The following is a 57671-nucleotide window of genomic DNA, read 5'->3' as shown; positions in this document are numbered from 1 at the left end:
CGCGCCCGGCCCCGCATACCCGTCGATGGCGAGCTGCACGTCGCCGTGCTCCATCGCGGTGACCGACGCCAGGCCGGTGAAGGCCGGTTCGCCGGCCCGGGTCCCGCCCGGCGTCTCGGCGAACGCGAAGTAGCCGTGCGACCCCCAGTACACATCGGACGGGTCGGCGACCCGATAGGTCCCGGCCAGGAAGAACTTCTTGGCCGCCCCGTCACCCACCCAGAGCTGCGAGTCCGGGTTCTGATCGAAGCGGGCGTACGACAGGCTCACCGACCGCCCGGCCGCCAGCCGCAGCCGCCGCGCCGTCTCCTCGCCGAGCACCAGGTCACCCTCGCCGAGCAGGCAGCGGCCGGTCACCATCACCAGGTGGGCACAGACGTCCTGCCGGTGCACCAGGCGGGTCGGTGTCCGGGCGTCGGGTTCCAGGCCGACGGCGGGAAACTCGGCGGCGTACGCATACCGGAACCCCGGCAGGCCGATCAGCGAAGCCCCGGTCGACGACAGGTCCACCTGCCCGGCCGGATCCCCGGTCGACCGGCGCGAATCCCCCTCGACCGCCTGCAGGCTGACCGCCCGCTCCGCCGGATCCGCCGCCGCCACCTGCCCGGCCGCCACCACCCGGTCCGCCGCCCGCAGATACGCCGGCGCCGCCACCACCGGAGCCACCGCGAACGCGGCCAGCACCGCCAGCATGAGCGCCGCCCCACCTCTCGCCCGCACCATCGCGAGCACCACCGCGATCACCGCCGCCCACCCCCACCAAGCCGCCCCACCGCGATCACCACACGCCTTCCCGCCCCGGCCACCGCTCCCGGCCGGCCGGTCCGCCCGGCCCCCGCCGCTCTCCCGGCCGCAACCCGGCGGCGCCCCACCGCGCGGCTCGGGTCGACCACCGAACGCCACCCGCCGCCCGTACCGAAGTCGATCGCGATGCCGCCGGCCAACGGCTGGTTCCGCGGTCCACTCCCAAGCTGACGGCCGACAGCCGCCCTCCGGCGGCCCCGGCAAGCGGCCGTCGCGCCCGGCCCCGGCCCGGGTGCGCGGATGGTCGTCGATGACCGCCCTCCGCCGGCCCCGGCAAGCGGCCGTCGCACCCGGCCCGTGCCCGGGTGCGCGGGTGGTCGTCGATGACCGCCCTCCGCCGGCCCCGGCAAGCGGCCGTCGCGCCCGGCCCGGGCCCGGTGTGCGGGTGGTCATCGGTGGTCGCCTTCGGTGCGGGCGGCCAGCGCGGCCAGGAGGGTGAGGAACAGCCACGCGGCGAAGGCGGCGAGGAGCAGCGGCGCCCCGCCGAGCACCTCGGGTGGCGGCAGGAGGCGCCACCCGTCGGCGAAGAAGGATTCCGGCTCCCCGGTGATCCACCGCGCCACCAGGGCCGCCGCCACCCCGCCCAGGGTGCCGGCCGCGACCAGGGCTGACGGCCCCAGATAGCGGGTCGCGGCAGCCGCCCGGGCGGGCAGCCCCTGCACCCGCAGCGCGGCGGTGGCGGCCCGCTGCGGTACCCGGTCGACCGCCGCCGCGACCGCGGTGGCGCCGGCCGCGGTGAACACCGCGGACACCGCGCAGAGCAGCGCGAACGGTCCGGCCGGGGCGGTGCCCCGGCCGGGCCGGCGAGCCGCCCGGCCGGCGATGCTCTCGTCGCCGAGCACGGTGACCCCGGCGGCCCTGAGCCGGTCGACGACGTCGGGCGGGGCGTTCGCGGTCAGCCACACCTGGGTTTCGCCGGCCGGCGAGAACTCCCCGGCCGTCCGGCGCACCGTGTCGAAGTCGAGGAGGATCCCGGCGGCGCCGGTCACCGGCAGCGCGGCGGCCGTCCCGGTCACCCGGGCCGGCACCGGCCCGGCGCCCAGCACGGTGATCTCCGGCTCGGCGAACCGCCACGGCACCGGCGTCGGGCCGGCCAGCAGCACGGGCAGCGGCAGCAGACTGTCCACGGCGAACACCCGGTCGCTGTCGGCTGTGCCGCCGTTCGGCGCGGCGGTGACGGTCAGACCGTCCGGACCGCCGCTGAGTTGCAGGCCGACGCCGGCCGCGACGGTACGCCAGCGGGTCGCGTCGGCCATCCGGGCCGGGCCGATCAGCTCGGCGTCCGGGCCGAGCCGGGCCAGCGAGTGCAGGACCACCGGGTCGGGCGTGGGTTTCCCGTCCGCGCCGGGCAGGCTGGGAATCTCCCAGCGCAGCAACCGGCAGCCGCCGTCGCAGCCGTCGAGCGGCCGGGTCACGGCGTGCTCACCGGGCGGCACCGGCCCGAACGACACCACCACCCGCGCCCCGCTGGTCTCGTTGAGCAGCACCGCATCGACGGTGGCCGCCGCCGTACGCCCATTTCGCACCTTCAGCACGAGCGACCGCCCACTGATCACGGCGGTCCCCGGTGCCCCATCGGTCACCCCGGGCCCAGCGCCCACCGAGACCACCGGGACACCCGACCGCGATGGGGCCGAAGATACCTGTGGTCCTTGAGGGGCCGAGCCCCCAGTAGGGACGAACGCGGCAGAGGCGGCCGGCGTGCCTGGCGAGGCATCCGTGTTCAGAGGGGCTTTTGTGCCCAGAGAGGAGACACTTCCCGCCGGGGCCCCCGTTGCCGTTGAGGCCGGCGTGTCAGCAGAGGCCTTTGCGCCTGCCGAGGCGTGGGTGCCGCGAGGGGCTGCCGTGCCTGCCGAGGTCGGGGAAACCGGAGCGACAGATGTGCCTTTCGAGCCTAGGGTGCCCGGCGGGGTCGATGTGCCTCGTGAGGCTGCGGCGCCTGGTGATGTCGAAGTGCCGGACGAGGTTGCGGCGCCTGGTGATGTCGAAGTGCCGGTCGAGGTGGCCGGTCCTGGTGAGGCTGGCGTGTCCGGCGAGTTCGGCAGGACCGAAGGGACCGGTGATTCCGGTGGTGCTGGGCGCGGCCCGTACTCGGGCCGCCATGCCCCCACCACCCCCAGCCGCCCGAAATCCACCGCAACGGTCGGCGGGCTCCCCGTCCGGTCAACCGCGGCCGCCATCGCGTACCGCCCGGCCGGGTCCGCCGCCCGCACCGCATGCCACAGCACCGTCCAGTTCGGCACCCGCACGGTCAGCACCCGCGCCGCACCGAGTTCGGCTTCGGCGCGTTCCCGGTGGGCCCGCCGGTCGGCGCCGGCCGCTCCGGCCGCGGTGACCAGGATCGCCACCGCGACGGCCAGGATGGCGAACACCCGGTCGAGTCCGGCGAGCCGGGACATCCGGACGGCGGCCAGCCCGGCCCGCAGCCGCCCGGCCCGCAGGGCCGCCGCCCCGCCCGCATCGGCTGCCCGGATGAGCAACCGGGCCAGCAGCACCGCGACCGCCGCGGCGACGGCGAGGGGCGCGACCGCACCGACGCCGGCGTCCGGGCTGCCGGATCGCGCCTGGTAGGCGGCGGCGACCGCGACCGCGACGAGCAGCGCGTCGGCGAGCAGGGCGGCCCGCCCGCCGCGCGCGGCGGGGATGTCGCGCTGCAGGGTGCCGACCGGGGTGCGCAGCAGCAGCAGGTCGGCGATGACCAGGGTGGCCAGTGCTCCCCCGACGACCAGCCCGGCCGCCCCCAACGACCAGGCGACGACGCCGGGCGATCCCGATGACCCGGCGACGACGTCCGGCGAGCCCCACGACCCGGCGTCGACGCCGGACGCACCCGGCGACCCGGCCGCCGTGACCGGCGGCGCGGCCCCGTCGAGGAGCCGGGCGACGCCGATGCCGACCGTCGCCCCGAGCAGCCCGCCGGCCAGCACCGGCGGCAGGTGCTGCCCGGAAAGCAGGAGCAGCACGCGCCGCCGGCGGCCGCCGCGGAGTTTCGCCCAGGCAGCGTCGCGGCGCCGGTCGCGGGCGGTGTAGCGGCCGGCCAGGGCGATCGCGTACCACCCGAGCAGCAGCACCGGGACGGCGGCGAGCAGCACCGCGCGCAGCAGCCGGGCGCCGGCGTCGGCCAGGTCGGCCCGCAGCGGTCCGGTCGGGTCTTCGACGTCGCCGAGTTCGCCGGCCCGGGCGACGAGGGCGCCGAGGTCGTAGCCGCCGGCGCCGCGCAGCAGGGCCGGCGGCGCCTCGGCCGACCAGGTGAGGACGGCCCGGCCGAGCTGGTCGCCGGTGAAGGTGGCGGCGGCGGTGTAGATCGGGTCGGTGCCGCTGCCGGTCCGGTACAACTCGTCGGCCCAGTATCCGGTTTCCGGGGCGATGATCTCGTAGATGCCGGTGACCCGGAGGGGAAGGAACGGGGCGGCGCTGGTCGACTGGATCCGGACCAAGTCGCCGGGCCGCACGCCGAGGCGGGTGGCGACCGCGGTGGTGAGGGCGGCGTCGCCGGCCGCGGCCGGGCAGGTGCCGGCGGTGAGCCGGACCCGCCGGCAGAAGCCGGCGCGGTAGTCGACGTTGATCGGGGTGGGCACGCCGCTGGCGTCCGTGACGCTCATCTGCCGGCTGAGGCCGAGCACGGTTGCGGCGCCGGGCATCGGCAGGGTGCGGTCGACGGCGGCGCCGAATCCGGCGAGGGTCGCGGCCGGGTCGCCCTGGGTGTCGTCTTCCCGGTGCACGGTGATGGTGCGCTGGGCGGCGGGGACGCCGGCCGCGGCGGCGGTGGCGGCCCGTTCGGTCCCGGTCAGCACGAACCGGGGCGCGGCCGCGGCGACCGCCGCCGGCAGCCCGGTGAGCAGCAGGAGTGTGCAGGCTTGCGCGGCCCGGGAACGTACCGCGCCCCACAGGATCGTCGGCATCACCGGTTCAGCGTGGCGCCCGCGCCGCGCGCGCACCCGTCCCGGCGGTCAGACCGTTATCCCTCTGATATGGACAGCACCACCGTCCGGAAACCCATGTTGCCGGTCGACGAATCGGGGGTGTTCGACGATCGGGCGGCGTTGCGGTACCGGTTGCAGTACGAGTCGTGGCACAGGTAGGACCCGCCGCGGATCACCCGCGCGGCGCCCCGTGACGGCCCGCGCGGGTCGTCGCCGGGCGAGACGGCGTAGTACCGCGGTGAGAACCAGTCGGCGCACCATTCCCAGACGTTGCCGACCACCTGGTGCAACCCGTACGCGTTGGGCGCATACGCCCGTACCGGCGCGGTCGTGACCCACCCGTCCTCCGCGGTGTTGCGTACCGGGAAGTCGCCCTGCCAGATGTTGCATGCCCAGTCGTCGCCGGCCGGCAGGTCGTCGCCCCACGGGTAGCGCAGCCGGTCGAGCCCGCCGCGGGCCGCGCACTCCCATTCCGCCTCGGACGGCAGCCGGCGACCCGCCCAGGTGCAGTACGCCTGGGCGTCGTTCCAGCTGACGTGCACCACCGGGTGGTCGTCGAGGGCCACGGTGGACGGTCCGCCCGGGTGTGCCCAGTCGGCGCCCCCGACGCCGAGCCACCAGGGTGTGCCGGCCATCCGCCCGGCCACCCGTTCCGGGTCGGCGACCGCCGAGTGGAAGACCGCCGACCAGCCGAAGTGCTCGGCGTCGGTGCGGAAGCCGGTGGCGGTCACGAACGCCCGGAAGTCGGCGACGGTCACCGCGGTCACGTCGATCGTGAACCCGGGCACGGTGACCGGGTGCACCGGTTGTTCACCGTCGGCCGGGTGCCCGTCGCCGTGCGCGTCGCCCATCGCGAACGTCTGCCCGGGCACGCGGGCCTGGTCGACGGTGTGGGTGCCGCCCGCGGCGACGGCCGGGACCTCTCCCGCGGGGCGGTCCCCGCCGGACGGGGTGCAGCAGTTCACGTCGATACGATAGGCCGTCCGCGCCGAGCACCCGGGCCGCGTGCGCGGTGTCCCCGGCAGCCGCGCCGCCGCAGCGGCAAGCCGGGCCGACCGCTGCGGCCGGCCGGTCGGCTGCGGCCGGCCCGTCGGCTGCGGGCCGGGGTCAGGCGAAGCGCGGGACGACCTCCTGAGCGGCGGCGAGCAGCGGCTCGTGGTCGTAGGCGACCCGCTCGAAGTACAGGATCACGTAGTTCACCCCGGCCTCGGCCACCTGCTCGACCCGCTCGCGGATCGACGCGACGGTGTCCCCGGTGCGCACCGTGAGGCTGGTCGACTTGGCGATCCGGTCGTAGTCGGTGCCCTGCTCGTCGCAGTGCCGGCGGAGCACGTCGAGCTTGTGCCGGATCACGTCCGGTTTGCCGTCACCCACGTTGCTGCCGTCGGCGTACTTCGCGACCAGCTTGAGCGTCACCTTCTCGCCGCCGCCGCCGAGCCACAGGTCGGGCTTGCGCCGGCCGGCACCCTTCGGCTCGTTGATCGGCTGGTCGATCCGGTAGTGCCGGCCGGTGAAGCTCGGCCGCTCCTCGGTCCACATCCGGTGCACGATCTCCACCGCCTCGCGGAACGCCCGCATCCGCTCCGGCACGTCGGTCCACTCGTAGCCGTACGCCTTCCACTCGTGCTCGTACCAGCCCGCGCCCAGGCCGGCGAGCAGCCGGCCGTGGCTGGCCACGTCCACGGTCGACGCGATCTTGGCGAACAGCGACGGGTGCCGGTACCCGTTGCAGCCGACCATCTGTCCGATCTTGATCCGGCTGGTGTCCCGGGCCAGGGTGGAGCTGACCGTCCACGCCTCGAAGGTGGTGTTGATCGTCGGTTCCGGCACGGTGTGGAAGTGGTCGTAGACCCAGAGGCTGTCCCACGGCCCGGCGTCGGCCAGCCGGGCCACCGTGGTCATCGCCTCGTACTGCTCCACCGGGTCGTCGATCTCGGCCAGATCCATCCGCCAGCCCTGCGGCACGAAAACCCCGAACTCGATGCTCATGATGCCAACCTATCGATCGGATCGCCCCGGCGCCGGGCAGGCGGCTCGCTTCCGCTTCACCCCGATTTCCCGGTACGCACACACCTGTCCCGCCGCGGGCTTCCACCGATCGGGTTAAGTGGGTCACCCGAGGTTCACTGAACGGAAGTAGCGGCTTTTGTCCTACTTCTCTGCAGCGCTGCAACACCCTACCCGCCGCCCACCTGGGCTGACGATCTCCTGGGAGCGCTCTCCGTAACTTTCGGTACTTTCACCGGAAGCGCTCCCACGGCAAAACCGCTGCTGGAGCTTAACCGGTTAACACAATTCGGTCAGGTGCCAGCGTATTGAACTGGCGGGTAGCCATGGCATGATTTCGGTGCCGGGACCGGAAGTTGCAGACATGCGCCCCCGGCGGTAAGGAGCGCGCCCCCATGGTTGCCGGCAAGCAACGGATCACCATAGCGGCCATCGCGGACGCCGCCGGCGTCTCGGTGCCGACCGTCTCCCGCGTGCTCAACGGGCGCACCGACGTGTCGCCGCAGACCCGCGAGCTGATCGAGCGCCTGCTGCGCGAGCACGACTACCGCCCTCGCAACTCTCGGCACTCCGGCCGGGCCCGCCTGATCGACCTGGTCTTCAACGACCTGGACAGCCCATGGGCGCTGGAGCTGGTGCGCGGCGTCGAGGACGTGACCCACGCGGCCGGCGTCGGCACCGTCGTCTCCCAGGTGCACCACCGCACCACCGCCACCCGCCAGTGGCTGCAGAATCTGCGCGCCCGCGCCTCCGACGGCGTGGTCTTCGTGACCTCGGACATCGCCGAGCCGGTGCACAGCGAGCTGCACCGCCTGCGGGTGCCCGTGGTGATCATCGACCCGGCCGGCGGGGCGGCCACCGACGTGCCGACGATCGGCGCGACCAACTGGTCGGGCGGGCGCACCGCCACCGACCACCTGATCAGCCTCGGCCACCGGCGGATCGGGTTCATCGCCGGGCCGAAGGATCTGCTGTGCAGCCGCGCCCGCCTCGACGGCTTCCGCGCCGCGATGGAGGCGGCCGGCGTCCCGGTCGACCCGAGCCTGATGGAGCAGGGCGACTTCCGCAACGAGTCCGGCTTCCTGGCCGGCGGCCGGCTGCTCGACCAGCCCGACCGCCCCACCGCGATCTTCGCCTCCAGCGACCAGATGGCGCTCGGCGTCTACGAGGCGGCCCGCCGCCGCGGCCTGCGCGTCCCGGACGACCTCAGCGTGATCGGGTTCGACGACCTGCCCGACGCGTGCTGGTCGTCCCCGCCGCTGACCACGATCCGCCAGCCCCTGGCGGAGATGGGGGCACTCGCCGCCCGGACAGTCCTGCGCCTGTCCCGCGGCGAGACGATCGAGACTCCCCGGGTCGAGCTGGTCACCAAGCTGGTCGTGCGGGAAAGCACGAAGTCCCTCGCCGAGACCCGCGCTCCGGCCGCCGCCTGACAGACCACAATCCACCCACGGCGGCCGGGCCGGATCCTTCCACCGCCGGAAAACCCGCAACCCGCGCCGAAGCCGCCGCCGGAAAACCCACACCCCGCGCCGAAACCGCCGCCGGGAAAACCGCACCCCGCCGCCGGCGATCGAGCCGGGCGGCGTATCGGGTGCGCGGCCCGGTTCGCCGGCTAACGAGCCGGCACCGGGCCGATGAGCGGTGTGCCGCGACCGCGGCACACGCTCACTTGCCGAAGCCGGCGGTCAGGCCGCTGAGCATCTGCCGGCGCCCCAGCACGTACAGGGTGAGGATCGGCAGGGTGGTCAGCACCACCGAGGCCAGCACCGCCGGGATGTTGATGTTGTACTGCCCCTGGAACGCGGTCAGGGCCAGCGGCAGCGTGCGCTGGTTCGGGTCCTGGGTCAGGATCAGCGGCAGCAGGAAGCCGTTCCACACCTGCAGACCCTGGTAGATGGTGACGGTCATCAGGGCCGGTCGGGTCAGCGGCAGCGCCAGGCGCCACAGTGTGCCCCACTCGGTCGCCCCGTCCATCCGCATCGACTCGAACAGCTCTTTCGGGATGTCCCGGATGAAGTTCGACAGCACGAGCACCGACAGCGGGATGGCGAACGCGATGGACGGCAGGATGATGGCGCCGAGCGTGTCGTACATCTGCAGCTTGATGATGATCAGATAGACCGGGATGATCACCGCCTGCAGCGGGATCGCGAGGCCCATCAGGAACAGCCCGTTGACCGTGCGCAGGAACCGGCTCAACCCGCTGCCCCGCACGATCGCGTAGGCGGCCATGAACGAGACCACGATGGCCGGGGCGACCGCGCCGACCGTGACGATCACGCTGTTGAAGAAGTACCGGACGAAGTCGTTCTGCAGCACGAACCGGTAGTTCTCCAGGGTCGGCGAGGACGGCGGCACCAGCGGGTTGGTGGAGAAGTAGTCGGACTGCAGCTTGAAGCTGGTGATCACGATCCAGTAGATCGGGACGAGCACCACCAACAGCCACAGCCAGCCGGCCAGCCCGCCGAACCAGTTATACTGCAGCAGCCGGGAGCGCCGGCCGGCCGGGGGCGGGGGCGTGTGCGCGGCCTGTCCGGTCCGCCGGCTGTCGAGCGTGGTCGTCATCTCAGATCCCTTCCAGCTGGCTTTCGGTCGCGTCCCGGCCACCGATCCGGCGCACCAGCAGGGCCAGGCCCAGGCCGAGCAGCACCAGGACGACCGCGATGGCGCTGGCCGGACCCATCATCGCGGTCCGGAAGCCGCGCTGGTACATGTCGACCGCGAGGGCTCGGGTGGAGTCGCCGGGACCGCCGGCGGTGAGCACCCAGATCAGGTCGAAGAAGGTCAGCGAGCCGACCACCATCAGCGTCGACGATGTGATGATCGTGTATTTGAGCTGGGGCAGGGTGATGCTGAAGAACTGCCGGATCCGGCCCGCGCCGTCGATCTCGGCGGCCTCGTACATCGCGGCCGGGATCTGCCGGACGCCACCCTGGTAGATCAGTGAGTGGAACGGGATCCACTGCCAGGACACCACGAAGATGACCACGCCGATCGCCAGCTTGCTCTCGCCCAGCCAGTCCTGCTGCAGGAAGCCCCAGCCCAGGCTGGCGCCGAGCCCGAAGTTCGGGTCGAGCAGCATCTTGAAGGTGATCGCGATGGCCGCCTGGCTGAGCAGCAGCGGGACGAAGAACAGCACCGCGAGCACGCTGCGGTACCGCTTGTGGGCCGCGATGAAAACCCCGAGCAGGATCGACAGCGGCGTCTGCGCCAGCCAGGAGAGCGCCATGATGAGGAAGGTGACCCCGAGCGCGTGCGGCAGATCCGGGTCGGTCAGCACGGACTTCCAGCTGTCCAGACCGGTGAACGGGATGTTCTGGGAGAGGCCGCTCCACGACGAGAAGCTGAGCACCAGCACACCGAGCAGCGGGATGACGCCGAAGATGGTGAAGGCGATCAGCGCGGGCCAGGCCATCCAGGAGACGGAGACGCTCCGCGCGCCGCGGGAAGCGGCGGGCGGAGCGGACCGCACGACGGGCGGTGCGATGGTCATTTGCCGATGACCGCGTTCATGTTGGTGGCGAACTGCTGCGGGGTGACCTGCTTCTGGAAGAGCTTGGCGATGTTGTCCAGCAGCGTCTCGGCCGCCGACGGGCTCAGCGCCTGGTCCCAGGACTGGCCGAAGTTCTTGGCCTTGCTGGAGACGTCGTAGATGAAGGTGAGGAAGTCCTTGTCCGGAGAGGACGCCAGCTTGGCGTTCGAGCCCTGGACGATCGGGACGCCGCCCGAGTCGATCCAGCCCTGCTGCTCCTGGTCGTCGAGCATGCTGGCGAAGAACTTCTTCGCGGTCTCCTTCTGCTTGTCGGAGGCCTTGGAGTAGATCGACAGGAACTGCCCGGCGTTGCCGTAGACGTTGCTCGGGTCGCCCTTGCCGCCCTCGACCGCCGGGAAGTTGAAGTAGCCGAGCTTGCCGTCCTTGATGAAGCTGCCACCGTCGGACTTGATGATGCCGTAGGACCAGGAGCCGTGCAGCTCCATGGCGGCCTTGCCGCGGTACAGCAGCGCCTGGTCGGCGTTGGAGTCCGCGGTGATCGACGAGAAGCCCTTGACGAAGCCCTTGGCGTCGACCAGCTGCTGGACCTTGGTGAGCGCGTCGATCGCGGCCGGGTTGCTCCAGGCGTCCTTCTGCCCGTCGTAGGCGTTGCCGAAGACCTCGGGGCCGCCGATCCGGTCGAAGAGCAGCTCGAGCCACATCATGTTGGTCCAGCGCGACTGGCCGGCCAGCGAGATCGGCGCGATGCCCTTGTCGTTGAACTTGGGCAGGATGCTGAGCAGCTCACCCCAGGTCTGCGGCGGGTTGGCCACGCCGCACTTCTCGAACACCTCCTTGTTGTAGAGGAAGATGATCGGCTGCACGGTCTCCGCCGGCATCGCGTAGATCTTGCCGTTCACCGTGGCCGGGCCGAACGAGGCCGGGAACAGCTTGTTCTTGACCGCGGCGTTCTGGCTGAACCAGTCGGTCAGGTCGTCGACCTGGCCGGCGTCGACGTAGCTCTTGAGGCCGCCGCCGCCCCAGCCCCAGATGATGCTGGGGGCCTGGCCCGCGCCGAGCGCCGTCTTCAGCTTGTCCTTGTACGTGTCGTTCTGGAACGTGGTGACCTTGACCTGGTTGTCCGGGTTCGCCTTGTTGAACCGGTCGACCGCGCCCTGGCGGATCGGCTGTCCGGGCGGGCCGCTGAGGAACCAGTAACTGGCGGCGTCGCCGCTGCCGGAACCGCCCTTCGACGAGTCGGCGGGACCCGAGTTGCCACACGCGGCAAGTCCGGTGGCCGCGGCGGCGCCCGCGGAGAGACTCAAGAAACTCCTGCGTTTCACGCTGTTCTCCGTACTCGAAGCATGCCGCGGGGCACCGCGGCGGGGGTGATATAGCGATGGCGACGGCGGTCACCGAGTTCCGGAACTTTCGAGTGACAGCCGCAAATTAACGCGAGGTTTCGTTAACGTAGGGTTTCGCTGCGACGGGTGTCAAGGCCCTTGCCGTAACCGTGCCCGGAGCGCGAGAGTAGGCGACGTCGGCAGGCCTTTTCGGCAGGCCGGCGCAGATCAGAAGGCCCCCGAAAGTTTCGGGAACCCTCCGGAGGAAACGTTGACCACAGAACAGGTGACCCCGCCGTGGCGCGACCCGTCGCTGCCCGTCGCCGACCGCGTCGAGGCACTGCTCGCCGCGATGACCCTCGAGGAGAAGGTCGCGCAGCTGGGCAGTCGCTGGGTCGGCAACGACATGGGTGACACCGGCGAGGACCAGGGATACGACCCGGAGGAGCAGCACAACGTCGCCCCGATGCAGGACGTCTTCGCGGCCGGCGGCTCGATCGCGCTGGCCGACGCGGCCCGGCACGGGCTCGGCCACCTGACCCGGGTCTACGGCAGCGTCCCGCGCACCCCGGCCGAGGGCGCCGCCGAGCTCGTCGAGCAGCAGCGCGTGGTGATGGCGAGCCGGCTGGGCATCCCGGCCATCGTCCACGAGGAGTGCCTGACCGGGTTCACCGCGTTCGGCGCCACCGTCTATCCGGCCGCGATCGCCTGGGGCGCCACCTTCGACCCGGAACTGATCGAGCGGATGGCCGCCGCGATCGGGCGGGACATGGCCGCGCTCGGTGTGCACCAGGGACTGTCCCCGGTGCTCGACGTGATCCGCGACTACCGCTGGGGCCGGGTCGAGGAGACCATCGGCGAGGATCCGTACCTGGTCTCCCTGATCGGCGCGGCCTACGTGCGGGGGCTGCAGAGCGGCGGCGTGATCGCCACCCTCAAGCACTTCGCCGGCTATTCCGCCTCGCGCGGCGCCCGCAACCACGGCCCGGTGCCGATGGGCCGCCGGGAGCTGACCGACGTGGTGCTGCCGCCGTTCGAGACCGCGATCCGGGCCGGCGGCGCCCGCTCGGTGATGAACTCCTACTCCGACGTCGACGGGGTGCCGGCCGGCGCCGACCCGTGGCTGCTCACCGAGCTGCTGCGGGATGAGTGGGGCTTCACCGGCACGGTCGTCTCCGACTACTGGGCGGTCCCGTTCCTGGCCACCATGCACGGGGTCGCCGAGGACGACGTCGACGCCGGCGCGCAGGCGCTGATCGCGGGCATCGACGTCGAGCTGCCGGACACCATCGGTTTCGGTGCCGGCCTGATCGAGCGGGTCCGGCGCGGCGAGCTGAGCGAGCGGTACGTCGACCGGGCCGCCCGCCGCCTGCTCACCCAGAAGGCCGAGCTGGGCCTGCTCGACCCGGACTGGTCGCCGGAGAAGTCGGTGGCCGCGGCCCCGCTCACCGACCTGAACGCGGCCGGCAACCAGGCGCTGGCCGCCGAGCTCGCCGAGCGCTCGATCGTGCTGCTGGAGCCGGGCACCGCGCTGCCGGTCACCGCCGCGGGCCGGATCGCCGTGCTCGGCCCGTGCGCCGACGACGCCCGCACCTTCCTCGGCTGTTACGCCTTCCCCAACCACGTGCTCCCCCGCTATCCGCAGCTCGGCCTCGGCCTGGAGATCCCGACCGCGCTGGACGGGCTGCGCGCGGAGTTCCCGGCCGGTGAGATCACCTACGCCCGGGGGTGCGAGGTGACCGGGGACGACCGCGGTGGTTTCGCGGCGGCGGTCGAGACGGCCCGGGACGCCGATCTGGCGGTGGCCTTCGTCGGCGACCTGGCCGGGCTGTTCGGCAAGGGCACCTCCGGGGAGGGCTGTGACGCCGCGGATCTGCGGCTGCCCGGTGTTCAGCCGGAGCTGCTGGAGGAGCTGCTGGCCACCGGCACCCCACTGGTCGTGGTGGTGGTCTCCGGCCGGCCGTACGCGCTGGGCGACCTGGACGGCCGGGTGGCCGGACTGGTCCAGGCGTTCATGCCGGGCCAGGCCGGCGGCGCCGCGATCGCCGGCGTGCTCAGCGGCCGGGTGCAGCCCGCCGGCCGGCTGCCGGTGCAGATCCCGCGGCACCCGGGCGGCCAGCCGGGCACCTACCTGCAGCCGATCCTCGGGGCCACGCACGCCGAGGTGAGCAACCTCGACCCGCGGCCGCTCTACGACTTCGGGTACGGCCGGTCGTACACCGCATTCGCGGTCGGCGATCTGCGGGTCAGCGCGGACACGGTGCCGACAGACGGCGAGTTCACGGTGACCGTGCGGGTCCGCAACACCGGCGAGCGGGACGGTGCCGAGGTGGTCCAGCTCTATCTGGCCGACCCGGTCGCCCAGGTCACCCGTCCGGTGCGGCAGCTGTCCGGTTTCCGGCGCGTCGAGCTGGCCGCCGGCGCCGCCGCGGACGTGACCTTCACCGTGCACACCGATCGGACCGCGTTCACCGGTCGTGACCTGCGGCGCATCGTCGAGCCCGGTGAGCTGCGGATTCTCGTCGGCACCTCGGCCGGGGACCTGCCCTGCTCGGCCACCGTCCGGCTGACCGGGCCGACCCGTGCGGCCGGCGCCGACCGCCGGTTGACCACCGGAGTCCAGGTGCGGCCGATCGCGTCCTGACGGCTGGTCGCCGACCGCGACGGGGTGCGGAGATTAGGCTGAAACCGTGCCTCCCCGCATCAACGACGACGAGCGGATCCGCCGGTTCGAGGCGGTCACCGACGCGGCGTTGTCCCGGCTGGACGTCTCGGACCTGCTCGACGAGTTGCTCGACCGGGTCCGGGACCTGCTCGACGTGGACACCGCGGCGGTGCTGCTGCTCGACGAGCACGCCCAGCAGCTGGTGGCCACCGCGGCCAAGGGACTGGAGGAGGAGGTCCGGGCCGGGTTCCGGGTGGCCGTCGGGCGCGGGTTCGCCGGCCGGGTGGCGGCCACCCGGCGGCCGCTGCGGCTGGCCGAGGTCACCGCGGACGACGTGGTCAACCCGATCCTGCTGGCCAAGGGCATCCGGTCGCTGCTGGGCGTGCCGATCCTGGCGGGCACCGAGCTGATCGGGGTGCTGCACGTCGGTTCCCTCACGCCGCGGCGGTTCGGTGCTGACGACGTACGGCTGATGGAGCTCGTGGCGGACCGCGCCGGCGTGGCCGGCCGGATCCGGAGCGACAAGATGGAGCAGGCCGCGGCCCTGGCGCTGCAACGCAGCCTGCTGCCCACCCGGCTGCCGGAGGTGCCCGGCGTCGAGCTGGCCGCGCGGTATGTGCCGGGCCACGCGGTCGGCATCGGCGGCGACTGGTACGACGTCTTCCCGCTGCCCACCGGCTGGCTGGGCGTGGTGATCGGCGACGTCTCCGGCCACGGCCTCTCCTCCGCCGTGGTGATGGGCCGGATCCGCAGCGCCCTGCGGTCTTACGCGTTGATCTGCGACACCCCGGCCGAGGCGCTCACCCTGCTCAACCGCAAGGTGCACCACTTCGAGGCGGGCAGCCTGACCACCGCGCTGTACGGGATGGTCAGCCCGGAGCGGGACCGGATCGTGCTCTCCTCGGCCGGGCATCTGCGCCCGGTCCTGGCCCGCCCGGGCCACCCGGGCGGGCTGGCCGAGGTGCCGGTCGATCCGCCGCTGGGCCTGGGCCGGACCCGGCCGCGGCGCAACGGCATCGTGGCGTTCCCACCCGGCGCGGTGCTGCTCTGCTACACCGATGGTCTCGTCGAACGGCGGGATCAGGTGATCGATACCGGATTGGCGCACCTGACCGGCCTGATCCGGGCGGAGAATGCGGAGGCGGTGTGCGCCACGGCGATGAGCGCGGTGGACACCGAGCAACCGGGCGACGACGTGGCCGTGCTGGCCGTGCGCCGGTCGACATGAGGCGCGGAAAAATGTCTTGACCCCCTTGTTCGCCACGGATTCAGCGGAAAAGATGGGGCAGCACGGACTGATCCCGAAGCTGGAGGGCGAATGACCGCCAAGCAGATTCTGCACAACTTCGTCGGCGGCGCCGCGGTCGCGCCCGCCGAGGGCCGATATGCGGATCTCGTCGACCCGTCCACCGGCGAGGTGTTCGCGTCCGCCCCGGTCTCCGGCCGGGAGGACGTCGACCGGGCCATGGCGGCGGCCGCCACCGCCTTCGAGGACTGGCGCACCACCACCCCGAGCGACCGGCAGAAGGCGCTGCTGAAGTTCGCCGACGCGGTCGAGGCGCGGACCGCCGACCTGGTCGCCGCCGAGTCGCGCAACACCGGCAAACCGCTGGGCCTGACCACCAGCGAGGAGCTGCCGCCCGCGGTCGACCAGATCCGGTTCTTCGCCGGCGCCGCGCGGCTGCTGGAGGGCCGCTCCGCCGGGCAGTACATGAACGGTTTCGAAAGCTACGTCCGGCGCGAGCCGATCGGCGTCTGTGCCCAGGTCACCCCGTGGAACTACCCGCTGATGATGGCGGTCTGGAAGATCGCGCCGGCTCTCGCGGCGGGCAACACCGTGGTGCTCAAGCCGTCCGACACCACCCCGGTCTCCACCGTGATGCTGGCCGAGATCGCCGCCGAGTTCTTCCCGGCCGGCGTCTTCAACGTGGTGCTGGGCGACCGGGACACCGGCCGCGCCCTGGTCGAGCACCGGACCCCGCAGATGGTGTCGATCACCGGCTCGGTGCGGGCCGGCATGGAGGTGGCCTCGTCGGCCGCCGCCGACCTCAAGCGCACCCACCTGGAACTGGGCGGCAAGGCCCCGGTCGTGGTCTTCGAGGACGCCGACGTCGCGGCGGCCGCCGCCGACATCGCGGTCGCCGGCTACTTCAACGCCGGCCAGGACTGCACCGCGGCCACCCGGGTGCTGGTCGCCCCGGCGATCTACCGGGACTTCGTGGCCGCCCTCGCCGAGCAGGCCCGCGCGCTGAAGACCGGCGCGCCCGAGGACGAGGACGCGCTGTACGGCCCGGTCAACAACGCCGGCCAGCTGTCCCGGGTGGCCGGGTTCATCGACCGGCTGCCCGACCACGCCTCGGTCGAGGCGGGCGGCGCCCGGGTCGGCGACCGCGGCTTCTTCTGGTCCCCGACCGTGGTGGCCGGCCTGCGCCAGGACGACGAGATCATCCAGAACGAGGTGTTCGGCCCGGTGATCACCGTCCAGCAGTTCGCCGACGAGGACGAGGCGGTGCGCTACGCCAACGGCGTCGACTATGCGCTGGCCTCCAGCGTGTGGACCCGCGACCACGGCCGGGCGATGCGGATGACGCAGCGGCTCGACTTCGGCTGCGTCTGGGTCAACTGCCACATCCCGCTGGTCGCCGAGATGCCGCACGGCGGTTTCAAGCACTCCGGGCACGGCAAGGACCTTTCGGTGTACGGGCTGGAGGACTACACCCGCCTCAAGCACGTCATGCACAACGTGGGAGCCTGACGTGTCCACCTCAGCCGAGCTGCACCGGCGTCGTCTCGCCGCGGTCGCCAAGGGGGTCGGTTCGACCATCGCGGCCTATGTGGACCACGCCGCCGACGGCACCCTGACCGACGTCGACGGCCGGGAGTGGATCGACTTCGCCTCCGGGATCGCGGTCACCAACGTCGGCAACGCCGCGCCCAAGGTCGTCGAGGCGGTCCGCCGGCAGGTGGAACGGTTCACCCACACCTGCTTCATGGTCGCCCCCTACGAGTCGTACGTCGCGGTCTGCGAGCAGTTGATCGCAGCGACCCCGGGCACCTTCGAGAAGCGGGCCGCGCTGTTCAACTCGGGTGCCGAGGCGGTGGAGAACGCCGTCAAGATCGCCCGGCACGCCACCGGACGCCCGGCGGTCGTGGTGTTCGACCACGCCTACCACGGCCGGACCAACCTGACCATGGCACTGACCGCGAAGAACATGCCGTACAAGCACCGGTTCGGGCCGTTCGCCCCGGAGGTGTACCGGGCACCGATGTCGTACCCGCTGCGCGACGGCGGCCTGGACGGCGCCGAGGCGGCCCGCCGGGCGATCGACGTGATCGAGAAGCAGGTCGGCGCCGGGAACGTGGCGGCCGTGCTGATCGAGCCGATCCAGGGCGAGGGCGGCTTCATCGTGCCGGCCCCCGGATTCCTGCCGGCGCTCGCGGCGTGGGCGGCCGAGGCCGGGGCGGTGTTCATCGCCGACGAGATCCAGACCGGCTTCTGCCGGACCGGGCAGTGGTTCGCCGCCGAGCACGAGCGGTTGCAGCCCGACCTGATCACCACGGCCAAGGGGATGGGCGGCGGGCTGCCGATCGCCGGGGTGGTCGGCCGGGCCGACCTGATGGACGCGGTGCACGCCGGGGGGCTCGGCGGCACGTACGGCGGCAATCCGGTGGCCTGCGCCGCCGCCCTGGCCGCCATCGAGACCATGCGCGATCGGGATCTCCCGGCGGCGGCCCGCCGGATCGGGTCGGTCCTGCTGCCCGCGTTGACCGCCCTGAAGGACGAGGGAATCGCCGACGTCCGGGGCCGGGGCGCGATGATCGCCGTCGAGCTGGTCAAGCCGGGCGGCATCGAGCCCGACCCGGTCCGCACGGCGGCCATCTCCCAGGCCTGTCACGCGGCCGGGCTGCTCACGCTGACCTGCGGCACCTACGGCAACGTGCTGCGGTTCCTGCCGCCGCTGGTGATCCCGGACGCCGCGCTGCACCGCGGCATCGACATCCTGACCACCGCCTTCCACGACAACTGAGGGGCTTTCCTTTGCCCGAGCACGTCCTCACAGGAAAGAATCTCGCCGTGAGTGACACGGGCCTGGACGAGATCAACAAGCAGATCATCGATCACCTGCAGCGCGACGGACGGATGTCGTACGCCACGCTCGCCAAGACGATCGGCCTGTCCGAGGCCGCGGTGCGCCAGCGCGTGCAGCGGCTCCTGGACAACGGGCTGATGCAGATCGTCGCGGTGACCGACCCGCTCACGCTGGGCTTCGCCCGGCAGGCGATGGTCGGCCTGCGGGTCAACGGCGACCTGCGGGAGATCGCCGACAGGCTGGCCGCCATCCCCGAGGTGGACTACGTGGTGATCTGCGCCGGCCGCTACGACCTGCTGGTCGAGCTGGTCTGCACCGACGACGAGCACCTGCTCGACCTGCTCAACGAGAAGGTGCGGGTGATCGACGGGGTGACCGCCGCCGACACCTTCATGTATCTCAAGCTCGCCAAACAGACCTACGCCTGGGGAACCAGATAAACCATGAGCTTCTGGCTGGAGACGCTCGGCCCGATCGAGCGGCGCCCACCCCTGCCCGGTGACCGGGACGCCGACGTGGCCATCGCCGGCGGCGGCTACACCGGGCTGTGGACCGCGTACTACCTCGCCAAGGCCCGGCCCGACCTGCGGATCGTGGTGCTGGAGGCGGAGTTCTGCGGGTTCGGCGCGTCCGGCCGCAACGGGGGCTGGGCGTCCGGCCTGTTCCCGGTCGCCGAGGCGAAACTGGCCCGGCGGTACGGCGCGGCCGCCGCCCGGGCCATGCACGCCGCGCTGGCCGACGCGGTCGACGAGATCGGCCGTACCGGCATCGCGTGCGACTACGCCAAGGGCGGGGTCATCTCGCTGATCCGCACCCCCGGCCAGCTGCGCCGGGCCGGCGCCGGGGCGATGGACGCGGCGGCCGCCCGGGCGATCTGCGGCGCGACCGGCGTGCTCGGCGGCGTCTACAGCGAGCACTGCGCGGCGCTGCATCCGGCCAAACTGGTCCGCGGCCTGGCCGCCGAGGTGGAACGGCTCGGCGTCAGCATTCACGAGGACACCCGGGTGCTGACGCTGACCGACGGCGAGGTCAGCACCGACCGCGGCCGGGTGCGCTGCGGCACCGTGGTCCGCGCGCTGGAGGGCTACACCGCGGAGCTGCCCGGCCACCGCCGCGATCTCGCCCCGGTCTACTCTTTGATGATCGCCACCGAGCCGCTCCCGGCCGAGGTCTGGGACCGGATCGGCCTGCGGCGCCGGGAGACGTTCAGCGACGAACGCCGGATGATCATCTACGGTCAGCGGACCGCGGACGACCGCCTCGCCTTCGGGGGCCGCGGCGCCCCCTACCACTTCGGTTCCCGGGTCCGCCCCGAGTTCGACCGGGTCCCGGCCGTCTTCGGCAGACTGCGGCACACGGTCGGTGAGCTGTTCGGCATCGACGTGCCGGTCGCCGCCCGCTGGGGCGGCCCGCTCGGCATCCCCCGCGACTGGATGCCCGGCGTCGGCCTGCACGACGGCATCGCCTGGGCCGGCGGCTACGTCGGCGACGGCGTGGCCGCCAGCAACCTGGCCGGCCGTACCCTGACCGACCTGATCCTGGGCCGCGACACCGAGCTGACCGCGCTCCCCTGGACCGGCCACCGGTCCCGCCGCTGGGAGCCGGAGCCGCTGCGCTGGCTCGGCATCAACGGCGGCCTGCACGGCACCGCCCTGCTGGACGTCCTCGACCGCTGACCCGGTCAGCGGGGCAGGCGGACGCAGACCACGGTGCCGCTCGGATCGTTGGCGGCCAGTTGGATGGTGCCGCCGTGCAGATGGATGATGGAGCGGGCCAGGCTGAGCCCCAACCCGCTGCCGTGCGTCCCCTGGTGCCGCACGTTGCTGCCGCGGAAGAAGCGGTCGAAGACCCGGTCCCGCTCGTCCTCACGGGTGCCGATCCCGGTGTCGGCGATGCACAGCTCGGCGGAGGTCTCGTCGCCGCACAGGGTGACCCGGATCGGTGCGCCGGGCGGGCTGTATTTGACCGCGTTGGCCAACAGGTCGTCGAGGGCCTGCCGGAGCCGGTCCGGGTCGCCCGGCACCGGCAGTTCGCCGGGCAGGTCGGCGCTGATCGGGGCGTGCGCGGCCGCCACCGCGTCCCCGACCAGGGCGGCCAGGTCCACCGGTCGTTTCGCCACGGTCAGGTGCCCGCCGTCGAGGCCGGCCAGGTCGAGCAGCGACTCGGCGATCCGTTGCAGCACGGCGGCGTTGCGGGCGATGGTGCGGGCCATCTGCCGGCCGTCGTGGTCGAGCCCGGCCGCCTCCTCGGCGAGGATGGTGGCGTTGGCGGTGATCGAGGTGAGCGGGGTGCGCATCTCGTGCCCGATCAGGTCGACGAAGTCGTTCTGCGCCCGGGCCAGCTGCCGGGCGAGTTCCTCGGCGCGGCGCAGCGCCACGAACACGCCGATCTGCGCGGCCACCCCGTCCATCAGGACGGTGAGCAGTTCCTCGTGGCGTTCCCGGGCGCCGGCATAACAGGTGAGCACGCCGAGCAGGGTGTCACCGTCGTGCACCGGCACGGCGAGCACGGTGCGGATGCCGCGGCGGATGCAGATCCCGACCCGCTCCCGCTCGTACGAGGTCCGCAGATCCCGGTGGGCGCTGATGTCCGACACCCAGATGGCCCGGCCGGTCTCCCAGACCCGCCCGGTGATCCCTTCGCCGCGGCGCGGCACGTGCCCGAAGAAGTCGTCGTCGGGTGCGGCGCATCCGGTGTCCCAGTGCCCGACGGCCCGCAGCCCGCCGCAGGCCGCCTCGTCGATCACGAACAACTCGGCGCACGGCCAGCCGAGTGTCTCCACCACCGCGCGCAGCACCTCGGGGGCCGCGGCCCGCACCGTGGTCGCCCGTTTCAGCGCCTGTTCGACGGCGAGGTGGCAGTCCCGGAAGCGTTCCGCCCGGTGCAGCGCGGTCACCTCGTGCCCGATCGCCACCGCGCCGAGCACCCCGCCGCCGGCGTCGCGGATCGGCTGCGCGCTGCACGCGAAGACCCGCACCGGCTGGTCCGGACACTGGATCAGGACGTCCTCGGCGACGATGTGCTCGCCGCGCAGGGCGCGCATCAGCGGGGTCCGCTCCCAGGTCATCGGCGGCCGGCCGGGGGTGGCCAGGACCCGCTCGGTGCTCGCCACGTAGTCGGCCGGCACCGGACCGTCCAGCGGGAAGCCGCGGACCTCGCGGATCGTCCGGTTGACCAGCACCACCCGGCCGTCCGCGTCGCAGGCGACCACGCCCACGGTGAGGCTCTCCAGCAGGGCGCCGAGAAAGGCGTCGCTGTCCGGGACGCCCTGCACCGTCACACCGCGCAGCGCTGGGCGTGCGCGTGCGGGCCGTGTGCCAGCAGGTCCTGGATGGTGGCCAGGAGCCGCTCGTTCGGACAGGGTTTGAGAAGCACCGCGCAGGCCTCGGCGTGGGCGGCGCGCGGGTCGCCGGGAGTGAGCTGGCCACTGAGGATGGCGACCGGGATGTCGGCGACCTCGGGGTTCGACCGGACCGCGCGGATCAGTTCCCAGCCGTCCATCCGGGGCATGCCGAGGTCGGTCAGCACCGCGTCCGGGTGTTTCTCGACGACCATCTCGAAGGCGGCCTGCCCGTCCGGCGCGCGCAGCACGGTCAGCCCGGCCCGCTTGCACACCCGGACCAGGACGGCGGCGATGTCCTCGTCGTCCTCGGCGATCAGCAGTACGGCCACTCCGTCAGCATGCGCTCACCGGTGCGCGCCCGGGGAGGTTTCCGCGCATTGCCGCGCCCACCCTATCGAGCGCTGCGCCGCCCGGTGCGGAAACCGCTCCCCACCCCGGGGGGAGAAACCTTTCCACCGATTCGCGGGTACGCATGCCGCTCCGCCCGTTCCCACCGAGCGGATCATCGCGACCATCGATACCCTCGATCAGGTGACGTCACAACTACCGATCGTGTTCATCGCGGCCCTGGGTGAACCGGGCCGGTACTGGCAGCCCGTGCTGGACCGCCTCGGCGACCTGACCACCGTCACCTACGACCGTCCCGGGATCGGCGATGCGCCACCCCGCCCGGCGCCCCGCCCACCGGTGGCCTACAGCGTGCTCGCCGACGAGCTGGCCGCTCTGCTCGACGCCCGCGGGGTGCCCGGCCCGGTGGTGGTCGCCGCCCATTCGATCGGCAGCCTGATCGCCCGGGTGCTGGCCGATCGCCACCCGCACCGGGTGGCCGGCCTGATCCACATCGACGGCTCGATGCCCCAGTTCCACCTGCTGCCCGGCCTGGAGTCGCCGGAGGACGGGGAGACCGGCGACCCGGACGCCGCGGTGCTCGACATCGTGGCCGGCCAGACCGAGGTGCTGTACGCCGCCTCGCCCAAGGTCCCCACCCTGGTGCTGACCCGCACCCCGGGCGCCTGGGACGGGCGGCATCCGGCCCCGCCCGGCGCCGAGGAGCTGTGGCTGGCCCACCAGCGCGCCCTGGCCCGCGACGCGGGCGCGCCGCTGGTGGTCGCCGACGATTCCGGCCACTACCTGCCCACCGTCCAACCCGATCTGGTGGCCTACGCGATCCGCGCCGTGCACACCGCCGCGGTCACCGGCCGGCCGGTGGAGCTGGATCCGACCGCCCTGCGCGCGGCCGGCGGGCACCGCGACCGGGCCGTCACCCATTAGGCTGCGTCTATGACCGACAGCGGGCTGAGCATCGGGGAGATCGCCCGGCGGACCGGGCTGACCATCGACACCCTGCGTTTCTACGAGCGGGCGGGTCTGCTGACCCGGCCGGTCGAACGGGATGCGGCGGGCCGCCGGGTGTATCACCAGGAGGACGAGGGCTGGCTGGAGATCTGCACCAACCTGCGCAGCACCGGGATGCCGTTGAGCGAGATCAAACGCTTCGCCGACCTGGTCCGGGCCGGCGCCGGCAACGAGGGCGAGCGCCTGGCGTTGCTGCAGGAGCACCGGGAGCGGGTCGACGAGCAGATCCGCCGCCTGCAGAAGTTCCGCGAGGTGATCGACTACAAGGTCGCCGTCTACGCCGAGCAGGTCACTCAGGGCACCGCCGCCACGTTCTGGACCGGCGTCGGCACCGGGTGAAGCCGACGGTCCGCCACCCTCGGCGCGGCGGCGGACCGGACGGATCGGGGTGGGTCAGAGGCGGTTCCACGCCTCGGTGAGCACCGAGCGCAGGATCTGCTCGATCTCGGCGAACTGGGTCTCGGTCGCGGTCAGCGGCGGCGCCAGCTGGATCACCGGGTCGCCCCGGTCGTCGGCGCGGCAGTACAGGCCGGCTTCGAACAGGGCGCTGGACAGGAAGCCGCGCAGCAGCCGCTCGGACTCCTCGGCGGTGAAGGTCTCCTTCGTCGCCTTGTCCTTGACCATCTCGATGCCGAAGAAGTAGCCGTCGCCGCGCACGTCGCCGACGATCGGCAGGTCGAGCAGCTTCTCCAGGTAGGACCGGAACAGCGGGCTGTTCTCCCGGACGTGCCGGTTCAGGTTCTCCCGCTGCATGATGTCGATGTTGGCCAGGGCGACGGCCGCGCCGACCGGGTGGCCGCCGTAGGTGATGCCGTGCGCGAACCAGTTGGTGCCGTCCAGGAACGGCTCGGCCAGCCGGTCCGAGGCGATCATCGCGCCGAGCGGGACGTACCCGGAGGTGAGGCCCTTGGCGGTGGTGATGATGTCGGGCTGGTACCCGTACCGGTCGGCGCCGAAGAACTCGCCGAGCCGGCCGAACGCGCAGATCACCTCGTCCGAGACGAGCAGCACGTCGTACCGGTCGCAGATCTGGCGGACCCGCTGGAAGTAGCCGGGCGGGGGCGGGAAACAGCCGCCGGCGTTCTGCACCGGCTCCAGGTAGACCGCGGCGACCGTGTCCGGGCCCTCGAACTCGATCATCTCCGCGATCCGGTCGGCGGCCCAGACGCCGAACTGCTCGGGTGTCATGTTCTCGTCGGGCCGGCGGTAGTAGTTGGTGTTCGGCACCCGCATGGTGCTCGGGATCAGCGGCTCGAAGTCCTGTTTGAACGGCGGGATGCCGGTGATCGACAGGGCGCCCATCGAACTGCCGTGGTACGCCACCGCGCGGGAGATCACCTTGGTCTTGAGCGGCTTGCCGATCCGCTTGAAGTACGACCGGGCCAGCTTCCACGAGGACTCGACGGCCTCGGAGCCACCGGTGGTGAAGAAGACCCGGTTCAGGTCGCCGGGGGCCATCTCGGCGAGCCGGCCGGCCAGCTCGATCGCCTTGGGGTGCGCGTACGACCAGATCGGGAAGTAGGCCAGCTCGGCGGCCTGCTTGGCGGCGGCATCGGCGAGCTCCTGGCGGCCGTGCCCGGTCTGGACGACGAACAGGGCGGAGAGCCCGTCGAGGTAGCGCCGGCCGGCGGAGTCCCACACGTAGCACCCGTCACCGCGGGTGATCACCGGCACCGGGGCGTCCCGGTAGGCGGAGAGCCGGGTGAAGTGCATCCAGAGGTGGTCACGGGCGGTCGCGGAGAGTGCGTCCACGTCATCAGGCTGTCGGTCGGTCATGTCTCCCACGCTCAGTTCCGTACTCGTTCCCGTTGTTGGCACCGATCCTGCCTACGGAATCCGTGGTGCACAACCCCTCAGGCAACCATTTCCACGTTGAATCCGCGTTGGGCTCCCGGCATCCGAAAAGCGCCGACCCCGGGACCGGGGCCGGCGCCGAAGAATCCACTACGAGTCGAAGCCCAGCCCGAATCTGTCCAACGTGCGCAGCCACAGGTTGCGCCGTCCGCCGTTGCGGTCGGCCTGCGCGATCGACCTCCGGGTCACCTGGATGACCCACGAGCGGATCGGCTCGGGCGGGAACGGCACCGGCTTGCGGCGCACCATCTTCAACCGGGTCAGCGGCGTCTGCTCTCCGCCGAGCAGGTCGAGCATCACCTTCGCGCCGAACCGGGTGGCCCCCACGCCGAGGCCGGTGTAACCCACCGCGTACGCCAGCCGGCCGCGGAACGCGGTGCCGAAGAACGCGCTGAACCGGCTGCAGGTATCGATGATCCCGCCCCACTTGTGCGTGAACCGTACGTCGGCCAGCTGCGGGAACGTCTCGTAGAAGTGCTCGGCCAGCAGCCGGAACGTCTCCTCGCGCAGGTCCCGCTCGGGGGCGATCCGACCGCCGTTGTAGTACACCGCGTCGTACCCGCCCCACAGGATCCGGTTGTCCGCGGTCAGCCGGTAGTAGTGGAACTGGTTGGCCGAGTCGCCGACCCCCATCCGCTGCCGCCAGCCGACCGCGGCCAGCTGCGCCGCGGTGAGCGGCTCGGTGATCAGCGCGTAGTCGTAGACCGGCACGACCCAGTGGCGCAGCCGGCGCAGCAGCTGCCCGTGCGCGCCGGTGGCCAGCGCCACCTGTCTCGCCTCGAGCCGGCCCCGCCAGGTGTGCAGCCGCAGCACGCCACGCTTCGCGCTGATCTTCTCCACCCGGCTGTTGTCGTAGAAGCGGACGCCGAGCTCGGCGCACGCCTCGCGGAGTCCCCAGACCAGCCGGGCCGGGTCGACCAGCGCGGTGGAGTCCACGTCCCACACCGCGCCGAGGTAGGTGGGCGAGTCGATCTCCGCCCGCACCTCGTCGCGGTCGAACCTGCGCACGTTGAGCCCGCGCTCCCGGGCCTCGTCGTAATACTCCAGAAGCTCCTGCAGCTGCCAGTCGGTGGTGGCGACGTTCAGCTCTCCGGTCCGCTCCCAGTCACAGTCGATGTCGTACCGCCGGACCGTCGCCTCGATCTCGTCGAGGTTCTCCAGGCCGAGCCGTTCGAGCAACTCCATCTCGGCCGGGAAGCGACTGATGCCGTTGTCGAAGCCGTGGGTGAGACTGGCGGAGCAGAATCCGCCGTTGCGGCCGGAGGCCGCCCAGCCGGCCGTGCCGGCCTCGATGACTACCACATCCCGTTCAGGATCTCGTTCTTTCGCCAGGAGCGCGGTCCACAGTCCGCTGTAGCCGGCTCCGATGATGGCGAGGTCTGCCTGTGCGACACCCGTGAGGGGTTCCGCCGGGGCCGGGGCGCCGTCCTGCATCAGCCAGTACGGCTCCCCGATCGCCTCGGCGAGGGGGGTATGGAAGGGATCTCCCATAAAATATCAGTCCCGTTTTGATGTGGATCTTGATCGAAGGTTGGCGATGACCGCGATCAGCACGCCGGCCGCGAAGATCAGCGTGCCCATCACGTTGACCTGCGGGGGCAGGCCGACCCGGGTGGCTCCCCAGATGTACAGGGGGAACGTGGTCGCGCTGCCGGAGACGAAGTTGGTGACCACGAAGTCGTCGATGGACAGCGCGAAGGCGAGCATGAAGCCGGAGAAGATGGCCGGCAACAGAATCGGGAAGGTGACCTTCCAGAACGTCGTCCAGGCGGTGGCGCCGAGGTCGGCCGCGGCCTCCTCGATCGACCGGTCCAGGGTGATCACCCGGGCCCGGACCACGGTGGTGACGAACGAGATCGAGAACAGCACGTGACCGATCACGATCGTCGCCACGCCCCGGCCGGTGTTGAGCGAGACGAACAGGCTCAGCAGCGAGGCACCCATGATCAGCTCGGGCGACGCCATGGTGGCGAACAGCAACAGGTTGATCGTGCCCGACCCGCGGAACTGGTAGCGGCCCAGCGCGTACCCGATGCCGGTGCCGACCGCGGCGGCGAGCAGCGAGCTGATCACCGCGATGACCAGCGACAACCACAGCGCCGAGGTGAGCTCGTCGAGCCCGAAGATGTCCTTGTACCACTTGACCGTGAAGCCCTGCCAGGTCTGGTTGAACTTGCCGTGCGGGTTGTTGAACCCGAACAGGATCATCACGAAGATGGGCAGGACCAGCCAGAGGATGACCAGCCAGGTGTAACCGAACATCAGGCTGGCGCCGGTGATCCGGAACCGACGGCGCGGGGCCGCGCCGGGGGCGGTGACGGGTGGGGTGAGCGTCGAGGTGGTCATCGTGCCGCCGCATTCATGACGTCCTCGGTGCCGAGCGCCCGCGCATAGGTGAAGACGCCGACCAGCAGCACCGCCATCAGCACGAAGGACAGGGCCGAAGCCGTCGGGTAGTTGGAACTGGCCAGGTACTGCGCCTGGATCACCTGGCCGATCATGGTGGTGCTGGCACTGCCGAGCACCTGCGAGTTGACGTAGTCGGCGCTGGCCGGCACGAACGTCATCAGCACACCGGCGAAGACCCCGGGCAGCGCGAGCGGCAGGACCACCCGGCTGAACACGACCGGCGGCTTGGCGTACAGGTCGCGGGCCGCTTCCAGCACCCGCGGGTCGATCCGCTCCAGCGCCACGTAGATCGGCAGGACCATGAACGGCAGCGAGTTGTAGACCAGGCCGAAGATCACCGCGTACGAGGTGCCGAGGATGTGGAAGCCGGGTGAGAGCAGCCCGGCCTCCTTGAGCGGATGCAGCAGCACCCCGTCGTCGGTGAGGATCTGCCGCCACGAGATCGTCCGCAGCACGAACGACACGAAGAACGGCAGGAGCAGCAGGAAGAGGTACGTCGATTTCCGCTTCCCGCCGTGGAACGCGATCCAGTACGCGATCGGGAAGCTCATCACGACCAGCACCACCGTCGTGATGAGCCCGTACACCAGCGAGCGGATCAACTGCACCCGGTAGTCGGAGATGGCATCCACGTACGTCTGCCAATGACCGGTGAACCGGTAGCCGTTGATGACGTCGCCCTGCTGCAGGGACAGCGAGAACATGGTGGCCATCGGCACCACGAAGAACAGCAGCAGCCACAACCCGCCGGGTAGCACGAGCAGGTAGGGCGCGAGTGTGCGTTTTACCCGGTTCATCAGCTCAGCTCAATGTGATCGGTTCGAAGATGCGCTGGAAGTTCTGCTGCTCTTCCTGCGTGTTGAAGTCGATGTAGTAGTGCAGCTTGTCGTAGTCGGACTGCCCCGGGAACACCAGCGGGCTGCCGGCCACCATCGTCAGGGTCTTCTTGTCGTCCCCGCTCGCGGCGGCCGCGTCCTTCTTGATCTGGTCCTGCGCGGCCGGCACCGGGCACACGTAGTTGATGAACTCGGCCAGCGACGCCGCGTTCTCCACCTCGTAGAAGAAGTCCATCATCATGATCGCGTCGACCGGGTTGGCCGCGGTGATCGGGATCGTCATGTTGTCGGTCCAGATCGTGCCGCCCTCCTCGGGGATCACGAACCGGAAGTCCGTGCCGTCGGAGACGTTCTTCTGGAAGATGTCGCCGGACCAGGCCTGGGTCAGCCAGACCTCGCCCTTGCCCAGCGCGTCGACGTAGCTCTGGTCGTAGTAGTTGCGGACCATGCCCGCCGACTTCTGCTGCTTGAGCTTCTCGGCCGCCTGCTTCCACTCGGCCTCGCCGGAGCCGGCCGGCTTGAGACCGGCCGCGAGCAGACCGAAGTTGGCCAGTTCCTGGGTGTCGGAGAACATCCCGACCTTGCCCTTGAACTGCGGGTCCCACAGGTCGGCGAGCTTGGTGATCTCCCGGCCGGTCTTCTTGATGTCGTACGCGATGCCGGTGATCCCGGACGCCCACGGGATGCTGAAGACGTTGCCCGGGTCGAAAGCCTCGTTGGCGTACGATTTACCGGCGTTCGCCGCGTAGTTGGGCAGCTTCGAGTGGTCCAGCGGGGCCAGGAAGCCGCCGGAGCGGAACTGGCCGAACTGCACCGAGTTGGTGATCACCATGAGGTCGAAGCCGATCGACTGACCGGCCGACAGCTGGGGCTGCACCTTGGCGAACCAGGGCCCCATCTCCTGGATGACCTCCTGGTAGTTCACCGTGATCCCGGTCTTCTCGGTGAACTTCTTGAGCTGCGGCTTCTTCGGGTCCATGTAGAGCGGCCAGTTCGCGAAGTCGAGCTTGCCGTTCTTGACCTTGCCGCTCCAGAACTTCGCCACGGCGTCGGGGGCGACGCTGGCCTCCGGCTTGCCCTTGCCCTGCACGCCGCAGGCGGCCAGCAACGCTCCGAGAGCCGACGTGCCACCGAGGCGCAACGCGTCCCGGCGACCAAGGCGCCGCTGCGTCATGCCGCGCAGGACGGAGGGGTCCGGCTGACTGGTCGGGAACATCAGACTCCGATCGGGTACGAGTGCTGGGGGGCCCAGGTGAGGAAGACACGCTCGCCGCGCGAGGCGACGTCCTCGGCATCGTGAGCATTCTGATCGAACACCACGAAGTCTGATCCCGCGGAGGTCGCGACCGTGTAGTTGGTCGATGTCCCGTGGTAGACGACCTCGGTGACGGTGCCGGAGAGCAGGCTGCCGGTGACCGCCTGCGGGGCGCTCCGGTGCAGGTCGATCTTCTCCGGGCGCACCGACACCTCCAGCTTCCGGCCGGCCTGCACCGTGCCGGGCACCGGCGCCAGGATCCGCTCCCCGCTGCCCAGGTCCAGTACGGCGAACCCGTCCTCGACCCGGGCCACCTGGCCGTCGACGATGTTCGACGTGCCGATGAAGCCGGCCACGAATCGGGTCGAGGGCCGCTCGTAGATCTCCCGCGGCGTGCCGAGCTGCTCGATCAGCCCGGCGTTCATCACCGCGATCCGGTCCGACATGGTCAGCGCCTCACCCTGGTCGTGGGTGACGTAGACGAAGGTGATGCCGACCTCGCGCTGGATCCGCTTCAGCTCGATCTGCATCTGCTGGCGCAGCTTCAGGTCGAGGGCGCCGAGCGGCTCGTCGAGCAGCAGCGCCCGCGGGTGGTTGACCAGCGCCCGGGCCAGCGCGACCCGCTGCTGCTGGCCGCCGGACATCTCCTTGGGCTGCCGCTTCTCCATGCCGGTCAGCGAGACGATCTCCAGGATCTCGCCGACCCGCCGCTTGATCTCGCTCTTGGCGACCTTCTTGCGCTCCAGCCCGAACGACACGTTCTGCAGGACGTTGAGGTGCGGGAACAACGCGTACGACTGGAAGACCATGTTGACGTCGCGCTTGTTGGGCGCCACGTTGGTGACGTCCTTGCCGTCGAGGAAGACCGTGCCGGTGGTCGGCTGCTCGAAGCCGGCGATCATCCGCATCGTGGTGGTCTTGCCGCAGCCGGACGGGCCGAGCAGCGAGAAGAACTCCCCCTGACCGATCGCCAGGTCGAGGCTCTTGACGGCCGGGACCGCCTCACCGTGCGACAGGTATTCCTTGCGGACACCGGCGAACTCGATCGCCGGGTACCCGGTCCGCTCGCCGGTGGCCGGCGCGGCCTTCGCGGCGTGGTGCGGGACAGACGTGGTCATAAATGTTCACCTCGGAGGCGGGGGTGGCGATTGTCCAGCGGATCAGCGGATCAGCCGTGATAGCTCATCACGTGCTTGATCCGGGTGTACTCCTCGAAGCCGTACAGGGAAAGGTCCTTGCCGTGGCCGGAGTGCCCGTAACCGCCATGTGGCATCTCGGACACGAACGGCAGGTGCGTGTTGATCCAGACCGCGCCGAAGTCGAGACGGCGGGACACCCGCATGGCACGACCGTGGTTCTGCGTCCAGACGCTGGCGCTCAGTCCGTAGCGGACGTCGTTGGCGTACCGGACCGCTTCGGCCTCGTCGGCGAACGGCTGCACCGTGATCACCGGGCCGAACACCTCGTCCTGGATCATCTCGTCGCGCTGCCGCAGGCCGGCCACCACGGTCGGCGCGAAGAAGTAGCCGCGGTCGCCGATCCGCCGGCCGCCGGCCACCACCTCGGCGTGCGCCGGGGTGCGGTCCAGGAAGCCGGCCACCCGCTCCAGCTGGGCCGCGTTGTTGACCGGGCCGAAGAACGCCGCGGTGTCGGACGGGGCGCCGACCCGGGTGCCGCGGGCCGCCTCGGCCAGCGCGGCGGTGAAGTCGGTGGCGATCCGCTCGTGCACCAGCACCCGGGTGGCGGCGGTGCAGTCCTGGCCGGCGTTGAAGAAGCCGGCGCCGGCGATCGCGGCCGCGGTGGCCGCGATGTCGACGTCGTCGAAGACCACGACCGGAGCCTTGCCGCCCAGCTCCAGGTGCACCTTCTTGAGGTCGGGGGCGGCCGCCGCGGCGACCTCCATCCCGGCCCGGGTGGAGCCGGTGATCGACACCAGCTGCGGCACCGGGTGGGCCACCAGCGCCCGGCCGGTGTCCCGGTCGCCGCAGACCACGTTCAGCACACCGGCCGGGAGGAACTCGGCGGCGATCCCGGCGAGCAGCAGCGTGCTGACCGGGGTGGTGTCGGACGGCTTGAGTACCACCGAGTTGCCCGCGGCGATCGCCGGGGCCAGTTTCCAGATCGCCATCACCAGCGGGTAGTTCCACGGCGTGATCTGCGCGCACACACCGATCGGCTCACGGCGTACGTAGGAGGTGTGGTCCCTGAGGTATTCCGCCGCGGCCTTGCCCTCCAGCATCCGCGCCGCGCCGGCGAAGAACCGCAACTCGTCGAGGACCGGGCCCATCTCCTCGGCCCGGGTCGCCGCGACCGGCTTGCCGGTGTTGCGGCACTCGGCCTCGATCAGCTCCTCGGCCCGCGCCTCGACCGCGTCGGCGATGCGCAGCAGCGCCCGCTGCCGCTCGGCCGGCGTGGTGTCCCGCCAGACCTCGAACCCGGCGGTGGCGGCCTCCACCGCGACCTGCACGTCCCGCTCCGAGGAGACCGGGGCGAGGGCGTAGGCCTCGCCGGTGCTCGGGTCGACGACCGGCGACGTCCGCCCCTGGTCGGTGTCCGTGAAGGATCCGTTGACGAAGTTGCGCAGCACGGGGAGTTCGGTGCTCACGGGGGTGTTGCCTTCCGTCGGTGTGGTGACGCTCACCAGAAGTGGGGGAACCTTGTCACATCCTTGACGGATGTGACAAGGGAATCCGAAGTAGTTTCCAATCCGGAAACAGAAATCAGAAGCAGAGTGGCTCAGGATCCGTAGAAACCGTCGGCAACCGTCAACGCCTCGTCCAGGATGGTGAGACCCTCGCGGACCTCCTCGACACTGGTCGTGCAGGGCGGGACCACGTGCACCCGGTTGAAGTGGGTGAACGGCCAGAGCCCCCGCTCCTTGCAGGCCGCGGCCACCTCGTTCATCGGTCCGGCGGCCGCTCCGGCCGCGTTGAACGGCACCAGCGGCGTCCGGTCCGCGTCCTTCACCAGCTCGATCGCCCAGAACACGCCGAGGCCGCGGACGTCGCCCACGCTCGGGTGCTTCTCCTTGAGCTCGGCCAGGGCCGGGGCGATCACCTCGGTGCCCAGCATCCGGGCGTGCTCGACGATCCCCTCCTCCTTGAAGATCTCGATCGAGGCGACCGCGGAGGCACAGGCGAGCGGATGACCGGAATAGGTCAGGCCGCCCGGGAACGGCCGCTCGCGGAACGTCTCGGCGATCTCGTCGGAGATCACCACCCCGCCCAGCGGGAGGTAGCCGGAGTTGACCCCCTTGGCGAAAGTGATCAGGTCGGGCACCACGCCCCAGTGGTCGACCGCGAACCACTCGCCGCACCGGCCGAACCCGGCCATCACCTCGTCGGCGATGAACACGATGCCGAACTCGTCGCAGATCTCCCGGACGCCGGCCAGGTAGCCGGGCGGCGGGACCAGGATGCCGTTGGTGCCGACCACCGTCTCCAGCAGGATCGCGGCGATGGTGCCCGGCCCCTCGAAGACGATGGTGTCCCGCAGGTGCTGCAGCGCCCGCCGCGACTCCTGCTCCTCGCTGTCGGAGTGGAACGGCGACCGGAACGGGTACGGTCCCCAGAAGTGCACGACACCGACCGCGACCGGCTCGTTCGGCCAGCGCCGGGGGTCGCCGGTCGCGGTGATCGCGGTGGCCGTCGAGCCGTGGTAGCTCCGGTAGGTGGCGAGCACCTTGTGCCGGCCGGTGTGCAGCCGGGCCATCCGGATCGCGTTCTCGTTCGCCTCGGCGCCGCCGTTGGTGAAGAACACCCGGTTCAGCGAGCCGGGGGCGAGCTCGGCGATCAGCCGGGCCGCCTCGCCCCGCTTGTCGTTGGCGAAGGCCGGCTGGATGGTGCAGAGCCGGGCCGCCTGCTCCTGGATCGCCGCCACCAGCCGCGGGTGCTGATGCCCGATGTTGATGTTCACCAGCTGGGACGAGAAGTCCAGATACCTCCGGCCGTCGTAGTCCCAGAAGTAGGAACCGGACGCGCCGGCGATCGGCAGCGGGTTGATCAAGCCCTGCGCGGACCAGGAGTGGAAGACGTGCGCGCGGTCGTCCGCGCGGACCTGAGCCTCAGACATAGTACGAATCCTCACCGAGTCTGCGGGAAGCCGAGGTCGATCGCCGAGGTTCCGGGATCGGGCCACCGGGAAGTCACGACCTTGCCACGGGTGAAGAAGTGGATGCCGTCCGGGCCGTACATGTGGCTGTCGCCGAACAGCGAGGCCTTCCAGCCGCCGAACGAGTAGTAGGCCACCGGAACCGGGATCGGCACGTTGACGCCGACCATGCCGGCCTCGACGTCGAACTGGAACCGGCGGGCCGCGCCGCCGTCCCGGGTGAAGATCGCGACGCCGTTGCCGTACTCGTTCTCGTTGACCAGCCGGACCGCCTCGGCATAGGTGTCGACGCGGACCACCGACAGCACCGGGCCGAAGATCTCGTCGGTGTACACGGTCATGTCGGTGGTGACGTTGTCCAGCAGCGTCGCCCCGAGGAAATATCCGTCCTCGTCCGCGATCGCCGACTTGCGGCCGTCGGCGATCACCGTGGCGCCGGCCTGTTCGCCGGCGGCGATGTAGCCCGCGACCCGGTCCCTGTGCTGGGCGCTGATCAGCGGCCCCATGTCGACACCCCGATCGGCCCCGTTGCCGACCCTGATCTTCGGCAGCCGGGCCGCGATCGCCTCGACCAGCGGGTCGGCGATGTCGCCCACGGCCACCACCACCGAGATCGCCATGCACCGCTCGCCCGCCGCCCCGTACCCCGCGTTGATCGCCGCGTCGGCGGCCGCGTCGAGCTCGGCGTCCGGCAGCACGATCATGTGGTTCTTCGCGCCGCCCAGCGCCTGCACCCGCTTGCCCTGCGCGGTGCCGGTCTCGTAGATGTACTTCGCGATCGGGGTCGACCCGACGAAGCTGACCGCCGCGATGTCCGGGTGCACCAGCAGCGCGTCGACCGCCTCCTTGTCGCCGTTGAGCACGGTGAAGACGCCCGCCGGCAGGCCGGCCTCGGCCCACAGCCGGGCCAACCAGAGCGCCGCGGACGGGTCCTTCTCACTGGGCTTGAGGACGAACGCGTTGCCGGCGGCGATCGCGGTCGCGCACATCCAGAGCGGCACCATGACCGGGAAGTTGAACGGGGTGATGCCGGCGACCACGCCGAGCGGCTGACGGATCGAGTACACGTCGACGCCGGTGGCGGCCTGCTCCGAGAAGGCGCCCTTCATCAGGTGCGGGATGCCGGTGGCGAACTCCACGTTCTCCAGGCCCCGGGCGATCTCGCCGGCGGCGTCGGCCAGCACCTTGCCGTGCTCGGCCGTGACGATCGCGGCCAGCTCGGCGGTGCGCCCGGCCAGCAGCTCGCGGAAGGTGAACAGCACCGCGGAGCGCCGGGACAGCGATGCCGCGCGCCACGCCTCGGCCGCCTCCTTGGCGACCGCGACGGCCTCGGCGACCTCGTCGGTGCCGGCCAGGGCGACCTCGGCGGTCTGCTCGCCGGTGGCGGGGTTGAAGACCGGGGCGACCCGGCCGGACCGGCCGGCACGCTCCGCGCCGCCGATCCAGTGCGCAATCTGATTCATGCGGCCGAGATTATGTGACGACCATGGACCGAACAATGCTTGAAATGTACTGTAACAAAAATGTTCGAGGCGATCTTCGCGAGACTCACCGACCCCAGCGCACGCGGCCTGGCCGAGGCGCTCAGCCGGGCGATCGGCGACGGCGCGATCGAGGCCGGCGCCAAACTCCCCCCGGTCCGCACGGTCGCCACCGAGCTGCGCCTGTCGCCCAGCACGGTCAACGCAGCCTGGCAGCTCCTGCGCCGGGCCGGCACCATCCGGACGGACGGACGCCGCGGCACGGTCGTCGCCGCCCCCGGCTCCGGCGGCCCCGGGCGTTATCGGGCGGCCCTGCGCCGCGCCGGCGGCTTCGGCCTCGACCTGTCCACCGGCGTGCCCGACCCGCGACTGCTCCCGCCGATCCCGGCGCTGCACGGCCTCTCCCCCACCCCGACCAGCTACCTCGACGAGCCGGTGCTGCCCGAGCTGGCGGCCCTGCTCCGCGACCGCTGGCCCTATCCCGCCGACCGCCTCGCCGTCTTCGACGGCGCGATGGACGCGATCGACCAGGTCGCGTCGTCGCTGCTGCGCCTCGGCGACCTCGCGGTGGTGGAGAACCCCTGCTTCCCGCCCCTGCTCGACCTGCTCGAGGTGCTCGGCGTCCCGGTCATCGGGGTCGGCACCGACGCCGAGGGCATGCTTCCCGCGCAGCTCGCCGCCGCCCTGACGCGGCGCCCGGCCGCGGTGTTCCTGCAGCCGCGGGCGCTCAACCCGACCGGCGCGTCGTGGTCACCGTCGCGGGCCACCGCCCTCGCCGCCGTCCTGCAGAAAACGCCTGAGGTGTACGTCGTGGAGGACGACTCCGCGGGCGACCTGGCCGCCGGGCCCCTGTCGTCGATCGGCGTCCACCTGCCCCGCCAGACGATCCACGTGCGCAGCTTCTCCAAGTCGCACGGCCCCGACCTGCGCCTGGCCGCGGTCAGCGGCCCCGCCGGCGTCCTCGACCCGATCCTGGAACGCCGGCTGCTCGGCCAGGGCTGGACCAGCCGCCTCCTGCAGCGGCTGCTGCTCTGCCTGCTCACCGACCCGGCCTCGGTGGCCGCGGTGGCCGCCGCCCGGGACGAGTATGCGCGGCGCCGCCGCCTGGTGGTCGACGGTCTGCGCGCGGCCGGCATCGACCTGCCCGACGGTGAGGGGATCAACCTCTGGCTACCGGTCGCCGACGAGCAGGCCGCGCTGCTCAGCCTGGCCAGCGCCGGGATCGGGGCGGCGGCCGGGACGGCGTTCACGGTCGGCCCGGGCTCGCCCCACCTGCGGATCACGGTCGGCCTGGTGACCACCGACCACGCCGCCGTCGCCAGCCGCCTGGCCCACGCCGCCCACACCCTGGCCCCGGCCATCCCCCGTTGACTCACCTAGCCGAGTAACCACTTGCCCCGCGACAACTAGGCATGGGATGCTCGATGCATGAGCGCATGCGACACTCTTCCCATGAGCCAGGTCACGCTCCCTTATCACGAAGGCCCCTGGTCCGAGGATGACTACCTCGCGCTCGGCGAAACCGACCATCGCATCGAGCTGATCGACGGGAGCCTCTGGGTGAGCCCGGCACCTAACCGACCGCACCAACACATTTCCGCATTCCTCTGGCTGGCTCTGCAAGCAACAGCGCGAACGGCTGGGTTCCAGGTTCTTCTCACCACCAACCTTCGACTGGCGACGGGACGCATCCTCATCCCCGATCTGGTGGTGGACAACGGTCCGCCCCTCGAAATTGTCGGGGAGGCAACCGACGCGGTCCTCGTCTGTGAGATCACCTCGCCGAGTAACGCCACCTCGGACCGCATCTTGAAGAGGGCACTCTATGCGGAAGCCGGCGTCCCGTGGTATTTGCTCGTCGAGCCGGATTTCAGCGACTACGCATCGCTGACGCTGCGCCTGTTCCGGCTGACCGGCCGGGAATATGTCGAGCATGCCCTCGCCAAGCAGGGTGAAACACTCCGCTCGCGGTTGCCATTTCCCATCTCGATCAGCACTGACGATCTGATCAGTCCTTGGCGGGAATGAAACTCTTGAAAACCACTTCGAGGACGTCCTTCTCGTATTTGGCCCAGTCGGCGTCCGGGGTCTGGAACCAGAAGCCGTAGGCGTGGTGGGCCGACGTCACGACCCCCCGGTTGTTGACGTGCTGGACGCCGTTCTTCCGGAAAGTCCACTCCCAGTCGGCGGCCTTCACGAAATAGGAGACCGACTCGAGCTTCTTCTCGTCGTACCCGGGGAAGTCGCCGCCGCGCAGGCGCGTATCCCGCTGTGACTTCCAGTCCGCCACCGGATCCGACCTTGGGTGGTCGGTCTGGTCGATGCCGAGCACATGCCCCTTGCCGTCCCGCCAGTACCGCATCGACGATCCGGAACTCTTCGACGTCGTCCAGCCCTCCGGCACGTACACCGAGAAGCCGGTCGCATCGTCGTAAACCTTCCACCCGGCCGGCAGCGGCGGACGCCCGTTCGCCGGACTCGGACTCACGCTCGGACCGCCACTCAGGCTCGGACTGACACTCACGCTCGGCGTCACGCCGGCCGAACCCGCCGCCGACGGCTCCGCGCCGGCAACCGCGATCGCGGCCGTCGTCGCCGGGGCCGGCCCGGTCGTCGTCCTCGGCGACGGACGGTTGAACCAGAACACCGCGAATCCCGCGAGCAGCACCACGATCAGCGCGCCGACCAGCAAGATCCGATTTCCGCGTACGCCGTCGGTCGCCTGCTGCACCGTGTCATCCACCGGGGTGCGGGGCTTCGGCACCGACCGGGACCGCTCCAGGTCGGCGACCGCCCGCTGCAGCAGCCGCTCCGCCTCCGCCGCCACGATCCGCTCGTCCGGATCTTTCCGCAGCAACCCGTCCAGCACCGGGGTGAGCGGGCCGGCGTGCTGCGGCGGGTCCGGCTCCTCGGTGGCCAGCGCGGCCAGCGTCGCCATCGTCGACGCCCGCTGGAACGGCGAATGGCCCTCGACCGCGGCGTACAGCGTCGCGCCCAGCCCCCACAGGTCGGCCGGCGGCCCACTCACCCCGTACCGCGCGCGCTCCGGCGCCATGTACAGCGGCGAGCCGAGCAGCACATCGGACCGGCTGGTCAGGCTGTCGTCGTCGATCGCCGCGATGCCGAAGTCGGTGAGCAGCACCCGGCCGTCGTCGGCGAGCAGCACGTTCGCCGGTTTGACATCCCGATGCTGCACCCCGGCCCGGTGCGCCGCCTCCAGCGCGGCCAGCAGGTCGAGGCCGATCCGGGCGGCCCGGTACGCGTCCAGCGGGCCGTCCGACTCGATCACCTCCCGCAGCGAGCGGGACGGCACGTACTCCATCACGATCCAGGCGCGATCGTCCAGCGAGAGAACGTCGTACACCTGCACCACGCTGGGATGACTCAACCGTGCCGAAGCCCGCGCCTCGCGCAGGGTGCGCCGCGTCGCGTCACCCTCGGCGAGCTCCTCCGGCAGGTCCAGCAGTTTGACCGCGACGTCGCGTTCCAGGGTCTCGTCCCGGGCCAGCCACACCTGGCCCATCCCGCCGCGGCCGAGCTCGGCACCCAGCCGGTATCGTCCGGCGAGCAGGGTCGGCGCGTCAGGCATGTCCTTGGACATACCCTCCCCGGGCGCCTCCGCAACGTCCGCCGCCTCCGCGGCCGCCGGGCGCGGTGGATCTGCTGGGGAGTTCATCGAGCCTGCCGTTCTGGGCCGGGGGGATCAGCGACGGATCATCCTCGCACGCCCGCGATACCGTTCCCGCGTGGATCACGAGACCGCCATCACCGCCGCACTCGCCGCCGCCACGGTCATTCGGGATCGGTACGGCCGCAGTCTAGACCGCGTCGACAAGGGTGGCGGGGACTTCGCGACCGCGGCGGATCTCGCGGCTGAACAGGCCATTCACGACGTTCTACGGGCCGCGCACCCCGGCGATGCGATCACCGGCGAGGAGACCGGCGCCTCCGGCCCCACCGGCGCCCGGCGCCGCTGGCTGGTCGACCCGCTGTGCGGCACGCTCAACTACGCGGCCCGCACCCCGCTGGTCGCCGCCAACGTCGCCCTCCGCGACGGCGCCCACCTCACCGCCGCCGCGAGCGCCGACCCGTTCACCGGCGAAACATACTGGACGGACGGCTCGTCAGCCCGGCTGCGTCACCCGGACGGCACCGACACACCACTCACCCCTTCGGGCGAGTCGGCCCTGGTCGACATCAACCTCGACCCCCCGTTCCCCACCGAACCGGCCCGGATCGTCGCCACCCCCGGCTTCCGCGCCCGATTCCGCCCCCGGGTGATGTCCACCACCCTGGCCCTGCTCTGGGTGTCGGACGGTCGCCGAGCCGCCTACCTCACCTACGGCGACGTCTCCGACAGCGTCCACTTCGCCGCCGGCATCGCCATCTGCGAAGCCGCCGGCTGCGTGGTCACCGCCACCGACGGCTCCCCATGGCAGACCGGCCGGGGGCTGCTCGCCGCCGCCGACCCCGGCACCCACCGCGACCTCCTCGCCCTGATCCGCTCCACCTGATCCGCTGCCCCTGTTGCGTCTCTTCCTTGACGGCTGCCCATCACCGCTTTCCCGTCATCGGCCGGGCCGACGAAAAGGCCGGGCCTGCCGGCTTCAGCCGGCCGGCCCGGCGAATTCAGGGTCAGCGGGAACGCCGGATCAGGGCCACGCCGGCCGCGGCAGCGGCGAGGACCGCGCCGAGGAGAGCAAACTCCCTGGGCCGCGCAACGACCCGCCGACGAGCCGAACCGATCGCCGCGGAAGCCCGCTCCGCCGCATCCGCCGCCTGACACCCCATCCGCGCACTGGTCTGCGCGGTCGCCTCGGCGATCCGACCCGCACCGTGCGTCTTCTCCCCGGCGCCCGGCTCCCGCAGTTTCGCCATCGCCGCGGCCCTGACCGACTCCGCCCCACTCGCAGCGGATTCCCTCAGCTCACCGGCAGCCTGCGTCATCGCCTCCTTGGCGTGGCTGCCCCGTTCCACGGCCGACTCCTTGATCTGGGCCGCCTTCTCCCGAACCTCGTCCTTCACCGCGCTCAGCCCGCCTCCGGCGACCGCTCCCCCGCCGCCACTGAGGTTCCCCTCGGCAATCCCGCCGCCGGGCTTCGCCTCCGCGGCCCCGCCGCCGGGCTTCGCCTCCGCAGCCCCGCCGCCAGGCTTCGCCTCCGCGGCCCCGCCGACCTTGGCAGCCTTGTCCTTGATCTGCCCAGCCGCCCCGATGGCCGCGTCCTTGACATGCGCGGCCTTTTCCGCAGCCGAGTCCTTCAGCTCCGCAGCCGACTCCTTGACGTGGGCCACCTTGTCCGCAGCGGCACTCTTGACCCGCCCCGGAACGTCCACCTTCGCCACCAGCGCCTCGACCGTCTCCCCCATCTCGGCCCTGGTCTGCTCGATCTCGTTCCGCAGTTCATCGGCATCCCGCGGCGCGCCGGAACTCTGCGCCTTCCCTCCGGTCCCCGCCACCGGCTTCGCGCCCGTCCCCTGCTTCGCCTGCACCGCCATGGAACTCCCTCCCGAACTCTCGGCCTTCCGCATCCCGTCATGTCCCGCCCCAGCGTCCGGCCCTGCCCCCGGCGCACCACCGTGCCCGGCCGGCCCACCACCGTGCCCGGCAAGCTCACCACCTCGGGCCCCCGGCTCACCACCTCGGGCCCCCGGCTCCCCACCGCGGGCCCCCGGCTCCCCACCGCGGGCCCCCGGCTCATCAGCCGCGGCCTTTCCGGTAGCAGCCGCCGAGGCACTCTCTGCCATTCCCGACGCAGCGCCCTTCGCCTCCGCCGTCGCCGGGTGCTGCGCGGATTCCACCTTCGCGGCCGGCGGCACAGAACGCTCCGCCACCTCCGGCACGGAACCTCGCCCAGATCCCTCCGTCGCAGCCCGCGACCCCGAACGCTCCGCCGCCTCCGGCGTGACGTCCTTGACCTGGCCCTGGACAGGCTGGGACGTGGAACGCTGCCCGGTCGCCGATGCGCTCCCCGTCACCGGGCCCTTCGCAACCTGGGATGCAGCACGCGCCTCCGCTTTCGGCGCGGTGCCCTGCGGCCCCTCCGATCCGGTGCCCCCAATTGCCTGCGCCGGCGCACTCTTGGCCGGCGCCGGCGTCTTCTGGCCCGGACCAGGCTTCGGCGGCCCCGGCTTCGGGACGGCACCCGGCGACGGCACGGAGCTCGAAGGCCCCGGATGCGGTTTCGGCCGCGAGTCCGCCGCCGACCCGGGATGCGGCCTCGGTCGCGAATGCGCTCCCGCCTCGGAATGTGGCCTCGGGCGCGAGTCCGCCGCCGACCCGGAAGCCGACTCCGCCGAGCCGGCTGGGGCGGGCTTGGTGGGAACCGAAGCGGCAGGACCGGGCTTCGGGCTCGCCACCGGCGACGACGCAGCCGCGCTCGGCGACGCGCCAGGGCTCGGCTTCGGAGTCGCCACCGGCGGCGGCGCGGCGGCACCGGGACTCGGCTTCGGGGTGGCGGCAGTAGGTGAAGCGGTCGGGCTCGGCTTGGGTGGGCCGGGCTTCGCGGTCACCCCCGGAGCGTCCAGGCCGGTGGTCTTCGGAGGGCCGGGCTTCGGTGTGGTGGCTTGCGGCGCACTGCTGCCGACGGACCGGCTCCCGGCATCCGACGGGGTCGTCGCCGACGTCGAGGTGGAGCCCGACGTCGAGGTGGGGTCCGAAGGCGGCGGGGTGGGCCTGGGCGGTGCGCCCGCGCTGGAAGGTTTGCCGCTTTGGGGGCCGCCCGGGGTGGTGTTGCCGCGGGCAGTGCCGGTCGGCGCCTTACCGGCCGGGCCGCCGGTGGGGGTCTTGCCGGCCGCGGCCGGGGTGACGGCCTCTCCAGCCCGGGCCGAGCCGCCGGTAGGCGCCTTGCCGGCCGCGGCCGGGGTGACGGCCTCTCCAGCCCGGGCCGAGCCGCCGATAGGCGCCTTGCCGGCCGCGGCGGAGGATGGGGTGGCGGTCTCGCCGGGGCGCGCCGAGCCGCCTGTCGGGGCGTGGTCGGTCACCGGCTCCTCCCGGTGCGGGCGGCGGTCATGAAGGCGTCGACGTCTTCCCGGCCGCTGGCCATCGCTTCCTCGGGTTCCGGAGGCAGAGCGTCGCGAACCTGCCGACGGCCGACGAGTGCGGCGATGCCGGCGCCGGCGAAGAGGACCGCGGTGACGATCAGGGCGGCCAGCCAGACCGGCATCGCCAGGGCGAGCGCGGCGCCCGCGGCGACCAGCAGGGCGCCGGCGCCGTACATCGCCAACACTCCGGCGGCACCCAGCAACCCGGCGCCTTTGCCGGCGCGTTTGCCTTTCTCGACCATCTCCATCCGGGCGAGCGTCAGTTCGTCCCGCACCAGGGTCGACACCTGCTCGCTGAGCCGGCTGACCAGTTCCGCGGTGGTGGCCTGCTCACTTCGTGCGTCTGTGTGCGCCATCGTGCCCCTCCGTCCTGCGCAGCTTTCCGCAAGTCACGTACCCCTACGAAACCTGCCTAACCACCCCCAACCCCACACCCGCAGACGCTCCCAGATCCGGCGAACCGGCAACCCGCCCCCGACAGCCTGACCAACTCGGCAGACCGATTGACGCCGGCGAGGCCCAGCATCGCCGAGCCCGGCCCGGCCTGGGGCGCAGCGCAGGACATGGCGCAGCGCAGGACGCGGCGCAGCGCAGGGTAGGGCGACGCGGCACGGGCGGCGCAGGCGCAGGGCGGCGCAGGCGCAGGGCGGCGCAGGCGCAGGGCGGCGCAGGCGCAGGGCGGCGCAGGCGCAGGGCGGCGCAGGCGCAGGGCGGCGCAGGCGCAGGGCGGCGCAGGCGCAGGGCGGCGCAGGCGCAGGGCGGCGCAGGCGCAGGGCGGCGCAGGCGCGCCGCTCAATTCGGTGAAGGACGGCGGTAAACAGCGCGAGCCAGGCCGGATTGAAACGTCTCACGACAGGTATCGGATCTGGAGCTGCGGCCGCGGACGCTGAAGAACAAGGCCAGATGCAAGGTCAGCCCAGTGAGAAGATGCCCGAATTGTCCCACTCTGGGCGTGCAGCACGGCCGACCGCCGGCAATCCCGAAGCCCGCCCCGCCATTGAAACGTCTCAGAGCAGCTCCTCGCAGCCCTTGACCGCCCCGAAACCCAACCGTAACGTGTCCCGCACCACAGATAGAACGTTTCAAGTCGCCGGAGGCCGTCGATGCGTTCCCGACTCCCCTTTGCCCTCGCCCTCTCCACCGTCGCCGCCCTGGCGGTCTCGGGATGCACCAAGAAGAACGACACCGACGGGGCCCCCAGCGGCTCCGGTGACAGGAAGACCTACAAGGTCGCCTTCGTGCCGAAGCTGCAGGGCGTCCCCTACTTCGAGGCGATGAACGCCGGCGGCAAGGCCGCCGCCGCCGCGCTCGGCAACGTCGAGTGGCTCTATCAGGGCCCGACGCAGGCCGACGCCGGGGCGCAGGCCGACATCGTCCGCTCCTACATCCAGCAGAAGGTCGACGCCCTGATCGTCGCGCCGAACGATCCGGATTCGATGGCCCCGCTGCTGCAACAGGCCAAGGACGCCGGAATTCACGTGGCGACCGCCGACACCGACGCGCCGAACAGCGTGCGGGAGGTGTTCGTGAACCAGGCGACCGCCGACGGCATCGGTCAGGGGCTGACCGACGCGCTGCTCAAGGCGATGGGCGGCAAGGGCAGGTACGCGATCGTCTCCTGCGGCCAGACCGCGGAGAACCTGAACTCCTGGATCAGGGTGCAGCAGGCGTACACCAGGCAGAAGTATCCGGACGCCACCATCGTGGACACCGTCTACGCCGGGGAGGACCAGGCGAAGGCGACCCAGATGGCGACCGACCTGATGAACGCGCACCCGGACCTGACCGGGCTGGTCGGCGAGTGCACGTCCAGCGCGCCCGGGGTGGCCCAGGCCGTCAAGGACGCTGGCAAGATCGGCAAGGTGTTCACCGTGGGGCTGGGCACGCCGCAGTCGATGAAGCCGTACCTGAAGGACAGGTCGTCGTCGGCCGCCATCCTCTGGGACGTGCAGCAGCTCGGCTACCTGACCGCGTGGGCCGGTGCGCAGATCGCCCAGGGCAAGCCGATCCAGGCGACCAACGACGTCAGCGACAAGCTGCCGGCGGTCACCTACGACGCGGCCGGCAAGATGCTGCTGCTCGGGCCGGCGCTGCAGATCACCGACCAGAACGTCGACCAGTTCGGCTACTGAGCCGATGACGACGGGGACACCCCGGCTCCGGCTGTCCGGGATCGCCAAGCGTTTCGGTGCGGTGCGGGCGATCCAGCAGGCGGACCTGGTCATCCGAGAAGGCCGCGTGCACGCCCTGGTCGGGGAGAACGGCGCCGGCAAGTCCACGATGATCAAAATCGTGTCCGGGGCGGAGACCGCCGACGCGGGCACGATCGAGTTCGACGGCGAGCCGGTCCGGATCGGCGGTACGAACGACGCGATCGCCCTGGGCATCGCGACGGTCTACCAGGAGCCGCAGCTGTTCGGCGAGCTCACGGTCGCGGAGAACATCTTCCTCGGCCGCGAGATCACGAGAGCCGGACGGATCGACTGGGCGGCGCAGCAGGGGCGGGTGGCCGAGCTGCTGGAGCGGCTCGGCCTCCCGGCCCGCTCCGCGAATGCCGCGGTGAACACCCTGTCGGTGGCCGAGCAGCAGCAGGTGTCGATCGCGAAGGCGCTGGCCACCGAGGCGCGGGTGCTGATTCTCGACGAGCCGTCGGCGATCCTCACCGACGCCGAGATCGACGTGCTGTTCGACGTGGTGCGGCGGCTGACCGCGGCGGGGGTCGCGGTCATCTACATCTCGCACCGGCTGGACGAGCTGTTCCGGATCGCCGACGAGGTCACCGTGATGCGCGACGGCAAGACCATCGGGACGTACGACATGAGCGGGCTCACCGTGCGCCGGATCGCGGAGCTGATGGTCGGCGGGGTCCTCTCCGACGAGCGCCCGCACCGGGTCGTCCCGGACGGCCCGGCCGTGCTGGAGCTGCGTGGACTGGGCCGGGCCGGGCGGTTCGCCGACGTCGACGTGACGGTCCGCGGCGGCGAGATCGTGGCGCTGTACGGGCTGGTCGGTTCCGGTGTCTCGGAGATCGCGGCGGCGGTGTACGGCATCGACCGGATCACCGCCGGCGAGATCCACATCGGTGGGGAGCGGGTCACCCCCCGCTCCCCCGCGCACGCGCAGCGGCTCGGTGTCGCGCTGCTGCCGGCCAACCGCAAGGTCGAGGGGATATTCGGCGTCCAGTCGATCGCCTTCAACATCTCGGCCGGGCACCTGCGGCTGCTCTCCCGGTTCGGCACGTTGCTGGACCGGGGGCGGGAGCGCGGTGTGGCGCTGGACCTGATCAGGCGGCTGTCGGTGAAGACGCCGAGCGAACGGCAGCCGATCAGCGCGATGTCGGGCGGCAACGCGCAGAAGGTGGTGCTGGCCCGGCAGCTGGTCGAGCGGCCGAGGGTGTTGATCCTGGCCGAGCCGACCCAGGGGGTCGACGTGGGCGCCAAGGAGGAGATCCACCGGATCGTCACCGAGCTGGCCGACAGTGGCACGGCGGTGCTGGTGGTGACCTCGGATCTGCCGGAGGCGCTGCGGATCGCCGACCGGATCCAGGTGGTCCGCGGCGGCACCACGACGATGTCCTTCGGCCCGGACGCCAGCCAGGTGGATCTGTTGGCAGCGGCGGCGGGAGGCGACGAGTGAGGAACCGGGTCACCGGCCAGGAGCTGGTCCTGGTCGGGGTGATCGCGGTGCTCTGGGCGGCGCTGGCGGTGGGCACCCCGGCGTTCCTGACCGCCGGTTCGATCCAGCCGCTGCTGGTCGCGACCGCCCCGACCGCCCTGGTCGGCGTCGGCATGACCATCGTGATCATCACGGGCGGGATCGACGTGTCGGTCGGCGGCGCGCTCATGGTGTGTTCGGTGCTGACCGCGAAGGCGCTGGTCGGCCCGGGGGTCGACCCCGGTGTCGCGGTGCTGCTCCCGGTCGCGGTCGGCGGCGTGCTCGGGCTGGTGAACGGCCTGCTGATCGCCTACGGCCGGGTGCACGCGATCATCATCACGTTCGGCACGGCGAACCTGTTCCTCTTCGCCGGCCTGCGGATCTTCGGGTCCGGGACGGTCAACGGGATCCCCGGCACGCTCGCGTTCTTCGGGCGCGGCGCGGACGGGCGCACCCTCGGTGTCCCGCACGCCTTCCTGATCACCGTGCTGGTGACCGGGCTGGCCTGGTGGTATCTGCGGCACACCGCGGGCGGCCGGCACTTCTTCGCGATCGGCGGGGATGCGGTCGCGGCCCGCCTGGCAGGGGTCCGGGTGCAACGGCGGGTGCTCATCGCGTACGTCGTCACCGGTCTGCTCGTCGGTCTCGCCTCGTGCTTCGTGATCGCGCAGGGCACCTCGACGCTGGATCAGTCGGTCGGCTCGGGCCGGGAGCTCGCGGTGATCGCGGCCGTGGTGATCGGCGGGACGTCGATCATGGGCGGCCGCGGGTCGGTGACCGGGACGCTGCTCGGGGCGCTGCTGGTGCAGTCGGTGAGCTCCGGGGTGACCCAGCTCGGCTGGCGGTCGCAGCTGTCCGACCTGTTCGTGGGCGTGTTCATCATCGTGGCGGTGGGTGCCGACCTGCTGCGCGCACGGGCCAGGAGGAGTCGATGAGCCGGGTCGTCAAGATGCTGCTGACGCAGCGGATCGCGCTGCTCGCGGTGCTGATCGTCGCCGTGGTGGTGACGTTCTTCATCCAGGACGCGGGGGGCTACCTGACCGCGTCGTACGACTTCGACTACATGTCCGCCGCGCTGATCAACGCGGTGCCGCTGGCGATGCTGGGCCTGGCCGAGCTGCTGGTGATCCTTTCCGGACGCGGCGGCATCGACCTCTCGGTCGGCGCGATCGTCTCGCTGGCCGGCATGGTCTTCGGTTTCGCGTACGGGCACTGGGGCTGGCCGCTCGGGGCGGCGATCCTCCTGACCGCGGTCTGCGGGGCGCTGCTCGGCGCGCTCAACGGTTTCCTGGTCTCCTACATCGGGTTCCCGGCGCTGATCGCCACGCTGGCCACCTACTACGCGGACAAGTCGCTGGCCATCGTGATCAACGATCAGCAGCCGATCAGCACCACCCCGATCCAGCACCTGTTCGCGATCAGCCGCTCGGTGGAGCTGCCGCTGTTCGGCCGGTACGTGCCCGATGTGCCGCTGGGCGTCTTCACCTTCCTGCTGCCCACCGTGGTGGCGGTCTGGCTGCTGCTGGCCCGCACCGCGTACGGGCGGCGGCTGTACGCGATCGGCACCAACGACGTTGCGGCGCGCTGGTCCGGGCTGCCGGTGCGGGACACCCGGTTCAAGGCGTACGTCTACGCCGGTCTGCTCGCCGGGCTGGTCGCCGTGGTCACCGTCGGCCAGTTCGCCTCGGCCCGCCCGGACGCCGGGGTGTCCGGCAACGGGATGGCGCTGCCGGCGATCACCATCGCGGTGCTCGGCGGGGTGGCGATCACCGGCGGGATCGGCCGGGTGGCCGGCGTGGTCCTGGCCACCCTGCTGATCGTCTGGCTGAACGCCGGGATCCTGCTCGCCTTCATCGGCAACGAGGGCTCGCAGTACCAGCTGTTCGCGCTCGGCGCCGTGCTCGTCTTCGCGGCCCTGCTCAACGGGCTCACCAACCGCCGCTACGGAGGCACGTCATCATGAACCTGGACGACCTGGACGGCTTCTCCGTCGAAGTGCCCAGCTGGGCCTACGGGAACTCGGGCACCCGTTTCAAGGTGTTCACCGCGCCCGGAGTCCCCCGCGACCCGTACGAGAAGATCGCCGACGCCGCGCAGGTGCACCGGCTCACCGGCCTGGCGCCGCGGGTGTCGCTGCACATCCCGTGGGACCGGGTCGACGACTGGGCGGCGCTGCGCGCCCACGCCGAGGGGCTCGGGGTGCGGCTGGGGGCGGTCAACTCGAACCTGTTCCAGGAGGACGACTACAGGCTGGGTTCGCTCTGCCACCCGAACCCGGCGGTGCGCGACGAAGCGGTCGGGCACCATCTGCGCTGCATCGAGATCATGCACGAGACCGGATCGACGGACCTGAAGATCTGGCTGCCGGACGGACTGAACTATCCCGGTCAGGACTCGCTGCGCGGGCGGCAGGACCGGCTCGCCGATGCGCTCCGGCGGATCTACGACGCGCTCGGCGACGGCCAGCGGATCCTGCTGGAGTACAAGTTCTTCGAACCGTACTTCTACAGCATGGACATCCCGGACTGGGGCACCTCGCTGCTGCACTGCCTGGCCCTCGGGGAGAGGGCCACGGTGGTCCTCGACACCGGGCACCACGCGCCCGGCACCAACATCGAGTTCATCGTGATGCAGCTGCTGCGGCAGGGCCGGCTCGGGGCGTTCGACTTCAACTCGCGCTTCTACGCCGACGACGACCTGATCGTCGGCTCGGCCGACCCGTTCCAGCTGTTCCGGATCATGACGGAGATCGTGGCGGCCGGCGCGCACCGGCCGTCGTCCGGGGTCAACTTCATGCTCGACCAGTGCCACAACATCGAGGAGAAGATCCCCGGGCAGATCCGCTCGGTGCTCAACGTCGAGCAGGCGCTGGCCAAGGCGCTGCAGGTGGACCGGGACGCGCTCGCCGTCGCGCAGCGCGAGGGGGACGTGCTCGGCGCCAACGAGGTCCTGATGGCGGCCTACGAGACCGACGTGCGCACCGCACTCGCCGACCGGCGGGAGGCGCGGGGGTTGCCGCGGGATCCGGTCAAGGCCTTCAAGATCTCCGGGTACGCCGTGACCACCGCCGCCGAGCGGGCCGACGGCGCCCCGGCCGGCTGGGGCGCGTAGGCGGCTCGCTACCCGGGGCAGCGCCGGGCGTATTCGTCGGCCAGGGCGGACACGGCGCGCAACGCTCCGGCGGCCTCGGTGCGGATCAGGCCGGCCGCGGCCGCCGGGTCCACGACGCCACCGGCGCGGGCCTGGTCCTCGACCGAGGAGCAGACCGCGGCCAGGGCGGCGGCGCCGATGTTCGCGGCCGAGCCCTTCAACGCGTGCGCCTCGTCCCGCGTCAGGCCGGGATCATCCTTGGTGAGGGCATCGAGCAGGCGGTCGACGGCGTCGGGGGTCTTGGCCGCGAAGGATCGCAGCAGGCGCAGCACCAGAGCGATCTCGGCGGGTGACGGGTCCGGTTCGGTGATGGCATCGATCCGGGCCCGGACCGTGGCGAGCCGTTCGTCCTCCATCCGCCCATCCTGCTTCCCGGCAGCCGGGACCAGGGTCGGATTCACATTCCTGCTCAGCGGTGCCCCGCGTAGGCGGTGGGCTGGTAGCTCGCCCGGTAGGGGACGGCGGCGAGCACCGTCTCGATCAGTTCGATGGCGCGGGCGAAGTTGGTCAGACGGTCGAGCATCAGCTCGGTGATCACGGTTTCCTTGCCGATCAGCACCAGCCCGTTGGTCGCCACCACGTCCTCGATCAGCCGCATCCCCACCTCGAGCTCGGTCACCCGCACGCTCTTGACGGTGTCCTTGACCGCCCGGACCCCCTTGAGTCGCCGCAGCGCCGCCACGACATGCGGGTAGTGCCCCTCGCGCTCCTCGATCGCGGTGATCGCGTCGACCGCGTTGACTCCGCGGCTCTCCAGCATCTCGTAGTCGGTCGCCGTGCGCAGCACGGCGATCGCGTCCTCGGCCAGCGCCGAGCGCCCCTCGGCCGGGGTCGGCGCCCCGGTCAGCCCGCGCACGATGGCCAGCACCTCGCCCATCATCGGGATGTCGCCGAGCAGCCGCAGCGCGATCCGCGGCATGGCGTCGACCGAGGCCTGCTCGTCCGCGCTGAGCGGCAGCCCGCGTTCCACCTTGGTGAGGGTGGCGGCCGGCACGGCGACCGCGCCGAGTTGCGCGGCCATCGCGGCGACCTCGATCTCCCAGAGGCCGTCGAGCTGCAGGAGGTGGCAGAGTTCGCCGACCAGCGTGCTGATCCGCCCGGCTCGCCGGTAGGCCGGCGGGTTGGACAGTTCGAGCACCCCGAAGAGTGCTTTCACGCTGGTCCGCAGCGTCCGGTCGAGCAGTTCCCGGTCGGCGATCGCCTCGTCGTGCTTGGCCACCGAGGCCCGGATCGCGTCGCGCAGCGCGTCCGTGTCGGCCGGTTTGGGCAGGTAGCGGTAGACGCCGCCGGAGTTGATCGCGGCGACCGCGGTGCTCATGTCGCCGTGGCCGGTGTGCAGCACCCGGGTGATGTCCGGGTATTCCATCTGGACCCGGCGCAGCAGCTCGATGCCGTTCATCCCGGGCATCCGCATGTCGCTGATCACCGCGGCGGCCCGGCCGTGCTCGGCCAGCACCTTCAGCGCCCGCTCGCCGTCCGGCGCGGTGAGCACGTTGAACTCCCGCCCGAGCTGCAGGGAGAGCGCGTCGAGCACGGTCTGCTCGTCGTCGACGACCAGCACCATGGGTTTCTTGTCGTCGGCGGCCGCCGACTTGTACAGCTCGGTCCGCACAGGTCCTCCTCAACCTTGGTGCCGCACCGTATCGACACGGTGGGACGAGCCCTGAGCGTTACGTCAAAACCTCATGCCGGGCCGGTGGCCGCCGAAGTCACCTTCTGTGCGCCGGAGATCCCGCCACCTCGTGCCCTGGAGACGATGCAGATGAGCGCAGTCGGTGACGCGGCCCGGGTCGCGGCGGTGCGCAGCTACCAGTTGCTCGACGCGCCCCGCCCGGTGGTCCTGGACGAGCTGACCCGGCTGGCCGGCTCGGTCTTCGAGACCTCGATGTCGACGGTGACCCTGGTCGAGGCGGACCGGCAGTGGTTCGCCGGCAGCACCGGCATGCCGAGCAGCGGCGGGCCGCTGGGCAGTTCGTTCTGCGGGGTGGTGGTCGATCAGCGGATGCCGCTGGTGGTCGCCGACGCGCTCACCCACCCGGTCTTCCGCAGCTGGGAGAACGTGGTCGGTGCGCCGCACATCCGGTTCTACGCCGGGGTGCCGCTGGTCGACGAGGACGGGTTCACCCTGGGCACCATGTGCGTGCTCGACGACCGGCCGCGGGACACCGCGGACCGGCGGCTGGACATGCTGCACACGATGGCCGGGCAGGCGGCCGGCCACCTGTCCGGTGTCCGCAACCGGATGCTGCTGGCCGAGGTGGGTGACGAACTGTCCCGGGCGATCAGCCGGGAGGAGGATTTCGTCGCCACCGTGTCGCACGAGTTGCGCACCCCGGTCACCACCATCCAGGGCTACCTGGAACTGCTGGTCGACAACGAGGAGCTGGCCCCGTACCGCAGGATGATCGAACCGATCCAGCGCAACGGCGAGCGCCTGGTCCGGATGGTCGACCACCTGCTGGCCGGCACCCGTCCGGTCGGCACCCCGCTGCCGCTGCTGCGGGCGCAGACCGACCTGGTCACGGTGGCCGAGGCCGCGATGGCCGCGTGCCGCCCGCAGGCCGCGCAGCGTGACGTGTCGCTGGTGCTGGAGGTGGCCGGGGGCGCCGGGCCCTTCCCGGTGCCCGGCGACTTCACCCGGCTCAGCCAGGCCGCGGAGCACCTGATCCGCAACGGTGTGCTGTTCAGCCCGCCCGGGTCCACGGTGCGGGTGCTGGCCGACGAGTTCGGGCTGAGCGTGGCGGACGCGGGCGCGGGCATCCCGGCGGACGAGCTGCCGCACGTGGCCGAGCGGTTCTTCCGCGGCCGGTTCGCCCGGGAGCAGGCGGTTCCCGGGGTCGGCCTGGGTCTGGCGATCACCCAGCGGATCCTGCGGGCACACGAGGGCACACTGACCGTTATGTCCGACGGATCGGGAATGGGCACCACCACGAGGATGACCGTGATCTCCTGACAACATGCGGATCCTGCGGCGTCTACGGCTCGGTGGCCGCCTGTCGGTGGCCTTCGCCGTCGTGCTGGTGCTGCTCGGCGTGGCGGTCGCGATCGGCGCGGTCGGGCTGAACCGGCAGTCCACCGCGGCCGCGGACAATCGCGACCTGATGCGTCTGCAGCACCAGGTCGACCAGCAGAAATACTTCGACGGGGACATCTCCGGGTGGCAGGTCGCATACGCCTGGGACACCCGGCGCGGCGATCCGCGGAAGGCGGTCGACCCGGCCAGCGAGAACCGCGCCGGTTTCCTGGCCGACGCACAGGCGCTGCGGGACCTGCTGCGGGCCACCGACACCGGGCGGATGACCCCGGCCGAGCGCCAGCTCTTCGACACCCTCTCGGCCACCTGGGACGAGTATTTCAAGGCCGACTCGCAGGCGGCGGCCCTGTACGCCAAGGGCGACGTGGCGGGCGGCGACAAACAGATCCTCGGACCCGGATACGACCTGTACTTCGCGATCGTGCAGGGCACCGACAAACTGGTCGCCGCGGTCACCGGGCGCGCCGAGCAGGCCACCCGCACCGCCCAGCGGCAGGCGGCCACCGCCCGGAACGCTCTGATCATCGCGTTCGCCCTGGCCGTGGTCGCGGCCGTGCTGCTCACCGTGGTGGTCACCCGCAGCGTCACCGGCCCGATCGGCCGGCTGATCAGCACCCTGCAGGCGATGGCCCGCGGCGACCTGACGGTGCGCGCCGACACCGACGGCGGCGACGAGATCGCGGTGATGGGCCGGGCCGTCGACGAGGCGATCACCGGCATCCGCGGCAGCGTCGTCGAGATCGTCGAGAGCGGGGTGCGGCTCACCGAGGCGTCCGAGACGATGCGCCGGGTCAGCCAGGAGATCGACCAGGCGGTGGCGGAGGCCGATCAGCAGGCCGGGCTGGCCGCGGCGAGCGCCTCCGGGGTGTCCGGCAACGTGCACACGGTCGCCGCCGGCACCGACGAGATGGGCTCGGCGATCAGCGAGATCTCCCGCAACGCCGGCGACGCCGCGCAGGTCGCCACGGACGCGGTCGCCGCGGCCCGGGCCACCAGCGCCACCATCAACCGGCTCGGCGACTCGTCGGCGCAGATCGGCGACGTGATCGACGTGATCACCACGATCGCGGCGCAGACCAACCTGCTGGCCCTGAACGCCACCATCGAGGCGGCCCGGGCCGGCGAGGCGGGCAAGGGCTTCGCGGTGGTCGCCAGCGAGGTGAAGGACCTGGCCCAGGAGACCGCGCGGGCCACCGAGCAGATCTCCCAGCAGATCGCCGCGATCCAGAGCGACACCGGGCAGGCGGTGACCGCCATCGACGAGATCAGCCGGATCATCGAGCAGATCAGCGACTACCAGACCACGATCGCGTCGGCCGTCGAGCAGCAGAGCGCCACCACGGCCGAAATGAACCGCGGGGTGACCGAGGCGGCGAACGGCGCCAGCGACATCGCCGGCAACATCGCCAACGTGGCGAGCAGCACCGCGGCCAGCCGTGCGGCGGCCGGTCAGGCCGCCCGGACGGCGCACGAGGTGGAGACGCTCGCCGAGCAGTTGCGGTCCGCTGTTCAGCGGTTCCGCATCTGAGGGCGCCGTACGACGGTGCCGGCCCGCCGGTCGCTCAGGCGGCACCCCGATCGGGCGCCGACAGCAGGGCCAGTACCCCGGTGGCCTGCATGGATCGGTGCACGATGCCCTGCGCGCCGACCACCTGGCAGGTGGCGCCCCGGGTCTGCGCGGCGGTCCGGATGTTCACCAGGGCGTCGATGCCCGACGAGTCGCAGAAGGTCAGCCCGGCCACGTCCAGGATCAGCCGACGCACGCCCGGGGTGGCCAGCGCCGCCTCGGCCTCGGCGGTCACCCGGCCGGTGGTGGCCAGGTCCAGCTCGCCGTGCAGGGCCAGGCGGACCGCGCCCGGACCGTCGTAGCGGACGATCCTCATGCGACGTCCCCGCGGGCCGAGCCGGACGCCATCGGCGTGCCGGCGCCGGGGCAGGGCACCAGCCGCACCCGCACCTGTTTGCCGCCCTCGTGGTTGTGCACCGTCCAGCCTTCGGCGAGCGCCTCGATCAGGGCGATCCCGCGGCCGCCGGCGCCGTCCGGGTCGCGCCGCCGGGGCACCACCGAGGAACCGTCGGCGACCGACACGATCACCCGGCGGTCGTGGGCCTCGACCTGCAGGGCGACGCAGCCGCCGCCGTGCCGGACCGCGTTGGTGACCAGCTCGCTGACCACCACGGCGGTCACATCCAGCCAGTCGGGGTCGTCGAAACCCCAGCCACCGAGAACGGCGACCACCGCGCGCCGGGCCGCGCCGGGTGCGCCGTGGTGCAGAGGGACGTCCAGATAGGCGGTCAACGCACTCATGCAAGAAACTCCGCGAGTCGCCGATATGCGGGCGGAGGGTACCCACGAACGGCGGGTGACGAAACCTGAACGGCGCTGTCGTCTCTTTCAACCATTTACGCGGCTTATGTCGGCCTACAGTACGGTGATGGCAGCGGTGCTGGTCGTCGAGGACAACCCGGAACATCAGGCGGTGCTCGCCGAGATCGTCCGCCGGCTCGGCCACAGCGTGACGGTCGCCGATGACGGCCGGGCCGGGCTCGCCACCGCCCTCGCCGAGCCGTTCGACCTGATCGTCGCCGACGTCGACATGCCGCACCTGGACGGGGTGCGGATGTGCCGGGCGCTGCGCGCCGCGCCGGCCACCGCCGACGTGCCGGTCGTGCTGATCACCGGCTACCTGCCGCCCGGCGACACCCGGCTGGCCGAGGCCGGCGCCGCCGCGGTGGTACCCAAACCGTTCAGCGTCCGGGAGCTCACCGAGACCCTGCGCGGCTGCCTGCCGGTGCCGGCCGACGGGCCGTTCCTGTCCGAGCTGATGCGCAGCCTGGACAGCGGGGCGGTGGCCTGCGACCGACACGGCCGCATCGTGTTCGTCAACCGGGCGGTCCGCGACTTCTTCGGCGACGAGTGCGCCACCGTGCCGATCCGGGAATGGCCGCGCCGCTTCCAGCTGCGCCACCACGACGGGACCCCGCTGCGGCCGGACGAGATGGCGCTGGAGCGGGCGCTGCACGGCGAACCGGTGCACCACGCCGACGTGCGGACCAGCGACCGGCAGCGGCGGCCGCGCTGGCTGACCGTCAACGCCCGGCCGGTGCGCGACGCGTCCGGAGCCGTGCTCGGGGCGGTCGCCGCGATGCACGACGTCACCGGCGACCACCAGCAGCTGCGGTACGAGAAGTGCAAGGCCGAGGTACTGCACGCGCTGGTGCACGCCCGGGAGGTGGAACACGCCGGCGCGGCCGTGCTGCGCAGCCTGTCCACCTGCCTGGACTGGCCGTACCTGCGGTTCTGGCTGGTCGACGAGGTGTCCGGCCGGCTGCGCCCGGCGGTCACCCACCTCTCCCCCGGTGCCGAGGAGATCCCCCTCCCGCCCAGCCTGCGCCCCGGCGAAGGGGTGGCCGGCCGGTGCTGGACGACCGGTGAGCTGATCTGGGTGGCCGACATCCGGGCCCCGGACTCGCCGGTGATGGCCCAGGTCCTGGGCACCGGATACCGGTCGGCCGGAGCGGTCCCGGTGCTCAGCGCCGAGCAGGTGGTCGGCGTGCTGACCTTCTTCACCCCGGACCGGCAGGATGCGGAACCGGCGCTGACCGTGCTGCTCACCGGCGTGGCCGGGCTGCTCGGCGCCTACCTGGAGCGGCGCCGCTCGGACGAACTCGCCAACCAGCTGGCGGCCAGCATCGGGGAGTACATCGCGCTGGTCGGGCACGAGCTGCGCACCCCGCTCACGTCGATCGCCACCTACACCGACCTGATCGCCGAGTCCGGCGACGACACCACCATCGGCGAGGTCCGCGACCTGCTCGCGGTCATCGAACGCAACAACGCCCGGCTGCGCACCCTGGTGGAACGCCTCCTCGACCTGTCCGCCCTGGAATCCGGGCACGCCGGGCTGACCGTCGGCACCGTCGACCTGTCCGCGGTGCTGCGCGACGCGGCCGCCGCGGTCACCGCCGAGGCCGGCGACGGCGGCGCCCGGGTCCGCACCGACCTGCCGGACCGCCTGGACATCCCCGGCGACCAGGCCCGCCTGCGGCAGGTCGCGGAGAACCTGATCGGGAACGCGGTCAAATACAGCCCGCCCGGCTCCACCGTGACGGTCACCCTGACCGCCGACTCGGACGCCGCGGTCCTGGTCGTCACCGACACCGGGATGGGCATTCCGGCCGAGGAACGCAATCGCCTCTTCGCCCGCCTCTACCGCGCCACCAACGCCCGGCACAGCGGCATCCCCGGCGCCGGCCTCGGCCTGGCGCTGAGCCGAGCCATCGTCGAGCTGCACCACGGCACGATCACCCTGACCGCGGGCCACCCGGACGGCACCATCGCCACCGTCCGCCTCCCCCTGACCGCCACCGACTAGCCCGGCCAGCCCGACCTGCCAACCCCGGCCAGCCCCGGCCAGCCCGGCCTCCCGACCCCGGCCAGCCCGACCTCCTTGCCACGGGCAGCCCGACCTCCCGGCCCCGGCAAGCCCGACCTCCCGGCCCCGGCAAGCCCGACCTTCGCGCCCCCTCGGCACGGCGATCCCCGACCGGCGTCACCACACTCCGACGCTCCGCGTCCTCCGGCCGCAACGCGCCGCGCCGGCTCCGGCCGTTTCAGCAGGGCCCGTGGCCTCCGAACGCGGACCGTGCCGCCCATCCGCCCGCCGATACGGGCACCGCGCGGTGCCCGGCCAGCGGGCCGGCGATGTACGGCGCGCGGTCTTCCGCGCGCCGGTGGGCCGGCTACGCGCGGCGCGCGGTTTCCCGCGGCGGATCGGTGACGAAGCCGGGTTTCGGTGACCACCCGCGGGTGCAGCGCCGGAGGGCCGAGCGTTGTGGACGCGTAGCGGCCAGCTCGGCCCGGAGGTGCCCTCGGCGGGAGCGGCGGTCTGTCATCGGCCGCAGCGCACGACATCAGGATCTTGAAGTTGATCGTGCCCTTCATCCGGAGCGCAAGGTTGATCGTGACCGCACCCCGGGCGCAAAGTTGATCTTGATGATGTCCGCCGTTCCGGGCGCTAAAGTTGATCTTCATCACCCTCGTTCCAGTTGCCAAGGATGTGCAACAGCCACCCACCGCTAATATGCTGACTCCGAGAGGGGGCGCCATGGACGCGCAAGCGATGCACATCGCGAACGGGATCGTGAACGGGCCGGTCTCCGCCGCCTTCGTCGTGCTCGCCGTCGCGGCCCTCGCCGTGTGCGTGTGGCGGGCGCGGGCCGATCTCGACGATCGGCTGGCGCCGATGGCCGGGCTGGTCGCGGCGTTCATCTTCGCCGTGCAGATGTTGAATTTCCAGGTGCTGCCGGGCGTCTCCGGGCACCTGCTGGGCGGCACGCTCGCGGTCATCCTGGTCGGGCCGTGGGTCGGCGCGCTCTGCGTCTCGACCGTGCTGATCGTGCAGTGCCTGCTGTTCGCCGACGGCGGCCTGACCGCGATCGGGCTGAACATCACGAACATGGCGCTGCTCGGCACCGCGGCCGGCTATCTGCTGGTCGCCGGCCTGCTGCGGATCCTGCCGAAGAGTCCGGCCGGGCTGGGCGCGACCGCGTTCGTCGCCTCGGTCGTCTCGGTGGTGGTCGCCTCGCAGGGTTTCGTCCTGGAGTACGCGCTGGGCGGCACCACCGACCTGTCGTTGCCGTGGATCTCCGGCACGATGGCCGGGGTGCACGTGCTGATCGGGATCGGTGAGGGGATCATCGCGGCGACCACCGTGATGACCGTGGCCCGGGTGCGGCCCGACCTGGTCTACGCGCTCCGGAAATTCCGCAAGCCGGTGGAGGTGGCCGCGTGAACCGCAAGCTTTTCCTGGCCGCGGGGCTGCTGGTCGCCCTGCTGC

General features: G+C 71.8%; 48 protein-coding genes (2 of these 48 cut by a window edge). 23 read left to right on the top strand and 25 right to left on the bottom strand.

The genetic code is table 11. From position 1 onward, the window contains the following. From ACSP50_RS11985 to ACSP50_RS11970, 4 genes are all read right to left on the bottom strand, one after another. Positions 1-744, bottom strand: the beginning of a protein-coding gene (locus tag ACSP50_RS11985; RefSeq protein ID WP_014689455.1) for an FtsX-like permease family protein. The gene continues 2268 nt to the left of window position 1, outside the view; 744 of the gene's 3012 nt are visible here — the first part of the coding sequence; its start codon is at positions 742-744; its stop codon lies beyond the left edge, outside the window. 449 nt (positions 745-1193) lie between these two features. Further along, the gene (locus ACSP50_RS11980; RefSeq protein ID WP_014689454.1) at positions 1194-4706 is read right to left on the bottom strand and encodes an FtsX-like permease family protein; all 3513 of its coding nucleotides are present in this window, start codon (positions 4704-4706) and stop codon (positions 1194-1196) included. 56 nt (positions 4707-4762) lie between these two features. After that, positions 4763-5692: a formylglycine-generating enzyme family protein gene (locus ACSP50_RS11975; RefSeq protein WP_014689453.1), complete on the bottom strand. Its 930-nt coding sequence runs from the start codon at positions 5690-5692 to the stop codon at positions 4763-4765. Positions 5693-5834: 142 nt separating this feature from the next. Continuing rightward, the gene (locus ACSP50_RS11970) at positions 5835-6716 is read right to left on the bottom strand and encodes an LLM class F420-dependent oxidoreductase (RefSeq protein ID WP_014689452.1); all 882 of its coding nucleotides are present in this window, start codon (positions 6714-6716) and stop codon (positions 5835-5837) included. Positions 6717-7129: 413 nt separating this feature from the next. Here ACSP50_RS11970 and ACSP50_RS11965 point away from each other — a divergent pair, with 413 nt between their 5' ends. Then, a complete protein-coding gene (locus tag ACSP50_RS11965) occupies positions 7130-8167 on the top strand; it encodes a LacI family DNA-binding transcriptional regulator (protein ID WP_014689451.1) in 1038 nt (345 codons plus the stop codon). A 235-nt stretch (positions 8168-8402) separates the two neighbouring features. On the opposite strand, the gene ACSP50_RS11960 is transcribed toward ACSP50_RS11965, so the two are convergent. From ACSP50_RS11960 to ACSP50_RS11950, 3 genes are read right to left on the bottom strand one after another with little or no spacing between them, the layout of a single operon-like run. Beyond that, entirely contained in the window at positions 8403-9302 is a 900-nt protein-coding gene (locus tag ACSP50_RS11960; RefSeq protein WP_014689450.1) for a carbohydrate ABC transporter permease, read from the bottom strand. Between the two features lies 1 nt (position 9303). Continuing rightward, positions 9304-10230 (bottom strand): carbohydrate ABC transporter permease, encoded by a 927-nt coding sequence (locus ACSP50_RS11955; RefSeq protein WP_014689449.1) that lies wholly within the window; start codon positions 10228-10230, stop codon positions 9304-9306. Then, entirely contained in the window at positions 10227-11534 is a 1308-nt protein-coding gene (locus tag ACSP50_RS11950) for an extracellular solute-binding protein (protein ID WP_014689448.1), read from the bottom strand. Before ACSP50_RS11950 ends, ACSP50_RS11955 begins: the two co-directional genes overlap by 4 nt. 289 nt (positions 11535-11823) lie before the next feature. Between ACSP50_RS11950 and ACSP50_RS11945 the strand changes: the two genes are divergently transcribed. From ACSP50_RS11945 to ACSP50_RS11920, 6 genes are all read left to right on the top strand, one after another. Beyond that, positions 11824-14196 (top strand): glycoside hydrolase family 3 N-terminal domain-containing protein, encoded by a 2373-nt coding sequence (locus tag ACSP50_RS11945; RefSeq protein WP_014689447.1) that lies wholly within the window; start codon positions 11824-11826, stop codon positions 14194-14196. Between the two features lie 46 nt (positions 14197-14242). Next, positions 14243-15445: a PP2C family protein-serine/threonine phosphatase gene (locus ACSP50_RS11940; protein ID WP_014689446.1), complete on the top strand. Its 1203-nt coding sequence runs from the start codon at positions 14243-14245 to the stop codon at positions 15443-15445. Positions 15446-15535: 90 nt separating this feature from the next. After that, the gene (locus tag ACSP50_RS11935; RefSeq protein ID WP_014689445.1) at positions 15536-16972 is read left to right on the top strand and encodes a gamma-aminobutyraldehyde dehydrogenase; all 1437 of its coding nucleotides are present in this window, start codon (positions 15536-15538) and stop codon (positions 16970-16972) included. Between the two features lies 1 nt (position 16973). Further along, on the top strand, positions 16974-18245 hold the full coding sequence (gene gabT, locus ACSP50_RS11930; RefSeq protein ID WP_014689444.1) for a 4-aminobutyrate--2-oxoglutarate transaminase: 1272 nt from the start codon (positions 16974-16976) through the stop codon (positions 18243-18245). A gap of 47 nt (positions 18246-18292) precedes the next feature. Beyond that, positions 18293-18748 carry an Lrp/AsnC family transcriptional regulator gene (locus ACSP50_RS11925; protein WP_172898752.1) on the top strand — a complete coding sequence of 152 codons (456 nt, stop codon included), beginning with the start codon at positions 18293-18295 and terminating at the stop codon, positions 18746-18748. Between the two features lie 3 nt (positions 18749-18751). Then, positions 18752-19984: an FAD-binding oxidoreductase gene (locus ACSP50_RS11920; RefSeq protein ID WP_014689442.1), complete on the top strand. Its 1233-nt coding sequence runs from the start codon at positions 18752-18754 to the stop codon at positions 19982-19984. Between the two features lie 5 nt (positions 19985-19989). On the opposite strand, the gene ACSP50_RS11915 is transcribed toward ACSP50_RS11920, so the two are convergent. Both ACSP50_RS11915 and ACSP50_RS11910 read right to left on the bottom strand, forming a co-directional pair. Continuing rightward, positions 19990-21588 carry an ATP-binding protein gene (locus ACSP50_RS11915; protein WP_014689441.1) on the bottom strand — a complete coding sequence of 533 codons (1599 nt, stop codon included), beginning with the start codon at positions 21586-21588 and terminating at the stop codon, positions 19990-19992. Further along, positions 21585-21980 (bottom strand): response regulator, encoded by a 396-nt coding sequence (locus ACSP50_RS11910; protein ID WP_014689440.1) that lies wholly within the window; start codon positions 21978-21980, stop codon positions 21585-21587. Before ACSP50_RS11910 ends, ACSP50_RS11915 begins: the two co-directional genes overlap by 4 nt. Before the next feature lie 202 nt (positions 21981-22182). Between ACSP50_RS11910 and ACSP50_RS11905 the strand changes: the two genes are divergently transcribed. Together ACSP50_RS11905 and ACSP50_RS11900 are read left to right on the top strand one after the other, a co-directional pair. Then, positions 22183-22923: an alpha/beta fold hydrolase gene (locus ACSP50_RS11905; protein ID WP_231956911.1), complete on the top strand. Its 741-nt coding sequence runs from the start codon at positions 22183-22185 to the stop codon at positions 22921-22923. A gap of 9 nt (positions 22924-22932) precedes the next feature. Continuing rightward, positions 22933-23346: a MerR family transcriptional regulator gene (locus tag ACSP50_RS11900; protein WP_014689438.1), complete on the top strand. Its 414-nt coding sequence runs from the start codon at positions 22933-22935 to the stop codon at positions 23344-23346. 54 nt (positions 23347-23400) lie between these two features. Here ACSP50_RS11900 and ACSP50_RS11895 read toward each other — a convergent pair whose 3' ends face one another. The 9 genes from ACSP50_RS11895 to ACSP50_RS11855 all read right to left on the bottom strand — a co-directional run bounded on the left by ACSP50_RS11895 (position 23401) and on the right by ACSP50_RS11855 (position 34934). Further along, the gene (locus ACSP50_RS11895) at positions 23401-24783 is read right to left on the bottom strand and encodes an aspartate aminotransferase family protein (protein ID WP_014689437.1); all 1383 of its coding nucleotides are present in this window, start codon (positions 24781-24783) and stop codon (positions 23401-23403) included. Positions 24784-24951: 168 nt separating this feature from the next. Next, positions 24952-26352 (bottom strand): FAD-binding oxidoreductase, encoded by a 1401-nt coding sequence (locus ACSP50_RS11890; RefSeq protein WP_014689436.1) that lies wholly within the window; start codon positions 26350-26352, stop codon positions 24952-24954. 6 nt (positions 26353-26358) lie between these two features. After that, positions 26359-27207: an ABC transporter permease gene (locus ACSP50_RS11885; protein WP_014689435.1), complete on the bottom strand. Its 849-nt coding sequence runs from the start codon at positions 27205-27207 to the stop codon at positions 26359-26361. Next, a complete protein-coding gene (locus ACSP50_RS11880; protein ID WP_014689434.1) occupies positions 27204-28067 on the bottom strand; it encodes an ABC transporter permease in 864 nt (287 codons plus the stop codon). The genes ACSP50_RS11885 and ACSP50_RS11880 overlap by 4 nt, the downstream gene beginning before the upstream one ends. Positions 28068-28071: 4 nt before the next feature. Then, complete coding sequence (locus ACSP50_RS11875) at positions 28072-29280, bottom strand: spermidine/putrescine ABC transporter substrate-binding protein (RefSeq protein ID WP_099344040.1); 1209 nt, start codon at positions 29278-29280, stop codon at positions 28072-28074. Positions 29281-29321: 41 nt separating this feature from the next. Further along, positions 29322-30479, bottom strand: a complete 1158-nt coding sequence (locus ACSP50_RS11870; protein WP_014689432.1) for an ABC transporter ATP-binding protein — start codon at positions 30477-30479, stop codon at positions 29322-29324. A gap of 50 nt (positions 30480-30529) precedes the next feature. Next, positions 30530-31966: an aminobutyraldehyde dehydrogenase gene (locus ACSP50_RS11865; RefSeq protein ID WP_043513989.1), complete on the bottom strand. Its 1437-nt coding sequence runs from the start codon at positions 31964-31966 to the stop codon at positions 30530-30532. 131 nt (positions 31967-32097) lie between these two features. Further along, a complete protein-coding gene (locus tag ACSP50_RS11860) occupies positions 32098-33432 on the bottom strand; it encodes an aspartate aminotransferase family protein (RefSeq protein WP_014689430.1) in 1335 nt (444 codons plus the stop codon). 11 nt (positions 33433-33443) lie between these two features. After that, the gene (locus ACSP50_RS11855; RefSeq protein WP_014689429.1) at positions 33444-34934 is read right to left on the bottom strand and encodes a CoA-acylating methylmalonate-semialdehyde dehydrogenase; all 1491 of its coding nucleotides are present in this window, start codon (positions 34932-34934) and stop codon (positions 33444-33446) included. A 60-nt stretch (positions 34935-34994) separates the two neighbouring features. On the opposite strand from ACSP50_RS11855, the gene ACSP50_RS11850 reads away from it, so the two are divergent. Both ACSP50_RS11850 and ACSP50_RS11845 read left to right on the top strand, forming a co-directional pair. Continuing rightward, complete coding sequence (locus ACSP50_RS11850) at positions 34995-36323, top strand: aminotransferase class I/II-fold pyridoxal phosphate-dependent enzyme (protein WP_014689428.1); 1329 nt, start codon at positions 34995-34997, stop codon at positions 36321-36323. An 81-nt stretch (positions 36324-36404) separates the two neighbouring features. Further along, on the top strand, positions 36405-36980 hold the full coding sequence (locus ACSP50_RS11845; RefSeq protein ID WP_043511268.1) for a Uma2 family endonuclease: 576 nt from the start codon (positions 36405-36407) through the stop codon (positions 36978-36980). Here the strand turns inward: ACSP50_RS11845 and ACSP50_RS11840 are convergent. Then, positions 36961-38541, bottom strand: coding sequence for a serine/threonine-protein kinase (locus ACSP50_RS11840; RefSeq protein ID WP_052311562.1), 1581 nt, complete (start codon positions 38539-38541; stop codon positions 36961-36963). The genes ACSP50_RS11845 and ACSP50_RS11840 overlap by 20 nt on opposite strands. Positions 38542-38698: 157 nt before the next feature. On the opposite strand from ACSP50_RS11840, the gene ACSP50_RS11835 reads away from it, so the two are divergent. Beyond that, complete coding sequence (locus tag ACSP50_RS11835; RefSeq protein WP_014689425.1) at positions 38699-39466, top strand: inositol monophosphatase family protein; 768 nt, start codon at positions 38699-38701, stop codon at positions 39464-39466. 121 nt (positions 39467-39587) lie between these two features. Here the strand turns inward: ACSP50_RS11835 and ACSP50_RS44590 are convergent, their stop codons facing one another. Beyond that, positions 39588-40448: a DUF3618 domain-containing protein gene (locus ACSP50_RS44590; protein ID WP_014689424.1), complete on the bottom strand. Its 861-nt coding sequence runs from the start codon at positions 40446-40448 to the stop codon at positions 39588-39590. Between the two features lie 415 nt (positions 40449-40863). Between ACSP50_RS44590 and ACSP50_RS41770 the strand changes: the two genes are divergently transcribed. Then, entirely contained in the window at positions 40864-41964 is a 1101-nt protein-coding gene (locus tag ACSP50_RS41770; RefSeq protein WP_155123481.1) for a hypothetical protein, read from the top strand. On the opposite strand, the gene ACSP50_RS11825 is transcribed toward ACSP50_RS41770, so the two are convergent. Further along, a complete protein-coding gene (locus ACSP50_RS11825) occupies positions 41930-42349 on the bottom strand; it encodes a phage holin family protein (RefSeq protein ID WP_014689422.1) in 420 nt (139 codons plus the stop codon). The genes ACSP50_RS41770 and ACSP50_RS11825 overlap by 35 nt on opposite strands. 747 nt (positions 42350-43096) lie before the next feature. Here ACSP50_RS11825 and ACSP50_RS11820 point away from each other — a divergent pair. From ACSP50_RS11820 to rhaI, 5 genes are read left to right on the top strand one after another with little or no spacing between them, the layout of a single operon-like run. Beyond that, entirely contained in the window at positions 43097-44125 is a 1029-nt protein-coding gene (locus ACSP50_RS11820) for an autoinducer 2 ABC transporter substrate-binding protein (protein ID WP_014689421.1), read from the top strand. A 4-nt stretch (positions 44126-44129) separates the two neighbouring features. After that, positions 44130-45629, top strand: a complete 1500-nt coding sequence (locus ACSP50_RS11815; protein ID WP_014689420.1) for a sugar ABC transporter ATP-binding protein — start codon at positions 44130-44132, stop codon at positions 45627-45629. Next, positions 45626-46582, top strand: a complete 957-nt coding sequence (locus tag ACSP50_RS11810) for an ABC transporter permease (RefSeq protein ID WP_014689419.1) — start codon at positions 45626-45628, stop codon at positions 46580-46582. Before ACSP50_RS11815 ends, ACSP50_RS11810 begins: the two co-directional genes overlap by 4 nt. Continuing rightward, positions 46579-47610, top strand: coding sequence for an ABC transporter permease (locus tag ACSP50_RS11805; protein WP_014689418.1), 1032 nt, complete (start codon positions 46579-46581; stop codon positions 47608-47610). Before ACSP50_RS11810 ends, ACSP50_RS11805 begins: the two co-directional genes overlap by 4 nt. Then, positions 47607-48758 carry an L-rhamnose isomerase gene (gene rhaI, locus ACSP50_RS11800; RefSeq protein ID WP_014689417.1) on the top strand — a complete coding sequence of 384 codons (1152 nt, stop codon included), beginning with the start codon at positions 47607-47609 and terminating at the stop codon, positions 48756-48758. Before ACSP50_RS11805 ends, rhaI begins: the two co-directional genes overlap by 4 nt. Positions 48759-48766: 8 nt before the next feature. On the opposite strand, the gene ACSP50_RS11795 is transcribed toward rhaI, so the two are convergent. Both ACSP50_RS11795 and ACSP50_RS11790 read right to left on the bottom strand, forming a co-directional pair. After that, positions 48767-49153 (bottom strand): Hpt domain-containing protein, encoded by a 387-nt coding sequence (locus tag ACSP50_RS11795; protein ID WP_014689416.1) that lies wholly within the window; start codon positions 49151-49153, stop codon positions 48767-48769. 53 nt (positions 49154-49206) lie between these two features. Then, positions 49207-50409 (bottom strand): response regulator, encoded by a 1203-nt coding sequence (locus ACSP50_RS11790; protein WP_014689415.1) that lies wholly within the window; start codon positions 50407-50409, stop codon positions 49207-49209. A gap of 84 nt (positions 50410-50493) precedes the next feature. On the opposite strand from ACSP50_RS11790, the gene ACSP50_RS11785 reads away from it, so the two are divergent. Both ACSP50_RS11785 and ACSP50_RS11780 read left to right on the top strand, forming a co-directional pair. Continuing rightward, the gene (locus ACSP50_RS11785) at positions 50494-51750 is read left to right on the top strand and encodes a GAF domain-containing sensor histidine kinase (protein ID WP_231956910.1); all 1257 of its coding nucleotides are present in this window, start codon (positions 50494-50496) and stop codon (positions 51748-51750) included. Between the two features lie 4 nt (positions 51751-51754). Continuing rightward, positions 51755-53359 (top strand): methyl-accepting chemotaxis protein, encoded by a 1605-nt coding sequence (locus ACSP50_RS11780; RefSeq protein ID WP_014689413.1) that lies wholly within the window; start codon positions 51755-51757, stop codon positions 53357-53359. Between the two features lie 34 nt (positions 53360-53393). On the opposite strand, the gene ACSP50_RS41765 is transcribed toward ACSP50_RS11780, so the two are convergent. Together ACSP50_RS41765 and ACSP50_RS41760 are read right to left on the bottom strand one after the other, a co-directional pair. Further along, positions 53394-53714, bottom strand: a complete 321-nt coding sequence (locus ACSP50_RS41765) for an STAS domain-containing protein (RefSeq protein WP_014689412.1) — start codon at positions 53712-53714, stop codon at positions 53394-53396. Next, positions 53711-54139 (bottom strand): ATP-binding protein, encoded by a 429-nt coding sequence (locus ACSP50_RS41760; protein WP_014689411.1) that lies wholly within the window; start codon positions 54137-54139, stop codon positions 53711-53713. The genes ACSP50_RS41765 and ACSP50_RS41760 overlap by 4 nt, the downstream gene beginning before the upstream one ends. A gap of 127 nt (positions 54140-54266) precedes the next feature. On the opposite strand from ACSP50_RS41760, the gene ACSP50_RS11770 reads away from it, so the two are divergent. From ACSP50_RS11770 to ACSP50_RS11760, 3 genes are all read left to right on the top strand, one after another. After that, positions 54267-56207, top strand: coding sequence for an ATP-binding protein (locus ACSP50_RS11770; RefSeq protein WP_172898750.1), 1941 nt, complete (start codon positions 54267-54269; stop codon positions 56205-56207). Between the two features lie 732 nt (positions 56208-56939). Beyond that, on the top strand, positions 56940-57626 hold the full coding sequence (locus ACSP50_RS11765) for an energy-coupling factor ABC transporter permease (protein WP_014689409.1): 687 nt from the start codon (positions 56940-56942) through the stop codon (positions 57624-57626). Then, positions 57623-57671, top strand: partial view of a PDGLE domain-containing protein gene (locus ACSP50_RS11760; RefSeq protein ID WP_014689408.1) — the 5' portion only. It continues 287 nt past the right edge of the window; 49 of the gene's 336 nt are visible here — the first part of the coding sequence; its start codon is at positions 57623-57625; the stop codon falls past the right edge of the window. The genes ACSP50_RS11765 and ACSP50_RS11760 overlap by 4 nt, the downstream gene beginning before the upstream one ends.

This window comes from Actinoplanes sp. SE50/110 (genome assembly GCF_900119315.1).
Classification (GTDB): domain Bacteria; phylum Actinomycetota; class Actinomycetes; order Mycobacteriales; family Micromonosporaceae; genus Actinoplanes.
The sequence above is the reverse complement of the archived record's forward strand: the minus strand, read 5'-3'. Positions and strand labels throughout refer to the sequence as shown.

Coding starts and splice junctions, on each gene's coding strand:
- ACSP50_RS11770 (WP_172898750.1), top strand. CDS start 54,267: ATGGCAGCGGTGCTGGTCGTCGAGGACAACCCGGAACATCAGGCGGTG.
- ACSP50_RS11965 (WP_014689451.1), top strand. CDS start 7,130: ATGGTTGCCGGCAAGCAACGGATCACCATAGCGGCCATCGCGGACGCC.
- ACSP50_RS11885 (WP_014689435.1), bottom strand. CDS start 27,207: ATGACCACCTCGACGCTCACCCCACCCGTCACCGCCCCCGGCGCGGCC.
- ACSP50_RS11875 (WP_099344040.1), bottom strand. CDS start 29,280: ATGACGCAGCGGCGCCTTGGTCGCCGGGACGCGTTGCGCCTCGGTGGC.
- ACSP50_RS44590 (WP_014689424.1), bottom strand. CDS start 40,448: ATGGCGGTGCAGGCGAAGCAGGGGACGGGCGCGAAGCCGGTGGCGGGG.
- ACSP50_RS11765 (WP_014689409.1), top strand. CDS start 56,940: ATGGACGCGCAAGCGATGCACATCGCGAACGGGATCGTGAACGGGCCG.
- ACSP50_RS11840 (WP_052311562.1), bottom strand. CDS start 38,541: ATGCCTGACGCGCCGACCCTGCTCGCCGGACGATACCGGCTGGGTGCC.
- ACSP50_RS41765 (WP_014689412.1), bottom strand. CDS start 53,714: ATGAGGATCGTCCGCTACGACGGTCCGGGCGCGGTCCGCCTGGCCCTG.
- ACSP50_RS11890 (WP_014689436.1), bottom strand. CDS start 26,352: ATGGGAGATCCCTTCCATACCCCCCTCGCCGAGGCGATCGGGGAGCCG.
- ACSP50_RS11900 (WP_014689438.1), top strand. CDS start 22,933: ATGACCGACAGCGGGCTGAGCATCGGGGAGATCGCCCGGCGGACCGGG.
- ACSP50_RS11855 (WP_014689429.1), bottom strand. CDS start 34,934: ATGAATCAGATTGCGCACTGGATCGGCGGCGCGGAGCGTGCCGGCCGG.
- rhaI (WP_014689417.1), top strand. CDS start 47,607: ATGAACCTGGACGACCTGGACGGCTTCTCCGTCGAAGTGCCCAGCTGG.
- ACSP50_RS11880 (WP_014689434.1), bottom strand. CDS start 28,067: ATGAACCGGGTAAAACGCACACTCGCGCCCTACCTGCTCGTGCTACCC.
- ACSP50_RS11795 (WP_014689416.1), bottom strand. CDS start 49,153: ATGGAGGACGAACGGCTCGCCACGGTCCGGGCCCGGATCGATGCCATC.
- ACSP50_RS11825 (WP_014689422.1), bottom strand. CDS start 42,349: ATGGCGCACACAGACGCACGAAGTGAGCAGGCCACCACCGCGGAACTG.
- ACSP50_RS11820 (WP_014689421.1), top strand. CDS start 43,097: ATGCGTTCCCGACTCCCCTTTGCCCTCGCCCTCTCCACCGTCGCCGCC.
- ACSP50_RS11850 (WP_014689428.1), top strand. CDS start 34,995: ATGTTCGAGGCGATCTTCGCGAGACTCACCGACCCCAGCGCACGCGGC.
- ACSP50_RS11955 (WP_014689449.1), bottom strand. CDS start 10,230: ATGACCATCGCACCGCCCGTCGTGCGGTCCGCTCCGCCCGCCGCTTCC.
- ACSP50_RS11980 (WP_014689454.1), bottom strand. CDS start 4,706: ATGCCGACGATCCTGTGGGGCGCGGTACGTTCCCGGGCCGCGCAAGCC.
- ACSP50_RS11860 (WP_014689430.1), bottom strand. CDS start 33,432: ATGTCTGAGGCTCAGGTCCGCGCGGACGACCGCGCGCACGTCTTCCAC.
- ACSP50_RS11805 (WP_014689418.1), top strand. CDS start 46,579: ATGAGCCGGGTCGTCAAGATGCTGCTGACGCAGCGGATCGCGCTGCTC.
- ACSP50_RS11970 (WP_014689452.1), bottom strand. CDS start 6,716: ATGAGCATCGAGTTCGGGGTTTTCGTGCCGCAGGGCTGGCGGATGGAT.
- ACSP50_RS11815 (WP_014689420.1), top strand. CDS start 44,130: ATGACGACGGGGACACCCCGGCTCCGGCTGTCCGGGATCGCCAAGCGT.
- ACSP50_RS11895 (WP_014689437.1), bottom strand. CDS start 24,783: ATGACCGACCGACAGCCTGATGACGTGGACGCACTCTCCGCGACCGCC.
- ACSP50_RS11780 (WP_014689413.1), top strand. CDS start 51,755: ATGCGGATCCTGCGGCGTCTACGGCTCGGTGGCCGCCTGTCGGTGGCC.
- ACSP50_RS11935 (WP_014689445.1), top strand. CDS start 15,536: ATGACCGCCAAGCAGATTCTGCACAACTTCGTCGGCGGCGCCGCGGTC.
- ACSP50_RS11920 (WP_014689442.1), top strand. CDS start 18,752: ATGAGCTTCTGGCTGGAGACGCTCGGCCCGATCGAGCGGCGCCCACCC.
- ACSP50_RS41760 (WP_014689411.1), bottom strand. CDS start 54,139: ATGAGTGCGTTGACCGCCTATCTGGACGTCCCTCTGCACCACGGCGCA.
- ACSP50_RS11960 (WP_014689450.1), bottom strand. CDS start 9,302: ATGACGACCACGCTCGACAGCCGGCGGACCGGACAGGCCGCGCACACG.
- ACSP50_RS11845 (WP_043511268.1), top strand. CDS start 36,405: ATGAGCCAGGTCACGCTCCCTTATCACGAAGGCCCCTGGTCCGAGGAT.
- ACSP50_RS11870 (WP_014689432.1), bottom strand. CDS start 30,479: ATGACCACGTCTGTCCCGCACCACGCCGCGAAGGCCGCGCCGGCCACC.